The organism is Streptomyces sp. NBC_00354, from assembly GCF_036106915.1.
In the GTDB taxonomy this organism is placed as follows: Bacteria; Actinomycetota; Actinomycetes; order Streptomycetales; family Streptomycetaceae; genus Streptomyces.
In genome coordinates this window covers 4,652,501-4,708,611 of sequence record NZ_CP107983.1, presented here as the reverse complement: position 1 = coordinate 4,708,611, position 56,111 = coordinate 4,652,501, and the positions used below count along the sequence as shown (strand labels likewise).

56 protein-coding genes and 2 rRNA genes (2 of these 58 running past the window's edge) are annotated in these 56,111 nt (G+C 70.6%); 26 read left to right on the top strand and 32 right to left on the bottom strand.

From position 1 onward, the window contains the following. Together OHT74_RS21500 and OHT74_RS21495 are read right to left on the bottom strand one after the other, a co-directional pair. Positions 1-1,005: the 5' portion of a GNAT family N-acetyltransferase gene (locus tag OHT74_RS21500; protein ID WP_328621088.1), read on the bottom strand. The gene continues 240 nt to the left of window position 1, outside the view; the window shows 1,005 of its 1,245 coding nt (coding positions 1-1,005); its start codon is at positions 1,003-1,005; its stop codon lies off the left edge, out of view. Positions 1,006-1,067: 62 nt separating this feature from the next. After that, a complete protein-coding gene (locus OHT74_RS21495) occupies positions 1,068-1,703 on the bottom strand; it encodes an RsiG family protein (RefSeq protein WP_328621087.1) in 636 nt (211 codons plus the stop codon). 162 nt (positions 1,704-1,865) lie between these two features. On the opposite strand from OHT74_RS21495, the gene dtd reads away from it, so the two are divergent. After that, complete coding sequence (gene dtd, locus OHT74_RS21490; RefSeq protein ID WP_053787895.1) at positions 1,866-2,291, top strand: D-aminoacyl-tRNA deacylase; 426 nt, start codon at positions 1,866-1,868, stop codon at positions 2,289-2,291. Between the two features lie 6 nt (positions 2,292-2,297). Here dtd and ygfZ read toward each other — a convergent pair whose 3' ends face one another. The 13 genes from ygfZ to OHT74_RS21430 form a co-directional block, all read right to left on the bottom strand. After that, the gene (gene ygfZ / locus OHT74_RS21485; protein WP_266665982.1) at positions 2,298-3,266 is read right to left on the bottom strand and encodes a CAF17-like 4Fe-4S cluster assembly/insertion protein YgfZ; all 969 of its coding nucleotides are present in this window, start codon (positions 3,264-3,266) and stop codon (positions 2,298-2,300) included. A gap of 33 nt (positions 3,267-3,299) precedes the next feature. Next, complete coding sequence (locus tag OHT74_RS21480) at positions 3,300-3,755, bottom strand: Fur family transcriptional regulator (RefSeq protein ID WP_266665981.1); 456 nt, start codon at positions 3,753-3,755, stop codon at positions 3,300-3,302. Positions 3,756-3,833: 78 nt separating this feature from the next. Then, entirely contained in the window at positions 3,834-4,406 is a 573-nt protein-coding gene (locus tag OHT74_RS21475; protein WP_266665980.1) for an FABP family protein, read from the bottom strand. 274 nt (positions 4,407-4,680) lie between these two features. After that, complete coding sequence (locus tag OHT74_RS21470; RefSeq protein WP_328621086.1) at positions 4,681-5,604, bottom strand: hypothetical protein; 924 nt, start codon at positions 5,602-5,604, stop codon at positions 4,681-4,683. Beyond that, positions 5,601-6,515, bottom strand: a complete 915-nt coding sequence (locus OHT74_RS21465; RefSeq protein ID WP_328621085.1) for a hypothetical protein — start codon at positions 6,513-6,515, stop codon at positions 5,601-5,603. The genes OHT74_RS21470 and OHT74_RS21465 overlap by 4 nt, the downstream gene beginning before the upstream one ends. After that, positions 6,512-7,285 carry a hypothetical protein gene (locus OHT74_RS21460; protein WP_328621084.1) on the bottom strand — a complete coding sequence of 258 codons (774 nt, stop codon included), beginning with the start codon at positions 7,283-7,285 and terminating at the stop codon, positions 6,512-6,514. The genes OHT74_RS21465 and OHT74_RS21460 overlap by 4 nt, the downstream gene beginning before the upstream one ends. Before the next feature lie 113 nt (positions 7,286-7,398). Then, the gene (locus OHT74_RS21455; protein ID WP_030300849.1) at positions 7,399-7,662 is read right to left on the bottom strand and encodes a DUF3099 domain-containing protein; all 264 of its coding nucleotides are present in this window, start codon (positions 7,660-7,662) and stop codon (positions 7,399-7,401) included. 146 nt (positions 7,663-7,808) lie between these two features. Further along, positions 7,809-8,099 (bottom strand): DUF1416 domain-containing protein, encoded by a 291-nt coding sequence (locus OHT74_RS21450; protein WP_266628021.1) that lies wholly within the window; start codon positions 8,097-8,099, stop codon positions 7,809-7,811. Positions 8,100-8,157: 58 nt separating this feature from the next. Next, complete coding sequence (locus tag OHT74_RS21445; RefSeq protein WP_328621083.1) at positions 8,158-9,003, bottom strand: sulfurtransferase; 846 nt, start codon at positions 9,001-9,003, stop codon at positions 8,158-8,160. Between the two features lie 216 nt (positions 9,004-9,219). Next, positions 9,220-9,303 carry a putative leader peptide gene (locus OHT74_RS42160; RefSeq protein WP_350206375.1) on the bottom strand — a complete coding sequence of 28 codons (84 nt, stop codon included), beginning with the start codon at positions 9,301-9,303 and terminating at the stop codon, positions 9,220-9,222. 162 nt (positions 9,304-9,465) lie between these two features. After that, positions 9,466-10,176 carry an LmeA family phospholipid-binding protein gene (locus OHT74_RS21440; RefSeq protein WP_266995463.1) on the bottom strand — a complete coding sequence of 237 codons (711 nt, stop codon included), beginning with the start codon at positions 10,174-10,176 and terminating at the stop codon, positions 9,466-9,468. A gap of 118 nt (positions 10,177-10,294) precedes the next feature. Continuing rightward, positions 10,295-11,563: a hypothetical protein gene (locus OHT74_RS21435; RefSeq protein WP_443047719.1), complete on the bottom strand. Its 1,269-nt coding sequence runs from the start codon at positions 11,561-11,563 to the stop codon at positions 10,295-10,297. A gap of 532 nt (positions 11,564-12,095) precedes the next feature. Then, positions 12,096-12,350: a MoaD/ThiS family protein gene (locus OHT74_RS21430; protein WP_266665974.1), complete on the bottom strand. Its 255-nt coding sequence runs from the start codon at positions 12,348-12,350 to the stop codon at positions 12,096-12,098. 462 nt (positions 12,351-12,812) lie between these two features. Between OHT74_RS21430 and OHT74_RS21425 the strand changes: the two genes are divergently transcribed. The 5 genes from OHT74_RS21425 to OHT74_RS21405 all read left to right on the top strand — a co-directional run bounded on the left by OHT74_RS21425 (position 12,813) and on the right by OHT74_RS21405 (position 18,392). Then, complete coding sequence (locus OHT74_RS21425) at positions 12,813-13,616, top strand: response regulator transcription factor (protein ID WP_266665973.1); 804 nt, start codon at positions 12,813-12,815, stop codon at positions 13,614-13,616. Between the two features lie 24 nt (positions 13,617-13,640). Beyond that, positions 13,641-14,663 (top strand): LacI family DNA-binding transcriptional regulator, encoded by a 1,023-nt coding sequence (locus OHT74_RS21420; RefSeq protein WP_266665972.1) that lies wholly within the window; start codon positions 13,641-13,643, stop codon positions 14,661-14,663. Positions 14,664-14,997: 334 nt separating this feature from the next. Next, positions 14,998-16,155: a S1C family serine protease gene (locus OHT74_RS21415; RefSeq protein ID WP_328621082.1), complete on the top strand. Its 1,158-nt coding sequence runs from the start codon at positions 14,998-15,000 to the stop codon at positions 16,153-16,155. Between the two features lie 51 nt (positions 16,156-16,206). Then, positions 16,207-16,959 carry a response regulator transcription factor gene (locus tag OHT74_RS21410; protein WP_266665970.1) on the top strand — a complete coding sequence of 251 codons (753 nt, stop codon included), beginning with the start codon at positions 16,207-16,209 and terminating at the stop codon, positions 16,957-16,959. Further along, the gene (locus tag OHT74_RS21405) at positions 16,956-18,392 is read left to right on the top strand and encodes a sensor histidine kinase (protein ID WP_266665969.1); all 1,437 of its coding nucleotides are present in this window, start codon (positions 16,956-16,958) and stop codon (positions 18,390-18,392) included. The genes OHT74_RS21410 and OHT74_RS21405 overlap by 4 nt, the downstream gene beginning before the upstream one ends. On the opposite strand, the gene OHT74_RS21400 is transcribed toward OHT74_RS21405, so the two are convergent. Together OHT74_RS21400 and OHT74_RS21395 are read right to left on the bottom strand one after the other, a co-directional pair. After that, positions 18,372-19,262, bottom strand: a complete 891-nt coding sequence (locus tag OHT74_RS21400) for a phosphatidylinositol-specific phospholipase C (RefSeq protein WP_328621081.1) — start codon at positions 19,260-19,262, stop codon at positions 18,372-18,374. The genes OHT74_RS21405 and OHT74_RS21400 overlap by 21 nt on opposite strands. Positions 19,263-19,364: 102 nt before the next feature. After that, entirely contained in the window at positions 19,365-19,934 is a 570-nt protein-coding gene (locus tag OHT74_RS21395; RefSeq protein ID WP_266665967.1) for a TetR/AcrR family transcriptional regulator, read from the bottom strand. Positions 19,935-20,061: 127 nt separating this feature from the next. On the opposite strand from OHT74_RS21395, the gene OHT74_RS21390 reads away from it, so the two are divergent. Then, on the top strand, positions 20,062-20,847 hold the full coding sequence (locus OHT74_RS21390; protein WP_328621080.1) for an alpha/beta fold hydrolase: 786 nt from the start codon (positions 20,062-20,064) through the stop codon (positions 20,845-20,847). A 141-nt stretch (positions 20,848-20,988) separates the two neighbouring features. Here OHT74_RS21390 and OHT74_RS21385 read toward each other — a convergent pair whose 3' ends face one another. Beyond that, a complete protein-coding gene (locus OHT74_RS21385; RefSeq protein WP_328621079.1) occupies positions 20,989-22,803 on the bottom strand; it encodes a bifunctional metallophosphatase/5'-nucleotidase in 1,815 nt (604 codons plus the stop codon). A 175-nt stretch (positions 22,804-22,978) separates the two neighbouring features. On the opposite strand from OHT74_RS21385, the gene mshD reads away from it, so the two are divergent. From mshD to pstB, 7 genes are all read left to right on the top strand, one after another. After that, positions 22,979-23,911: a mycothiol synthase gene (gene mshD / locus OHT74_RS21380; RefSeq protein WP_266665964.1), complete on the top strand. Its 933-nt coding sequence runs from the start codon at positions 22,979-22,981 to the stop codon at positions 23,909-23,911. Between the two features lie 234 nt (positions 23,912-24,145). Continuing rightward, on the top strand, positions 24,146-26,419 hold the full coding sequence (locus tag OHT74_RS21375; protein WP_266665963.1) for an RNA degradosome polyphosphate kinase: 2,274 nt from the start codon (positions 24,146-24,148) through the stop codon (positions 26,417-26,419). Further along, positions 26,400-27,356, top strand: a complete 957-nt coding sequence (locus OHT74_RS21370) for a CHAD domain-containing protein (protein ID WP_328621078.1) — start codon at positions 26,400-26,402, stop codon at positions 27,354-27,356. Before OHT74_RS21375 ends, OHT74_RS21370 begins: the two co-directional genes overlap by 20 nt. 288 nt (positions 27,357-27,644) lie before the next feature. Next, the gene (pstS, locus tag OHT74_RS21365) at positions 27,645-28,784 is read left to right on the top strand and encodes a phosphate ABC transporter substrate-binding protein PstS (RefSeq protein ID WP_266665961.1); all 1,140 of its coding nucleotides are present in this window, start codon (positions 27,645-27,647) and stop codon (positions 28,782-28,784) included. 128 nt (positions 28,785-28,912) lie between these two features. Continuing rightward, entirely contained in the window at positions 28,913-29,902 is a 990-nt protein-coding gene (pstC, locus tag OHT74_RS21360; protein WP_266665960.1) for a phosphate ABC transporter permease subunit PstC, read from the top strand. Beyond that, on the top strand, positions 29,902-30,984 hold the full coding sequence (pstA, locus tag OHT74_RS21355) for a phosphate ABC transporter permease PstA (protein WP_266665959.1): 1,083 nt from the start codon (positions 29,902-29,904) through the stop codon (positions 30,982-30,984). The genes pstC and pstA overlap by 1 nt, the downstream gene beginning before the upstream one ends. A 30-nt stretch (positions 30,985-31,014) precedes the next feature. Continuing rightward, complete coding sequence (gene pstB, locus OHT74_RS21350; RefSeq protein ID WP_266665958.1) at positions 31,015-31,791, top strand: phosphate ABC transporter ATP-binding protein PstB; 777 nt, start codon at positions 31,015-31,017, stop codon at positions 31,789-31,791. A 130-nt stretch (positions 31,792-31,921) separates the two neighbouring features. On the opposite strand, the gene OHT74_RS21345 is transcribed toward pstB, so the two are convergent. After that, entirely contained in the window at positions 31,922-32,923 is a 1,002-nt protein-coding gene (locus OHT74_RS21345; protein ID WP_266665957.1) for an inorganic phosphate transporter, read from the bottom strand. Between the two features lie 5 nt (positions 32,924-32,928). Next, the gene (locus tag OHT74_RS21340; protein WP_030157116.1) at positions 32,929-33,549 is read right to left on the bottom strand and encodes a DUF47 domain-containing protein; all 621 of its coding nucleotides are present in this window, start codon (positions 33,547-33,549) and stop codon (positions 32,929-32,931) included. 207 nt (positions 33,550-33,756) lie between these two features. Here OHT74_RS21340 and OHT74_RS21335 point away from each other — a divergent pair, with 207 nt between their 5' ends. Then, complete coding sequence (locus tag OHT74_RS21335; protein ID WP_266665956.1) at positions 33,757-34,095, top strand: metal-sensitive transcriptional regulator; 339 nt, start codon at positions 33,757-33,759, stop codon at positions 34,093-34,095. 27 nt (positions 34,096-34,122) lie between these two features. Here OHT74_RS21335 and OHT74_RS21330 read toward each other — a convergent pair whose 3' ends face one another. Further along, positions 34,123-34,275, bottom strand: a complete 153-nt coding sequence (locus tag OHT74_RS21330) for a hypothetical protein (RefSeq protein WP_266673446.1) — start codon at positions 34,273-34,275, stop codon at positions 34,123-34,125. Positions 34,276-34,436: 161 nt separating this feature from the next. Continuing rightward, entirely contained in the window at positions 34,437-35,270 is an 834-nt protein-coding gene (locus OHT74_RS21325) for a hypothetical protein (protein WP_328621077.1), read from the bottom strand. 132 nt (positions 35,271-35,402) lie between these two features. Here OHT74_RS21325 and OHT74_RS21320 point away from each other — a divergent pair, with 132 nt between their 5' ends. After that, entirely contained in the window at positions 35,403-35,612 is a 210-nt protein-coding gene (locus OHT74_RS21320; RefSeq protein ID WP_266673444.1) for a hypothetical protein, read from the top strand. A 114-nt stretch (positions 35,613-35,726) separates the two neighbouring features. Further along, positions 35,727-35,960, top strand: a complete 234-nt coding sequence (locus OHT74_RS21315; RefSeq protein WP_266665954.1) for a hypothetical protein — start codon at positions 35,727-35,729, stop codon at positions 35,958-35,960. A 211-nt stretch (positions 35,961-36,171) separates the two neighbouring features. On the opposite strand, the gene OHT74_RS21310 is transcribed toward OHT74_RS21315, so the two are convergent. From OHT74_RS21310 to OHT74_RS21290, 5 genes are all read right to left on the bottom strand, one after another. After that, the gene (locus OHT74_RS21310; RefSeq protein WP_328621076.1) at positions 36,172-36,888 is read right to left on the bottom strand and encodes a phosphatase PAP2 family protein; all 717 of its coding nucleotides are present in this window, start codon (positions 36,886-36,888) and stop codon (positions 36,172-36,174) included. Positions 36,889-37,113: 225 nt separating this feature from the next. Next, on the bottom strand, positions 37,114-38,124 hold the full coding sequence (locus OHT74_RS21305; RefSeq protein ID WP_328623358.1) for a C40 family peptidase: 1,011 nt from the start codon (positions 38,122-38,124) through the stop codon (positions 37,114-37,116). A gap of 76 nt (positions 38,125-38,200) precedes the next feature. Beyond that, positions 38,201-39,874, bottom strand: a complete 1,674-nt coding sequence (locus OHT74_RS21300; protein ID WP_266665952.1) for a serine/threonine-protein kinase — start codon at positions 39,872-39,874, stop codon at positions 38,201-38,203. An 85-nt stretch (positions 39,875-39,959) separates the two neighbouring features. Beyond that, positions 39,960-40,754, bottom strand: coding sequence for a thioesterase family protein (locus tag OHT74_RS21295; protein WP_266995494.1), 795 nt, complete (start codon positions 40,752-40,754; stop codon positions 39,960-39,962). An 83-nt stretch (positions 40,755-40,837) separates the two neighbouring features. Beyond that, positions 40,838-41,446, bottom strand: coding sequence for a LysE family translocator (locus OHT74_RS21290; protein WP_266665950.1), 609 nt, complete (start codon positions 41,444-41,446; stop codon positions 40,838-40,840). A 63-nt stretch (positions 41,447-41,509) separates the two neighbouring features. On the opposite strand from OHT74_RS21290, the gene OHT74_RS21285 reads away from it, so the two are divergent. After that, positions 41,510-42,040 (top strand): GNAT family N-acetyltransferase, encoded by a 531-nt coding sequence (locus OHT74_RS21285; protein WP_328621075.1) that lies wholly within the window; start codon positions 41,510-41,512, stop codon positions 42,038-42,040. A gap of 10 nt (positions 42,041-42,050) precedes the next feature. Beyond that, entirely contained in the window at positions 42,051-42,887 is an 837-nt protein-coding gene (locus OHT74_RS21280; protein ID WP_328621074.1) for a pentapeptide repeat-containing protein, read from the top strand. 15 nt (positions 42,888-42,902) lie between these two features. Here the strand turns inward: OHT74_RS21280 and OHT74_RS21275 are convergent, their stop codons facing one another. Together OHT74_RS21275 and OHT74_RS21270 are read right to left on the bottom strand one after the other, a co-directional pair. Further along, positions 42,903-43,313 (bottom strand): YunG family protein, encoded by a 411-nt coding sequence (locus OHT74_RS21275; protein ID WP_328621073.1) that lies wholly within the window; start codon positions 43,311-43,313, stop codon positions 42,903-42,905. 53 nt (positions 43,314-43,366) lie between these two features. Next, positions 43,367-44,056 (bottom strand): hypothetical protein, encoded by a 690-nt coding sequence (locus OHT74_RS21270; RefSeq protein ID WP_328621072.1) that lies wholly within the window; start codon positions 44,054-44,056, stop codon positions 43,367-43,369. 404 nt (positions 44,057-44,460) lie between these two features. Between OHT74_RS21270 and OHT74_RS21265 the strand changes: the two genes are divergently transcribed. From OHT74_RS21265 to OHT74_RS21240, 6 genes are all read left to right on the top strand, one after another. Continuing rightward, the gene (locus OHT74_RS21265) at positions 44,461-44,769 is read left to right on the top strand and encodes a hypothetical protein (RefSeq protein WP_008742356.1); all 309 of its coding nucleotides are present in this window, start codon (positions 44,461-44,463) and stop codon (positions 44,767-44,769) included. A gap of 79 nt (positions 44,770-44,848) precedes the next feature. After that, entirely contained in the window at positions 44,849-45,691 is an 843-nt protein-coding gene (locus OHT74_RS21260; protein WP_328621071.1) for a hypothetical protein, read from the top strand. Beyond that, positions 45,681-47,015, top strand: a complete 1,335-nt coding sequence (locus OHT74_RS21255; RefSeq protein ID WP_328621070.1) for a hypothetical protein — start codon at positions 45,681-45,683, stop codon at positions 47,013-47,015. The genes OHT74_RS21260 and OHT74_RS21255 overlap by 11 nt, the downstream gene beginning before the upstream one ends. Beyond that, the gene (locus tag OHT74_RS21250; RefSeq protein ID WP_266665943.1) at positions 47,012-48,574 is read left to right on the top strand and encodes an SCO6880 family protein; all 1,563 of its coding nucleotides are present in this window, start codon (positions 47,012-47,014) and stop codon (positions 48,572-48,574) included. The genes OHT74_RS21255 and OHT74_RS21250 overlap by 4 nt, the downstream gene beginning before the upstream one ends. Positions 48,575-48,593: 19 nt before the next feature. Then, on the top strand, positions 48,594-50,012 hold the full coding sequence (locus tag OHT74_RS21245) for an ATP-binding protein (protein ID WP_266665942.1): 1,419 nt from the start codon (positions 48,594-48,596) through the stop codon (positions 50,010-50,012). Beyond that, entirely contained in the window at positions 50,012-51,616 is a 1,605-nt protein-coding gene (locus tag OHT74_RS21240; RefSeq protein ID WP_328621069.1) for a type VI secretion protein, read from the top strand. The genes OHT74_RS21245 and OHT74_RS21240 overlap by 1 nt, the downstream gene beginning before the upstream one ends. Here the strand turns inward: OHT74_RS21240 and OHT74_RS21235 are convergent, their stop codons facing one another. After that, positions 51,617-52,189 carry a GNAT family N-acetyltransferase gene (locus OHT74_RS21235; protein WP_328621068.1) on the bottom strand — a complete coding sequence of 191 codons (573 nt, stop codon included), beginning with the start codon at positions 52,187-52,189 and terminating at the stop codon, positions 51,617-51,619. Positions 52,190-52,229: 40 nt separating this feature from the next. Here OHT74_RS21235 and OHT74_RS21230 point away from each other — a divergent pair, with 40 nt between their 5' ends. After that, positions 52,230-53,051 (top strand): DUF3626 domain-containing protein, encoded by an 822-nt coding sequence (locus OHT74_RS21230; RefSeq protein WP_328621067.1) that lies wholly within the window; start codon positions 52,230-52,232, stop codon positions 53,049-53,051. Positions 53,052-53,102: 51 nt separating this feature from the next. Here OHT74_RS21230 and rrf read toward each other — a convergent pair. Continuing rightward, a 5S ribosomal RNA gene (gene rrf, locus OHT74_RS21225) occupies positions 53,103-53,219 on the bottom strand. A 78-nt stretch (positions 53,220-53,297) separates the two neighbouring features. Then, positions 53,298-56,111 (bottom strand): 23S ribosomal RNA (locus OHT74_RS21220) (it continues 310 nt past the right edge of the window).

Below are 56,111 nucleotides of genomic sequence, written 5' to 3'. Positions count from 1 at the left end.
CGCGTCCGTCACCTCGAGTACGAGGACCCCGGGCACGGCGTACGTCCGCGCGCTCAGGGCCCGTACGACGTCGATCACCCGCACCCACAGGAAGTCCGAGGCGGTCACGATCGTGGCCGAGCGCGGGTCGGGCAGCAGGTGCGGGACGAGGTCGTCGGGGGCGCGGTAGCCGGTGCGGACCTTCAGCACCCAGTCGATGGAGCACAGGAAGTGCCACAGGGCGCGCTCCGCGTCCGGGGTGACCGCGATCAGCTCCGTGACCTGCACGGTGTTGAGCGGGACCTTCCCGTCCGTCCAGTGGTCGTCGGACGTGTACACGACGAGGCCGGCCGGCTCGCCGTCCGCCGTCCGGTAGACGGCGTGGAACTTGTCCTTGTACGGGCGCACCGACATCTCCTCCAGCCCGCAGGCCAGGCGCCACCATCGCTCGTCCCGGCTGACCGTGCCGGGCGAGACCGCCCGCAGCCGCTCGTGCAGCCCGGGACCGATCGCATGCGCCTCGGCCACGTCCACCAGCTCGATGCGGCCGCCGTCCGCGGGCCCGGACCAGCGCGGGTCGAGCCCGGTGCGGCTCACGTCGATCTCCCACTCGGTGATCGAGGCCGCGGACCCGTAGCCGTACCGCCCGTAGATCGGGTACTCGGCGGAGATCAGCGTCGACACGACTTCGCCGCGGGCCTGCGCGGCCGCCAGCTCGGCGGCCATCATCCGGGTCAGCAGGCCGCGCCGGCGGTGCGTGGGCAGCACGGCGACATTGGTGACGGCGCTCGCGTGCACGGCCCTGCCACCGGGGACGGTCAGCTCCTGGGCGAAGGAGCGCAAGGTGGCCACGCAGCGGCCGGTGCCGGAGTCGAAGGCGCCCAGCGTGCGTTCCAGGTCCGTGTACTTGGCCCGCTGGGCGAGGTCGGACTCGGTGGCGCGGTCGGGGCGCAGGAAGCCGGTGCTCACGGCTCGGAGCCAGTCGGGGAGTTCGGAGGCGGCGATCGGCCGGACGTCTGCACTCATAGCCGCCCACGCTAATCGCAGCCCCCGGCCGAGTCGCCTGAATTTCCCCGCGCGCGGATTGCCTACACCAGCAGGTCGTCCACCTGCGCCTCGCCCTCCCGGTAGCGCCGGGTGATCTCCGCGCTGCAGTTGTCCGCCGTGCGCTGCAGCTGCCGGCGGCGCCGCGAGACCTGCTGCTCGTAGCCCACCAACCGGCCCATCGCGTCGTGCAGTTCGCCGTCGGTACGGGCGTCCAGGTCCGACAGCTCCACGTCGGACAGCATCTCCGCGGCCAGCAGCCGGAACTCCTCGCTGTGCGGGGTGCCGAGCGTGACGTGCCGGGCGGAGGCGCTGCGGCTGGAGGGCGCGTCGGCGAGGATCTCCGAGAGCCGGTCGACCACCGGCGGCTCCGGGGTCACCGGCGCCTCCGGGTCGCTGCGCCGGGCCAGTTCGGCGCGCAGGATGTCGATCCGGCCCTGGAGGAGTCTGCGTACGTAGCTCAGATCGGCCTCGTCGCGCTGCGCGTCGCGGCGCAGCGTGCGCAGTTCCGGCAGCCCGAGCGCGGTGGCGGGCGTGGCGGCGGGCGTGGTCGGCGCCTGCTCCTCGCCCGTGCGCTGCGCGGGCGGTCTGACCGCGCCTGCCGGAGTGGCCGCGGCTGATGCCGGTACGGGTGATGCAGGTACGGGTGATGCAGGTACGGAGGTACCAGAAGTATTCATGTGAACGTGTCCGTCCCCTCGACCGGTGCATGGGGTCTCGCCCGGCCCGTGGGACCGGAGGGAAGCACCGCCTGCGTGCATCGTGCCACTCTCCGTGGTGCCGGTGCAGTCCCACGCCACCCGATCGGCCCCTGATGGGTGCACGCCTGATACACAGGTGGTATGCGAGCAGTGGTGCAGAGGGTGGACGGCGCGAGCGTCGTCGTGGCCGGTGAGACCGTGGGCGAGATCGTCGGCGAGGGGCTGTGCGTGCTGGTGGGGGTGACCCACGACGACACCCCGGAGAAGGCGGCGCAGCTGGCGCGCAAGCTGTGGTCCGTACGGATCCTCGAGGCGGAGAAGTCCTGCAGCGACATCGGTGCGCCGCTGCTGGTGATCTCGCAGTTCACGCTCTACGGGGACGCCCGCAAGGGCCGCCGCCCCACGTGGAACGCGGCGGCGCCCGGCGAGGTCGCGGAGCCGCTGGTCGACGAGGTCGTCGCGCAGCTGCGCGCACTGGGGGCGACGGTGGAGACGGGCCGGTTCGGCGCGGACATGCGCGTCTCGCTCACCAACCACGGCCCGTTCACCATCGTCATCGACATCTAAGGGCTGTTACGGCGCTACGACGACCTCCTGCGCGGCGGCCGTCTTGCCGGCCAGCAGCGGGGCGTCGACCGGCACGTTCCGCTTGACCAGCGCGAGGGCGATCGGGCCCAGCTCGTGGTGGCGGACCGCGGTGGTCACGAAGCCCAGCTGGCGGCCCTCCTCCCCGTCGGCGGCGAGCCGGATCGGGGTGCCGTGCGCCGGGAGGAGCACCTCGGAGCCGTCCAGGTGAAGGAAGACCAGGCGGCGCGGGGGCTTGCCGAGGTTGTGGACGCGGGCCACCGTCTCCTGGCCGCGGTAGCAGCCCTTCTGGAGGTGCACGGCGGTGCCGATCCAGCCCAGCTCGTGCGGGATGGTGCGGTGGTCGGTCTCCAGGCCGAGCCGCGGCCGGTGCGCCTCCACGCGCAGGGCCTCGTACGCGAGGAGCCCGGCGGCGGGGCCGTGCGCGGCGGCGAAGGCCTCCAGCTCGGCGCGGGGCACGAAGACGTCGCGGCCGTGCGCGGTCTCCCGTACGGCGTACTCCTTGGCGACCTCGGCGATGGAGCCGGCCGGCAGGTGTACGACGGCGAAGTCGGCGGTGCGGTCGGCGACTTCGACGCGGTAGAAGAACTTCATCGACTCCAGGTAGGCGATCAGCGCCTCCTGCGTGCCGGGCTCCACGTGCGCCCACACGGTCTCGCCGTCGTCGACCAGGTAGAGCGCGTGCTCGATGTGGCCGTTGGCGGAGAGGATCAGCGCCTCGGTGGCCTGCCCGGGCGGGAGTTCGGTGAGGTGCTGGGTGAGCAGCAGGTGCAGCCAGCTCAGCCGCTCCGGTCCGGTGACGGTGACGACTCCGCGGTGCGAGAGGTCGACGAAACCGCGGCCGTCCGCGAGCGCGCGTTGTTCGCCGTAGAGCTCTCCGTAGTGGGCGGCGACGCCCTCGTCGCGGCCTTCGGCCGGTACGGCGCCGGGGAGATGGAGCAAGGGGCTGCTGGTCATGCCACCAAGCCTACGACCCGGCCCGGCCCGCTCCTATGCCGGAGCCTCGTGCTGCTTCGCGGCGCACTTCTTGCAGAGTCCGAAGATCGCGAAGTGCTTCATGTCGGTCTCGAAGCCGAAGGTGGCGCGCAGCTTCGCGGTGAACTCGGCGGCGATGTCCACGTCCGCCTCGATCACGTCGGTGCACTCGCGGCAGACCAGGTGGATGTGGTGGTGCCGGTCGGCGAGGTGGTACGTGGGGGCGCCGTGCCCCAGGTGGGCGTGCGAGACGAGCTTCAGCTCCTCCAGGAGCTCCAGCGTCCGGTAGACGGTGGAGATGTTGACTCCGGAGGCGGTCTTGCGCACGTGCGCGAGGATCTCGTCCGGGGTCGCGTGCTCCAGCGTGTCGACCGCTTCCAGGACGAGCTGGCGCTGCGGGGTCAGCCGGTATCCGCGCTGCCGCAGGTCGGTCTTCCAGTCAGCACTGTCGGTGTCTCCGATGGTCCCCACCCGGCCAGTGTAAGCGCGCGAAGGGGACCACGGGCCGGCCCGTGGTCCCCTTCTTGCACAGTCTGTGGACAACCGCCGTCAGCGGAAGAAGGCGATGCCGTCGTCCGGCATGTCCGGGAGGTTGCGCGCCATCTCGGCGACCTCCTCGGGCGTGACGACCTTCTTGAGCTGGGCCGACATGTACGGGCGCAGCTCGACGTCCGGCGTGGCCTTCTCGCCGACCCACATCAGGTCGCTCTTCACGTAGCCGTAGAGCCGCTTGCCGCCGCTGTACGGGCCGGAGGCCGCGGTGCGGGCGACGGCGTCCGTCACCAGGTCGATCTGGGGCTTCTGGTCGGCGAGCTCGCCGTACCAGACCTCGACGACGCCCTGGTCGCGGACCATGACGATCTCGACCTTGCGGTCCTTGTCGATGCGCCAGTAGCCGGACTCGGACTCCAGCGGCCGCACCTTGTTGCCCTCGGCGTCGAGGACCCAGCTGTGGGAGGTGTACTCCAGGAAGTCCCGGCCGTCGTGGCCGAAGACGACTTCCTGGCCGAAGTTGCACTTCTCTTCACCGGGGAAGTCGAAGACGCCCGCGCCCTCCCACGTGCCGAGGAGGAAGGCGAGGGGGACGAGGCCCGGGTTCAGGTCGGACGGGATCTGGATCATGTGTGGCTGCTCAGGCGATCTGTGGGGAGGGGTTCCGGGTCCGGGAGGGCGGCCGATCGGAGATCAGCGCTGGCCCTGGTACAGCTTCTTCACTGCGAGGCCGGTGAAGGCGAGCACGCCGACGCAGACCAGAACCAGCAGGGAGGTGAAGAATGCCTCAAGCACGGGGTGCTCCTCGGAGTGATGTGGGCGTGTACGGGGCCGGTCCCCAAGCCTACTGGCCCGGGGACCGGCGCACTCCGTGAGGTAGGCCGCAGCCGCCTCCTGCGGGCGGTCAGCCCAGCAGCTGGCTCTGCAGGACCACCGTCTGGTGGAAGGGAACGGTGGCCACCTCGCCCTTGCGGGTCTGGACGATCACGGCCTGGACGTCACCCGCCTGGAGGCATCCGAGCTTGGTCTGCTCGTCCCCGTTCGCGGGCTTGGGCTCCTGGTACAGGCTGGTGCCGCCGCTTTTGAGCGTGTGGCTGACGGGCTGCCCGTCCATGCTGGGCTGCGTGCTCTTGACCTTGCTCCAGGCCGTGTCCATCTCCAGGGCCGGGGCGCCGGCCAGCTGCGTATTGATGTCGCAGCCGCGGAAGGCGTTCACGAAGCCCGAGGAGTGGAAGCGCAGCAGGTAGACGTGCGTGCGCGTGCCGTCGGCGGTGGTCCAGCCGCGGGCGACGATCTGGCGCAGCCCCTCGAACTCCAGGCCCTCCTTCAGCTTCGCCCGGCCGTCGGGGGCGTACTCCTCCAGGAAGGCGTCGGTGGAGACCAGCTGGCCCTTGTCCGCCTTGAGCCCGGCATCCGGCTCGGCGCCCTCGGGCGCCGGCAGCAGCAGACCGGTGAGCGGCGCGTAGTGCGTCTCGTCCTTGTTGTCCTTGCCCGCGGGCAGCGGGGCGCCGGCGGGCAGCGCGGGCTTGGCCAGGACCGGGTAGGCCCAGCGGCCGTCGTCCTGGGTGGACAGGCCGGGGAGGTCGGTGCGCTCGGCCCGGCTGATCCCGTACGCAACACCTGTGCCGACGGCGGCGAAGACGACGGCGGCCGCCGTCCAGCGGAGTGCGGCGAACGGCTTGCGGCGGTCCTTGGGGGCGGCCGGTACCGCTGCTTCTGCCGGTGCCGCCGGCTCGGCGACCGGTACGAGCGTGTCGGCGCCGGCGGGCTGCTCCTCCGGGGCGGGCTCCGCCGCGGGGGCGGTGTCGGCGGTGTTCTGCTCGGTCACACGGACTCCCCGGGGGACTTCAGGTGGTTCAGCTGCTGCTTGAACAGGTCTGCGGCGTCGTTCGCGGAAAGGGGCTTCGGCCCGTACATCCGGAAGCTCACCAGCACATCGCCCTGGAGGGCCTCGCAGTCGATCGTGTCGATCTTGTTCTGGTCCTCCTGCTTCTCCTTGCCGAGGACCGACACCGAACACTTGGCGTCGGGGAAGCCCTCGATCTTCGGCGCGTCGCGGCCGCCGCCGGTCAGCTCGAGGATCTTCCTGCTGAACTCGGAGAGCTTCGCGAGGGCCTGCGGATCGGCCTGGGTGAGCTGGATCTCCATCACCAGCTGTTCGCTGGACCGGTGGTAGCTGCGTCCGGCCACGCCTTTGAGCTTCAGGCCGGCCAGCGCCGCGTCCCGTTCCGCCCGCTCGGCGCCGGAGAGCCCGGTGCGCGCGTCCTTGACGGCCTGGAGCGCCCGCTCGCCCGACACGTAGAAGTCGTTGCCCTCGGCGTCGAGGTCGGGGCCGAGCTCGAATTCGGCGGTGACCGGCAGCAGCTTGCCCGTCAGCTCGTTCGGCGGCACGGTCGCGACCGGTTCCGGCGTACCGGTGGGCCTGGGATCGGCGCCCGCCGCGACCCAGTACCGGGTCGGCGCGGTGCGGTCGGCGTCGGCGATCCGCCCGGCGGCCCAGAGGGCGCCGCCGGCGAGGACGGCGATGCCGAGCCCGCCCGCGATCAGCGCCACGGTCCGGCGGCTCCGCGCCCGCGGCGCGGCGGCCTGCGTCACCTCGGGGGCAGTTACCTCGGGGGCAGTCGCCTCGGGTGCAGTCACCTCGGGTGCAGTCACCTCGGTCGCTGCGGCCGGCCCGGTCGCCTCGGCCGGCCCGGTCGCTGCGGCCGTCACGTCCTTGCTGTCCTGCGGGTCGCTCACAGCCGCTCCCACTGTCGCTTGGCGATCTCGACGATGTCCTTCTCGTCGAGGACGCCGCGGTTGTTCATGTAGCTGATCTCCATGACGATGTCGCCGCGCCGGGCGAGGACCCGGGCCGACTTCGTCGGGAGGTAGCCCGGCTTCTCCCGCTGCCCCGAGTCCACCCACAGGTGGCCGAAGCCGGCGGGCACGCCGGGCAGGTCCTTGCCGGAGTTGCCCGCGTACCGCTCCTCCACCAGGTAGTCGTGGGCGTGCTGGTACCAGTCGGCACCGGAGCGGTCTCGGTACTGGAAGAGCCGGACGGTGACGAAGTTCCGGTCGTCCTGCGCCCACTCCAGCTCGGCGATCCGCCGTACGTCCTGCCGGAGCTGGCTGCGAAGGCCGCTGCCCGGCTCCTTGTAGTAGTCCGCCGAGAACGCGTCCGGGGACACCGTCCCCGAGGAGCGGACCTCCACCCCGGCCGGGGCCTCGATCAGCAGCTTCGTCAGATCGTCGTCCGTCTTGTGCCAGCGGTTGGCGTTGAGGGCGCGGGTGCTCGTCGACTCGTTCGGAGCCTGCGGCTTCGGCTCGTCGATCTTCTGCTGCGCCAGCGGCGGCAGCGGGGTGGGCTCGCGGTCGTACTGGATCGCGTAGCCGGTGACCGTGCCCGCGAGCACGCCGAGTACGGCGGCGCCGGCGATCAGGAGGACCGTACGGCTGCGGCCGCGGGGGCGGCGGGCGGCGGTCTCCTCCCCTTCCGGCTGCTCAGGAAGGGTCTGTTCGTGTTCCAAGGAAGTCCCCCCACAGGACGTGAGGCACTGGGTGGTTACCCGTGCGTACCCATGACCCGTCCCTGAGGGGAGCAGTTGTACGAATGCTTATTACGTTTTGATGTCTCGGGGTTTCAATCCTCGTGACGCCGCTTTCCGTCCAGTTCGTCCCACCACTCGTCGGACTTCGGGTCGCCCGAGGGGTCGTCCCACCAGCGGTCGTCCGGCCCGCGCCGGTTCGCGATCATCGCGGCGACCGGCGGGATGACCATGGCGACCACGCACAGGGCCACGGCCGCCTCGACCGAGAACAGCCGCACGAAGGACCAGGCGGAGACGAACAGGAAGATGCAGCCGCCCATGAGGAGGAAGTAGACGCGGCGCCGCCGGGCGTACATGCCTCCATGGTAGAGCCGCAGGCTGGGGTCCCCCCGGACGGAGTCCGGGGAAGGCGCGAAGGGCCGCACCCCGTTCCAGTGGCGTCCAACCCCTGGGGTGCGGCCCTCCGGCCGGTTCGGCTACCGCTGCGTGCGCAGCGCGGTCGTCAGACCGCGATCGCCACGTCCGTCACGCCGCCGGCCTCGGCCACGACCACGGCGCGGTCCGCCTGGGCGCCGGGGACCAGCGCCCGCAGGGTCCACTGGCCGGTCGCCGCGTAGAAGCGGAACTGGCCGGTCGCCGAGGTCGGGACCTCGGCCGTGAACTCGCCGGTCGAGTCGAGCAGGCGCACGTACCCGCTGATGGGCTCGCCGTCCTTGGTCACCTGACCCTGGATGGCGGTCTCACCGGGCTTGAGCGTCGCGAGGTCGGGCCCGCCGATCTGTGCTCCACACATGTTCTCTGTCCTGTCCTAGAGAGGTCGTACGGTCTACGGGGCGTCGCGTGCCCGGGAACTACTTGTTGGCGCCGAGCTCGATCGGCACGCCGACCAGGGAGCCGTACTCGGTCCAGGAGCCGTCGTAGTTCTTGACGTTCTCCTGGCCCAGGAGCTGGTGCAGGACGAACCAGGTCAGCGCGGAGCGCTCACCGATGCGGCAGTACGCGATGGTGTCCTTCGACAGGTCGACCTGCTCGGCCTCGTAGAGGGCGGTCAGCTCCTCGTCGGACTTGAAGGTGCCGTCGTCGTTGGCGTTCTTCGACCACGGGATGTTGCGGGCGCTCGGCACGTGGCCGGGGCGCTGCGACTGCTCCTGCGGGAGGTGCGCCGGGGCGAGCAGCTTGCCGGAGAACTCGTCGGGCGAGCGGACGTCGACCAGGTTCAGGGAGCCGATCGCGGCCACGACGTCGTCGCGGAACGCGCGGATCGAGGTGTCCTGCGGCTGGGCCTTGTACTCGGTTGCCGGGCGGTTCGGGACCTCGGTGCCGTCGACCAGGTCGCGGGAGTCGAGCTCCCACTTCTTGCGGCCGCCGTCGAGGAGGCGGACGTTCTGGTGGCCGTACAGCTTGAAGTACCAGTAGGCGTAGGACGCGAACCAGTTGTTGTTGCCGCCGTAGAGGACGACCGTGTCCTCGTTGGAGATGCCCTTGGCGGAGAGGAGCTTCTCGAAGCCCTCCTGGTCCACGAAGTCGCGGCGGACCGGGTCCTGGAGGTCCTGCTTCCAGTCGATCCGGACGGCGTTGGTGATGTGGTTCTTGTCGTACGCGGACGTGTCCTCGTCCACCTCGACGATCACGACGTCGGCGTCGTTCAGGTGGGCCTCGACCCAGTCGGCGTCTACGAGGACGTCGCTGCGGCTCATGGTGTTCTCCTCCGGGGCAGTGTGCGGCGGGGCGTGCTGTGCAGGTGCAGGTGCTGCGGAGCGGTCTGCGGGTGCTGGGTGCTGCTGGTGCGTGCCGCTGCGGGTGCGCCCTCGGATCACTGCGCGGGGAGGCGTCAGCGGATAGGAGGGGGCGGCTGCGGTGCGGTCACGCGGGAAGGACGGTCGTCCGGCTGATGGAGCGGAAGCGCTCACAGGTCACATGGATCGACAGAGCATGGCGGCGACGCGACACAGGTCTACTGCCCGTCGCTTCGTGAGGTCCGCCTGCTGATGCTTCATAGCCATGGATCGTAGGGACGAATCGGCCGCCCTGTCACCGGTGTGTCATATTCCGAGACAGGATCGTCCGGATACTGGGATGCACATGCCCCCGGGCAGCTGCCGCACCGCCTCCGGGGGCCTTCGTACGGCCCGTCCTTCTACGGATCGGACCGTACCGTCTCACGATCCGGCCAGCACCACGTCCGAGCCGGTCAGCGTGAGGTGGACTCCGGCCTCGTCCGAGGTCAGCGTGGCCAGCTTGAGCCCGGACGGCAGCCCGCCGTCGAGCCGGCGGTCGAAGTCGGTCTTCTTGCGGACCGCGCCCTCGATCCCGGGCAGGCCCTCACCGGGCACCTCGTCGGCCCGGACCCGGACCATCTTGCCGCCGCCCGGGGCGTCCACGAGCGTGACCGTCGACACCACGCTGGGGGAGAGCTTGCGGCCGAGGACCTCCACGGCCGCCGTGACCTTCACCTTGCCCGGCGCCCCGCCGTAGGTGACCGTCACACCGGTCTGCGAGGCCTCGGTCAGGTCCTGGTACGTGACGAGGGCCGTGCCCTCGGCCCGCTCGGCGGTACCTCCGCTGTAGTCCCCGTTCAGCTTCACGCTGCGGAAACTGGCGTCGAGCTGCGAGAGCCGCGTCTTGCGGCCGTCCGAGACGGCCTCGACGCCCTTCAGCTTCACGTCGACGCGGTCGAGGTCGTGGCTGAGCGCCTGGGTCAGGAACGGGAACCCGTGGATGTCCACCTCGGTGCTCCCCGCCAGCCCCTGGCGGGCCTGGATGCGCTCGGCCAGCCGGTTCTCGGCATAGTTGACCGCCCAGCGGTCGGCGCCCGCGAACAGCGCGCCCAGCACCACTCCGATGATCACAACGACACGCAGGAACCGCACGTGCCCCTCCCCCTGTAGATCGGTACGTGCGTTCTAGTGGACCATGATCGGCCGTACGGAGGCCGTCAGCGGCGGTGTGACTCCTGCCGCGGTCGGCCTCCGTACGGGAGATCCGGTCTCAGCCGACCACCCGTCCGATCAGGTAGACGGCGGGAGCGGCGGCCGCCAGCGGCAGCGCGACACCGGCCGTCATGTGCACGAACTTGGACGGGTAGTCGTACGCGGCCACGCGCAGCCCGATCAGCGCGCACACCCCGGCGGCCAGGCCGACCAGCGCCCCGCCCACCCCGACGGAGGTCATTTCGCCGACCGCGATGCCGGCGCCGGTGGCCGCGGCCAGCGAGACGCCGACGGAGGCCGGCGTCGGCAGCGGCAGCGCGCGGGTGAACACGGCGACCGCGACGGCCGCGGCGCCGACGCTGACGGCGGCGGAGTCGGCGGCCAGGTAGCCGGCGCACGCGATGGCCAGCGCGGCGGAGGCCACGGAGGCCATGAGCCCGTACATCCGCTCGTCGGGGTCGGCGTGGCTGCGCAGCTGGAGGACCAGCGTGAGCAGCACCCAGGCCCCGAGGGTGCCGATGATCGCGCCGGGCCCGTACGAGTCGTCCACGGCGAGCACGGCGCCGTCGGCGACGAGCGCCCCGAGGAAGGCGAGGGCGATGCCCTGCCGGGCGGGCCACATGCCGTTGAGCCGGAACCAGCCGGCCGCGGTGAGCGCCTGGAGGGCGACCAGCGGGGCGAGCAGCGCGAGGTCCCCGACGGCGGCGGCACCGGCCAGCAGCAGCCCGAGGGCGGCGGTCAGTATGGCCGGCTGCGGGCCGGGGTCGATGATCGGCGACCGGCCCTCGGCGCGCGCCTGGGCGGGGTCGACGGCGCGCACGGTGTTGCCGGCGAGGGTGGGCGGGGAGTACTCGGGCTCCTCGCCCGGGACCTCGGAGCCGAGGGTTGCGACGGCGCCGGCCGGGGCGGCGGGCTGTGCCGCCGGAGCGGGGGCGGCCGTGGCGGCCGGCTCCTCGGGACCGGGGTACGGCGGCAGGAAGGCGGTCTGCTCGGCCGCGTCACCCGCGGGGGCGACGGCGGCCTGGGGCGGGAGGTAGGCCGTCTGCTCGGCGGCGGAACCCTCGGCCCACGACGCCCCCGGGCCACCGCTCGGCGGCCACTCGGCAGCAGGGTCCTGGACGTGGGCAGCGGGCGCCTCGTCCTGGAGGCTGCCCGGCTGCCAGCCGGCTGCGGGAGCCTGGGCAGCGGGCGCCTCGTCGCGGAACCAGCCCTCGGGCGCCATGGGCTGCGCCTGCGGCTGCGGGTCGGCCGCGCCGGGGCCGGGATAGGGCGGCAGGTACGCGGTCTCGGCGGCCGCCGGTGCCTCGGGGCCGGGGTACGGCGGCAGGTAGGCCGTCTGCTCGGCGGCACCGGCCGCCTGGGGCGGGAGGTAGGCCGTCTGCTCGGCGGCGGAACCCTCGGCCCAGGCCGCGCCCGGGCCACCGCTCGGCGGCCACTCGGCCGCGGGGGCCGGGGCCTGGGCGGCGGGCGCCTCGTCCCGGAACCAGCCCTCGGGAGCGACCGGCTGCGGCTGCGGGTCGGCTGCCGCCGGGCCCGGGTAGGGCGGCAGGTACGCCGCCTGCTCGGCCACGGCTCCGGACCCGTCCGGCCACTGCGCACCGGCGCCGCCCTGGGCCCAGCCCTCGGGGGCCTGGGCCTGCGGGGCCGGCGCCTCGTCGCGGAACCAGCCCTCGGGCGTCACGGGCTGGCCGGGCAGCGCGCCCAGCGGCGGCTGGACCGGCTGGCCGGGCTGGACCTCGTGGACCGGCTGGTAGCCGGTGTCCCAGGTGTCCGACTGCCAGGTCTGGGTCCCGTACGGGTCCTGCCGGCGCTGCTGCTGCTGGTGCTGGTGTTCCTCGGGAGTGCTCATCGGTTTCCGCTCACCCGCCCGCGAACGGCGGAAGCACCTCGACGGTGCCCCCCTCGGTCAGCGGAACGGCATCGTGCGGGCGCTTGCCCACGGGCTCTTCGTTCACGAGGAAGGAGCAGCGCTGCAGGACCCGGGTCAGCTCACCGGGGTGGCGTTCCCGCACGGCGTCGAGCGCCTCGGCCAGTGTCTGCGCCGAGTACGGCTCCTCCGCCGTCTTGGCCGCGGCCTTGGCCGCCGCCCAGAAGCGGATGGTTCCGGTTGCCACTGCAGCTCCTATCGTCGGCTCTCTACCGTCGGCCTCCATGATGACCCCTCCCGCCCGGTGATCCGGCGTGCCCCCGCGCGCGCCATGTGCGCCCCGCGTGCGCCCGGACGGCCTGCCGTACGCCCATCGATCCGGTGAAACCCGGGCATAAGCTGGGCGTAAAGGTGGCATGAACCACAGAAGGGCGGTGGCCGAAGCCTCGGCCCCGCACCGGCGGGTGGGCTATTCTGCTGGCGAGAGGATCCGGGCAACGTTGCCCCCGGGTCCTTTTGTGCTTTCAGCACGTTGAACGGACCGAGAACAGTGGTGTCCTTCCGGGCCTCAGGGCGCGGGGACCGGCGAGGCACCACACGCACCACGTACGAAGCAGTACCGCGAAAGTCCTCGACGGGACCGAGGAGGAACCGACGTGATGGACCAGCGAACCGTGCAGAACCGCTCGACCTGGGCAGGTGGTCGGGCATGAGCTCTCTCCTGCTGCTGACCAATGCCCTGCAGCCGTCCACCGAGGTGCTGCCCGCCCTCGGCCTGCTGCTGCACAACGTCCGGGTGGCCCCCGCCGAGGGCCCCGCGCTCGTGGACACCCCCGGCGCGGACGTCATCCTCGTCGACGGCCGCCGCGATCTGCCGCAGGTGCGCTCGCTGTGCCAGCTGCTCCGCTCCACCGGCCCCGGCTGTCCGCTGATCCTCGTCGTCACGGAGGGCGGCCTCGCCGCCGTCACCGCCGACTGGGGCATCGACGACGTCCTTCTCGACACCGCGGGCCCGGCCGAGGTGGAGGCGCGGCTGCGCCTCGCCACCGGCCGCCAGCAGCTGGGCTCCGACGACTCCCCGATGGAGATCCGCAACGGCGACCTGTCGGTCGACGAGGCGACGTACTCGGCGAAGCTGAAGGGCCGGGTCCTCGACCTCACCTTCAAGGAGTTCGAGCTCCTCAAGTACCTCGCGCAGCACCCGGGCCGGGTCTTCACCCGGGCCCAGCTGCTCCAGGAGGTCTGGGGGTACGACTACTTCGGCGGCACCCGGACGGTGGACGTCCACGTACGGCGGCTGCGCGCGAAGCTCGGCCCCGAGCACGAGTCGCTGATCGGTACGGTCCGCAACGTCGGCTACCGCTTCGTCACGCCGGAGAAGGTGGAGCGGGCGGCAGCGGAGGCGGCGGCCCAGGCTGCCGCGAAGGCCGCGGCGCAGGCGTCGGCCGGCGTCCCCCGTATGGAGGAACCTCCTGTGATCGCCCAGTCGGCAGGACGGCCTGCCCAGAGGTAGGTCACCCCGCGTAGACTCCCGAGCGTGGCCAAGGTGACGCGGGATGACGTTGCACGACTTGCGGGTACGTCTACCGCCGTCGTGAGCTACGTCATCAACAACGGACCCCGGCCGGTCGCCCCGGCCACGCGCGAGCGTGTACTCGCCGCGATCAAGGAGCTGGGCTACCGCCCGGACCGGGTCGCCCAGGCGATGGCGTCACGGCGCACCGACCTCATAGGCATGATCGTCCCCGATGCGCGCCAGCCGTTCTTCGCAGAGATGGCGCACGCGGTCGAGCAGGCCGCCGCCGAGCGCGGAAAGATGGTCCTGGTCGGGAACTCCGACTACCGGGACGAGCGCGAGGTGCACTACCTGCGGGCCTTCCTCGGGATGCGGGTCTCCGGGCTGATCCTGGTCAGCCAGGGCATGAGCGAGCGGGCGGCCTCGGAGATCGAGGCGTGGGACGCGCGTGTGGTGCTGCTGCACGAGCGGCCGGAGGCGATCGACGACGTCGCCGTCGTCACGGACGACATCGGCGGCGCGCAGCTCGCCACCCGCCACCTGCTCGAGCACGGGCACGAGTACGTCGCCTGCATCGGCGGGGTGGAGAACACCCCGTCGGTCGGCGACCCGGTCGCCGACCACGTGGAGGGCTGGCGCCGGGCGATGCAGGAGTCGGGCCGCTCGACGGAAGGCCGGCTCTTCGAGGCGCCGTACAACCGGTACGACGCGTACCGGGTCGCGCTGGAGGTCCTCGCCGGCCCGGACCGGCCGCCGGCCATCTTCTGCGCGACGGACGACCAGGCGATCGGTGTGCTGCGGGCTGCGCGGGAGCTGCGCATCGACGTGCCGGGGGAGCTGGCGGTGGCCGGCTTCGACGACGTCAAGGAGGCGGCCCTGACGGACCCGCCGCTGACGACGATCGCCTCGGACCGCCCGGCCATGGCGCGGGCCGCGGTGGACCTCGTCCTGGACGACGCCCTCCGCGTGGCCGGCTCCCGCCGGGAACGCCTGAAGCAGTTCCCGTCGGCCCTGGTGGTCCGCCGCTCCTGCGGCTGCCACTGACTCCTTTTTGACGCGACCCTCACACCGCTCGGCGCCGGGGCGCCTCCCGGGCTTCGGCTCGCTGCGCTGGGGGCACCTCCCAGCGGTAGCTGGGGGAGACTCCGTCCGTCGGCCCCCTGGCCGGGATACTCCACCCCGCGGCGCCGGCTCCACCTGTGGGGCCGCTGCGCGGGGCCTCTCGCCCGGACCCCACAGATCCCCGGGCTCTGCCCGGGCCCGCGCATCAAACGCCGGCGAGGCCGAGAGGCCGGCTTGTGTCGGGCATACGCGGTTCTGTCGGGCTTCTCAGGGGGGACTCAGGAAGCTCTCATCATCCGGGGACAGAGTCGTAGTCATGACCGAGAGCTTCCGCCGCGACGGCGAGTACCCGCAGGAGAACGGCCCGACCCAGAGCGCGCCCCTCGGCGGGGCCTACCCGCCGCCGCCCGCCTACCCGCCCCCGGCGGCACCCGGCTGGCACGAGGCGCACCGGCCCCCGGCAGTCCCCGCGTCCCCTGAGGGCACCGCGCACCAGCCCCCGGCAGCCCCCGCAACCACCGCATCCCCGGAGGGCCCCGCGCACGCCGCGCGGGCCCGGCGGCCCGTCGCGCTGCTCGCCGCGGTGGCGCTGGCCGCCGCCGTCGTCGGGGGTGGCACCGCCGCCGCCGTACAGCAGCTGCTCGGCAGCCAGGGCCGCACCGGTGGCGGAGTCACCGGCACCAACGTCTCGCAGTCCAACAGCGGGACCGTCTCCGGAGTCGCCGAGAACGTCAGCCCCTCCGTCGTGCGGATCGACACCCGCACCGGTTCGGGCCAGGGCACCGGCTCCGGCATCGTGGTCACCGCAGACGGCGAGATCGTCACCAACAACCACGTGGTCGACGGCGCCACCGAGATCCAGGTCACGATGAGCGACGGCAAGAAGTACACGGCCAAGACCGTCGGCACCGACCCCGACAAGGACCTCGCCCTCATCAAGCTCCAGGGCGCCGGTGGCCTCAAGCCGGCCAGGCTCGGGGACTCCGACGGCCTCAAGGTCGGCGACCAGGTCGTCGCCATCGGCTCCCCCGACCGCCTCACCGGCACGGTCACCAGCGGCATCGTCTCGGCCCTGAACCGCGAGGTCAACGTGCCCAAGTCCGAGCAGCAGACACCCCAGCGGCAGCGGAGCGACGGCGGCGGCTGGCCGTTCTCGTACGACGGTCGGCAGTTCAACGGGAACACCGGATCGAACACCACCTCGTACAAGGCCATCCAGACGGACGCCTCCCTCAACCCGGGCAACTCCGGCGGCGCCCTCGTCAACATGAACGGCGAGATCGTGGGCATGCCCTCCGCGATCTACTCCCCCTCGAGCGACGGCTCCACCGCCGGCAGCGTCGGCCTCGGCTTCGCCATCCCGGTGAACACGATCAAGGCCGACCTGGCCTCCCTCCGCAAGGGCGGCACGGGCCATGCCGGCAACGACAACAGCGGCGGCGGCGCCGCCGACGGCTTCGGGACCTCGTACTAGGCGCCCCGTGCGAGCCTGGTACGACCGACCACGACCCCTGGGGGAGCGCAGATGAATCCGGCCGAAGGCGACCCGCACCGCATCCTCGTCGTCGACGACGAGCCCGCCGTGCGGGAGGCGCTGCGCCGCAGCCTCGCCTTCGAGGGGTACGCCGTACAGACCGCCGTCGACGGGCTCGACGCCCTCGACAAGGCGGCCTCGTACGACCCCGGCCTGATCGTCCTCGACATCCAGATGCCCCGGATGGACGGCCTCACGGCGGCCCGCCGGCTGCGCGCCTCCGGCAGCACCACCCCGATCCTGATGCTCACCGCCCGCGACACCGTCGGCGACCGCGTCACCGGCCTCGACGCGGGCGCCGACGACTACCTCGTCAAGCCCTTCGAGCTCGACGAGCTCTTCGCCCGCGTCCGCGCCCTGCTGCGCCGCAGCGCGTACGCCGCCCCGCGGCCCGGCGGTGCGGAGACCGAGGAGACGGACACCCTCGCCTTCGGCGACCTGCGCATGGACCTCGCCACCCGCGAGGTCACCCGATCCGGGCGCCGGGTGGAGCTGACCCGCACCGAGTTCACGCTGCTCGAGATGTTCCTGGCGCACCCGCGCCAGGTGCTGACCCGCGAGCAGATCCTCAAGACCGTCTGGGGCTTCGACTTCGAACCCAGCTCCAACTCCCTGGACGTGTACGTCATGTACCTGCGCCGCAAGACCGAGGCCGGCGGCGAGCCCCGCCTGGTCCACACCGTGCGCGGGGTGGGTTACGTCCTGCGCGCCGCCGGGGCCGGCGACTCCGGAGGGCCCGAGTGAGCCCGGTCGCCCGGTTCCGTGCGCTGCCGCTGCGCTCGCGGCTCGCGCTGCTGGTCACGGTCGCGGTGGCGGTTGCCGTCGCGGCGGTCGCCGTCGTCAGCTGGTTCATGGTCCGTACGCAGCTGAAGGGCCAGCTGGACAGCTCGCTGCGCTCCACCAACGCGAGCGCGCAGGCCAACCAGACGCTGCCGCAGCTCGGCTGCCGGGAGCAGGTGCCCGGCGCCATCGTGAACAACCTGAGCGCGCAGGTGCAGATCGTCCTGCCCACGGGCGGGCGCTGCTGGGTGGACGGCAAGAACACCCTCCCGGTGACGGGGTACGACCTCGAGGTCGCCCGGGGCGAGCGCGGCCCGGTGCTGTACGACGGCCACACCACGGACGGCACGCCCGTACGGGTCTACACGCAGCCGGTGAACGTCACCGGCCCGGTGGGCGGCAGTGTCGCCATCTCGGTCGCCAAGCCGCTCGCCGACATCGAGAAGCCGCTGTCCACCCTGGCCTGGGTGCTGCTCTTCGTCTGCGGGGTCGGCGTCGTCGGCGCGGGCGCGGCCGGCCTGTGGGTGGCCCGTACGGGGCTGCGGCCGGTCGACGAACTCACGGGCGCCGTCGAGCACATCGCCCGGACCGAGGACCTCACGGTGCAGATCCCGCACGACGGCGACGACGAGATCGCCCGCCTGTCACGGTCCTTCAACTCCATGACGGCCGCCCTCGCCTCCTCCCAGGAGCGGCAGGCCCAGCTGATCGCGGACGCCGGCCACGAGCTGCGCACCCCGCTGACCTCCCTGCGCACCAACATCGAGCTGCTCGCGCGCAGCGAGGAGACCGGCCGGGCCATTCCGCCCGAGGACCGCAAGGAACTGCTGGCCTCGGTCAAGGCGCAGATGACGGAGCTGGCCGCGCTGATCGGGGACCTCCAGGAGCTGTCCCGCCCGGACGCGGCCCCGCCCGCCAGGCTGGAGGTGGTGGCCCTGCACGAGATCGCGCGGAGCGCGCTGTCCCGTGCCCGGCTGCGCGGCCCCGAGCTGCACTTCACCGACGAGATCGCGCCCTGGTACGTACGGGGCGAGGCGGCGGCGCTGGAGCGGGCGGTGGTCAACGTCCTGGACAACGCGGTGAAGTTCAGCCCGCCGGGCGGCGCGGTGGAGGTCTCGCTGCGGGCGGGCGAGCTGACCGTACGCGACCACGGGCCCGGTATCCCGGCGGAGGACCTGCCGCACGTGTTCGAGCGGTTCTGGCGGTCCGAGTCCGCACGGGCCCTGCCGGGCAGCGGGCTGGGCCTGTCGATCGTGGACCGTACGGTGCGCCGCGCGGGCGGCAGCGTCGAGCTGCGGGCGGCCCCCGCCGGCGGCCCGGGCACGGAGGCGGTGCTCCGCATCCCGGGCGCCCCGGCGCCTCCGCCGGAGCAGCCGTCAGTTGTGCCGGATCAGTGAGGCGACCAGGCCGGAGCGGGTGCCCGGGAAGTCCATCGGGACGATGCCCAGCCCGGTCCGGCCGGCCAGCTCCCCGCCGTCGACGAACGAGTGCACCTGCGGGCCCAGACGGTCGGAGTTCCAGCGCGGCGGCATGTACGCCGAGGTGCTGGTGTAGTTCACGAAGAGCTTGCCGGGCTGCTGGACGGCCCGGCGGAACTGGTTCTCGATCTTGCCGCGCTTGGCGAAGGGCTCGGCGTTCCAGTCGTCCTGGATGTCGAAGACGTTGCCGTCGCCGTAGCGCAGGCCGGGCAGGCCGCCGTTGTCGGCGAGCAGGACCACCTTGCCGCGTGCCTGGCCGAGGGCGGGCAGGGTGTCGGCGATCCGGAACAGCGGGCGCCAGCCCCGGTGGTCGAGGTAGTTGTCGAAGACGGCGCGGAAGGTGGCGTCGCTGTCCTCGGAGTACTCCTGCTTGAGCCGCATCAGCACGGTCTCGGAGGGGTGCGCGGCGAGAAAGTTCGCGCAGGCGACGAGTACGTCCCCGAACATCAGGTCCTGGAAGAAGGCCGCGTGGTGGATGGCGAACGAGCCGCCGGTGACGCGGCAGCGGACGTCCAGGAACCGGATCCCGGAGTCGAGCTGCTGGGCGATCGAGATGTTCTGGCAGGCGACGTAGAGCCCGCCCTTGGTGGCGCCCGAGTCGTGGGTGCCGGGGATGGTCATCCGCTGGAGCGCGGTCGCGTCCCCGAGCCCGGCCATCCATTCCTGAGTGGACAGAGCCTGCGTGCCGAGCGTACGGGCCGAGGCCGCACCCGCCGCTCCGAGGCCCACGGCCGCACCCGCGCCCGCCGCCATCGCCCCGACCAGAAATGCCCGACGATCCAGTGCCATGTCCGCCCCTTTGCCGACCCGGTGGTGGATTCCCAGCCGCGGCTGGGAGGTGCCCCCGGATTCTGGCGTGCGGGACCGGCCTTTACTACCCTTCGGTAGCGCTCACCTTTCGAGCAACTCGGCCATGGCGCGCAGCCCTTGGGCGAGCTCCCGCCCGTTCGGCGCCTGCTCCGGGTCCGTCAGGGTCTGCACCATCACCCCGGTCAGCAGCGCGATGTGCACCGACCCGAGGGCCCGTACGTCCTCCTCGGCGACCGCGTCCTCGGGGACACCGCGCAGCTGCGCGGCCACCATGCGGCGGGAGCGGCGCTGGCCCTCGGCGAGGGCCGCGAGCAGCTCGGGCGAGGACTGCGCGTGGACGAAGGCCTCGACGTTGGCGATCCACAGCCAGCGCATGTCGCCGAAGTCCTGGATCTTGCGGTCCCAGGTGTCGGCGTACCGCTCCTCGGTGGTGTCGCCCTGGCCGGCCAGTCGGCCGGACCCGGCGGCCCACTCGTCCATGGCGGCGAACAGGGCGAGGTTGAGCAGGGCCTCGCGCGAGCCGAAGTGGTAGCCGATCGCGGCCATGCTCACCTTCGACGCCGAGGCGATGTCGCGCACGGTCGTGCGCAGGTACCCCTTCTCCTCCAGGCAGCGGCGCGCTCCGGCCAGCAGGTCCTCGCGATTTCCCATGCCGGGATCGTAGCCGCGCACGATATTGCGCAAGCGCCCAATACAAACGTATTGCGCGCTTGCCCAAATCCTGGCAGGCTCGGATCACGCCACCGTCACCGCAGGACACACAGGGGAGAGCGGAACCATGCGCCACACGCTGACGATCGACGGCCGCACGTTGTCGTACCGGGACTTCGGCGGCCCGGGCCGCCCGCTGCTCGCCCTGCACGGGGGCCTGTCCGAAGGCCTTGCCTTCGCCGGCCTCGCCGACGCCCTGCACGACGCGTGGCGGGTCATCGCCCCCGACCAGCGGGGCCACGGCGACTCCGACCGGGCCGCCGACTACGGCCGCGCCGGATACGTCTCCGACGCCGTCGCGCTGCTCGACCACCTCGGCCTCGACGCCCCCGTCGCCGTCCTCGGCTACTCCCTCGGCGGGCTCAACGCCGTCCACCTGGCCGCCGCCCACCCCCACCGGATCTCGGCGCTCATCGACGTGGACGCCACCGTCGAGGTCCACCCCGTCCCGGAGGGAGCGGTCTTCGACTTCCTCAAGGACATGCGGTACACCGCTCCCACCCGCGAGGAGCTCCTCGCCGCGGCCGGGCCGGTGGGCTCCCGGTTCGTCGACCGGGTGCTGCGCCCGCTCCCCGCCGGCGAGGGCTGGCGGCTCCCGTTCCACCCGCAGGACATGCTCGACTCCATCGAAGGCTGCCGCGGCGACCACTGGGACGCCTGGCTCGCGAGCACCTGCCCGGCCGTGCTGATCCACGGCACCGGCAGCCAGGCGCTCAGCCAGGACACCGCCGACGCGATGGTCGCCCGGCGGCCCGGGACCTCGTACACGCCCCTGGAGGGGGACCACTTCGTGCCGTTCACGGACCCGGCGGGCTTCCACCAGGCCGTGGGCAAGTTCCTCGCGACGCTCTGACGGCCGCGACGGCCCCGTCACGGGGGTACGGGGCGAACACCGAAGGGGCGGCGGGCCGCAGGGGCCCGCCGCCCCTTCGGGCGTGGCTGCTGTGGTGTACAGGCCGTCGCAGGCGCTGTACGCAGGTGCTGTACGCAGGTGTTACTTGACGACCGTGATGCGGTCCGCCGCCGGCGGGGCGATCGGAGCGGCCGAGGTCGACTTCGCCAGGTAGGTGTTGAACGCCTCCAGGTCGGGCACGCCGACCAGCTTGTTCTTGTGCTCCTTCAGGACGGTGAAGCCGTCACCGCCGCCCGCGAGGAACTCGTTCATCGCGACCCGGTAGGTCTTGGCGGGGTCGATCGCCGCGCCGTTCAGCTTCACCGAGTCCACGACGATGCGGTCCGCGCCCGTCTTCGTCATGTCCAGGGTGTAGGTGAAGCCCTTCGAGACCTGGAGGATCTTCGGGTTCGGGCCGTTGACCGTGCCGCTGACCTGCTGCTGGAGCGCGGTGATCAGCTGCGCGCCCGTCAGGTCGACGATGTTCATCAGGTTGTTGAACGGCTGGACCGTGTAGGACTCGCCGTACGTCACGACCCCGTCGCCCTCGGCGCCCGCGGCCTTGTAGGCCAGGTCGGCACGGATGCCGCCCGGGTTCATGATGGCCAGCTGCGCGCCGCCCTTGGCCGCCGGGGCCGTGGCCTCCAGCTGCGCGTCGGCGATCAGGTCGCCGAGCGGCTTCTCGGGCGCCTCGGAGCCGCGGCCCGCGATGTCCGCCGAGATGTAGCCCATCGGACGGCTGGCGACCGGGGCGGCCAGCGCGTTCCAGCGGGTGATCAGCTCGGTCATGTCCGGGGCCTTGGGCTGGTCCCGGGTGACGGCCTTGGTGACCGGCTTGGGCGCGGAGACCGCGGTGCGGACGATGTCCTTGGTCTGGCGGTCGTACGTCAGCGTGGTGTCCGTGAACGCGCGGCCGTAGGAGGCGGCCGAGGTCACCATGCGCGGGTTGCCCGCCGGGTCGGGGATGTTGCAGGCGTACGCCTGGTGCGTGTGGCCGGTGACCAGCGCGTCCACCTTCGGGTCGATGTTCTTCGCGATGTCCACGATGGCGCCCGAGACGCCGGCGCCGGCACCCGGGACGTTGCAGTCGTAGTTGTACGCGCCGCTCGCGGGCAGGCCGCCCTCGTGGATCAGCGCGACGATCGACTTCACGCCCTGCTTGTCCAGCTCGGCGGCGTACTTGTTGATCGTCTCGACCTCGTCGCCGAACTTGAGGCCCTTGACCCCGTCGGCGGTCACGACGTCCGGAGTGCCCTCCAGGGTGACGCCGATGAAGCCGATCTTCACGTCGCCCTTCTTCCAGATGAAGGTGGGCGACATCAGCGGGCGCTTGGTCTTCTCGTCGGTGACGTTCGCGGCGAGGTACTTGAACTCGGTGCCCGTGTACTCCTTGCCGTACTCGAAGCAGCCGTCGACCGGGTGGCAGCCGCCGTACGCCATGCGGCGCAGCTCGGTCTTGCCCTCGTCGAACTCGTGGTTGCCGACGCTGGTGACGTCCAGCTTCAGCTTGTTCAGCGCCTCGACGGTGGGCTCGTCGTGGAAGAGACCGGACAGCATCGGGCTGCCGCCGATCATGTCACCGGCCGCGGCCGTGACGGAGTACTCGTGGCCCTTGCGGGCCTCGCGCAGGCTGGTCGCCAGGTACTCGACACCACCGGCGGGTATCGCCTTGGTGGTGCCGTCCGCCTGACGCTCGCTCACGGTGCCGGAGGAGCCCTGCGGCGGCTCCAGCGTGCCGTGGAAGTCGTTGAACGACAGCATCTGCACATCGACGGTGCGGCTCTTGCCGGCACCGCCACCACTCGCGGCACCGGCCGGCAGTGCGGCCGCGACCATCGCTCCGGCCCCGGCCGTGACGGCGAGAGCGGCGAAGGTCAACCGGCGGGTTCGGCGGTGCCGTTGTGGCGTCGCTGACATTTAGTCCCCTTTTGGACAGCGGTAAAACTCGGGAGGTCGGCGGCAGCCTATGGTCAACGCGCGTAGCACGACAGGGGGTACGGGTGTCGGCCTGGTTACACGTAGAAGACGGCTCACCGTCGGCCCGCTGCACGCACACCACCGCAGGCGCCTTCCGCGGTCGTACGCTCGACGTATGACTGACGACGCAGCAGCGGCCCTGGAGCCGGGACGCCAGATTGAGACCCTCGACGAGCTGACGGAGGAACAGGCCGAAGCCGTGCTCGCCCTCATCGAGGACGCGGCGCGCACGGACGGCACCACCGCCGTGTCCGAGCAGGGCCGCCTCCAGCTGCGCGGCGGGCGCCGCGAGGGGATCCGGCACTTCCTGCTCACCGAGCGGGGCCGGCTCGCCGGGTACGGGCAACTGGAGGACACCGACCCGGTGGAGGCCCCCGCCGCCGAGCTCGTCGTCCACCCCGCACTGCGCGGGCGCGGGCACGGACGGGCGCTGGGCTCGGCCCTCCTGGCCGCCTCCGGCAAGCGGATCCGGGTGTGGGCGCACGGCGGCAAGTCCGCCGCCCGCCACCTCGCGCAGGTCCTCGGCCTGACCCTGTTCCGCGAGCTGCGCCAGCTGCGCCGCCCGCTCGGCCCGGAGGGACCCCCGCTGCCCGAGGTGGTGCTGCCGGCCGGAGTGACCGTACGGACCTTCGTGCCCGGCGAGGACGACGCGGCCTGGCTCGCGGTCAACGCGGCCGCCTTCGCCCACCACCCCGAACAGGGCGCGCTGACCCAGCGGGACCTGAACGACCGCATCGCGCAGCCGTGGTTCGACCCCAAGGGCTTCTTCCTCGCCGAGCGGGACGGGGAGCTCGTCGGCTTCCACTGGACGAAGGTCCACGCCGAGGAGCGGCTCGGGGAGGTCTACGTGCTCGGCGTCCGCCCCGGCGCCCAGGGCGGCGGCCTCGGCAAGGCCCTCACCGCGATCGGCCTGCACCACCTCGCCGGGGCGGGCCTGCCCACCGCGATGCTGTACGTGGACGCCGACAATCCGGCGGCCCTCGCCGTCTACGAGGGCCTCGGCTTCAGCACCCACGAGGTCGACCTGATGTACCGCACCGAGAGCTGATCCACAGCCCCGGGGGAAGCCCGTACGGGTGCGCCGGGGGCGCCCGGGGCCCGTACGGGTGTATTCCGGGCGCGGAAAAGACGTACTCGTGCACCACCCGGAGCCTGGAAGCCATACGCCATTCACCGGACCTTAAGACGCGCTTGCGACTCTCCCCGCATGCAGCCCCGACTCCGACTGACGGCGACCACTTCCGACGCGCCTGTCCTGCCGCTTGCGCGGAACAATGGAGTCATGAGCCACCAGCCCAGCGCAGGCCCCACCGAGGTCCCCGCCCAGCACCCGTCTCACACGTCCCCCGCCGCCTCCCCCGGCCCGGCGGCCAAGCCTGCGCGGATCGGCTCTATAGCCGCGCACCGCCCGCATTCCGGCCAGGGGCCCGGGCTCGCACCCGATCTCGACGCCGACCTGGACGCCTACGACGACAAAGAGAGCGGCGAGCTCCCCCCGGGGCGGTTCCTCGACCGCGAGCGCAGCTGGCTGGCCTTCAACGAGCGGGTCCTGGAGCTGGCCGAGGACCCGGCGACCCCGCTGCTGGAGCGCGCCAACTTCCTGGCGATCTTCGCGAGCAACCTCGACGAGTTCTTCATGGTCCGCGTCGCCGGCCTCAAGCGCCGCATCGCGACCGGCGTCGCCACCCGTTCGGCCTCCGGTCTGCAGCCCCGCGAGGTGCTCGACCTGATCTGGACGCGCTCGCGCGAGCTCATGGCCCGGCACGCCGCCTGCTTCCAGCAGGACATCTCCCCGCAGCTCGGCGAAGAGGGCATCCACCTCATCCGCTGGCCGGACCTCACCGAGAAGGAGCAGGCCCGCCTCTTCACGCTGTTCCGGAACCAGATCTTCCCGGTGCTCACCCCGCTGGCCGTGGACCCCGCGCACCCGTTCCCGTACATCTCCGGGCTCTCCCTGAACCTGGCCGTCGTCGTACGCAACCCGGTCAGCGGCCACCGCCACTTCGCCCGCGTCAAGGTCCCGCCGCTGCTCTCCCGCTTTCTGGAGGCCTCCCCGCAGCGCTACGTCCCCCTCGAGGACGTCATCGCCGCGCACCTGGAGGAGCTCTTCCCCGGCATGGAGGTGCTCGCGCACCACATGTTCCGGGTGACCCGCAACGAGGACCTCGAGGTCGAGGAGGACGACGCCGAGAACCTGCTCCAGGCCCTGGAGAAGGAGCTCATGCGGCGCCGCTTCGGCCCGCCGGTGCGCCTGGAGGTCGAGGAGTCCATCGACCCCGGCATCCTGGACCTCCTCGTGCAGGAGCTGAACGTCTCCGCCGCCGAGGTCTACCCGCTGCCCGGCCCGCTGGACCTGACCGGCCTCTTCGGCATCGCCTCGCTGGACCGTCCCGAGCTGAAGTACCCCAAGTTCGTCGCCGGCACCCACCGCGACCTCGCCGAGGTCGAGTCCGCGTCCGCGCCCGACATCTTCGCCGCGCTGCGCGAGCGGGACGTGCTGCTGCACCACCCGTACGACTCCTTCTCCACCTCGGTGCAGGCCTTCCTGGAGCAGGCCGCCGCCGACCCGGACGTCCTCGCGATCAAGCAGACGCTGTACCGGACCTCCGGCGACTCCCCGATCGTGGACGCCCTGATCGACGCCGCCGAATCCGGCAAGCAGGTCCTCGTACTCGTCGAGATCAAGGCCCGCTTCGACGAGCAGGCCAACATCAAGTGGGCCCGAAAGCTCGAGGAGTCCGGCTGCCACGTCGTCTACGGCCTGGTGGGCCTGAAGACCCACTGCAAGCTGTCGCTCGTCGTCCGCCAGGAGGGCGACACGCTGCGCCGCTACTCCCACGTCGGCACCGGCAACTACCACCCCAAGACCGCCCGCCTGTACGAGGACCTCGGCCTGCTCACCGCCGACCCCCAGGTCGGCGCGGACCTCTCCGACCTCTTCAACCGGCTGTCCGGGTACTCGCGCCGCGAGACCTACCGCCGGCTGATCGTCGCGCCGCGCTCGCTGCGCGACGGACTGATCGCACGGATCGACAAGGAGGCCGCCCATCACCGGGCCGGCCGCCCCGCGTACGTGCGCCTCAAGATGAACTCGATCGTCGACGAGGCCCTGATCGACTCGCTCTACCGGGCCTCCCAGGCGGGAGTGCCCGTCGACATCTGGGTCCGCGGCATCTGCGCCGTGCGTCCCGGGGTCCCCGGGCTCTCGGAGAACATCCGGGTCCGCTCGATCCTCGGCCGCTTCCTGGAACACTCCCGGGTCTTCGCCTTCGGCAACGGCGGCGAGCCCGAGGTGTGGATCGGCAGCGCCGACATGATGCACCGCAACCTCGACCGCCGCATCGAGGCACTGGTCAGGGTCGCCGACCCGGCCCACCGCGCGGCACTGGACCGGATGCTGGAAACCGGGATGTCCGACGTCACCTCCTCCTGGCACCTGGGCCCGGACGGCGAATGGACCCGGCACAGCACGGACCACGAAGGCCAGCCGCTGCGGCACGTTCAGGAGATGCTCATAGACGCCCGGAGGCGCCGGCGTGGCTCTGCCAAACCATGACCTGACAGCGTGTGGAGAGGGCTCCGCGGGTGACGTGCTCGGCACGTACCTGCGGACCCAGGCCACCGCCTTCCTGCGCGGGCTCCGCCTCCACGAGGAGAGCGGGGCCGACGCCGCGGAGGGCAGCGATGCGGCGCGCAGCCTGCGGGGGGCTGCGCGCCGGATCAGCGGGTCCCTGACCACCTTCCGGGTGGTGACCGAGTCCTCTTGGGCCGACGGGCTGCGCACCGAGCTGGTGTGGCTGTCCTCGACCCTGGCGGACGAACACGCGTACGCCGCCCGGCTGACCCGGCTGCTGGACGCCCTGCACCGGCTGTCGGGCTCGCCGGAGGTGCCCGCGCCCCGCGGTGCCTCGGGCGCGCTGACGGTGGGCTCGGCGCGGGCGGCCGCCCTGCTGGAGCGGCAGCTGACGCTGGCCCGGACCCGCGCCCACTCGGCGACCCTGCAGGCGCTGGGCTCGTCCCGGTTCCACGCGGTCGCGGACGCGGTGGCGGTCCTGGCCTCCGAGGTGGCGCTGGATCCGGTCGCGGCCCGGGGGCGGGTCGACGAGGTCCTGATCCCGCTGGCGGAGGTGGCCCGGACCCGGCTGGCGGCGGCCGTCTCGGCACTGCCGCATGCCGCCGAGGCCCACCCGTACAACCCCGACCACGACGGCTCCTGGCACGAGGTGCGCAGGCTGCTGCGGGTCCATCGCTACGCCCGGGAGGCCCTGGGCGAGGACGTGGCCCGGCTGGCTGCGGCCGGCGACGCCCTGGACCGCCACCGCGACGCCTCGGAGGCCGCGGCGGCCTCGGCGACGGCGGCCCGCACCCCGCGGATCGCCCCGGCGACGGCGTACGCGCTGGGGGTGCTGCACGCAGACCAGCGGCACGAGGTGGAGGCGGCCCGGTTCACGTTCCAGGACCTGTGGCAGCCCGCGGCGGCCCCCGCCGTCTGACCGAAAGGAATCAGCCACCCCCAGACCGGTCACATAACGGTAACGACGGGACAACGGCGGATGACACTCCGGAGCAAACCCGGCGATCCACACCAGGCCGTCCGCCATGGTTCACCGTCCGTTCACTTGCCCCGGTCGGCCACTTCACCTGATCTGCCTAATTTCAGTGATGCAAGGAGCGCGTCACCGACCAGATCGAGCGACTCGCCCTGCACCCGACGTAGTCCTCTTCGCACGCCGCCCCGACACAGAAAGCGGCCGGCGGCTTCTGGAAGGAACACCCGAAAAGTGAAGCTTCAGCGCAAGAACATGCTTCGTGCCTCCGCCCTCGGGGCGCTTGTCGTGTCCGGCGCCCTGGTCCTCACGGCGTGCGGTTCGGACGACAACACGAAGGACGGCGGCGCCGCCAGCGGCAAGCCGTCGGCCGCCGCTGCGGGCGACATCAAGTGCGACGACGCCAAGGGCAAGCTCCTGGCCTCCGGCTCCTCCGCCCAGAAGAACGCCGTCGACCTGTGGGTCAAGGCCTACATGGCCTCCTGCTCCGGCGTCGAGGTGAACTACAAGTCCTCCTCCTCCGGTGAGGGCATCGTCGCCTTCAACCAGGGCACCGTCGGCTTCGCCGGCTCGGACTCCGCGCTGAAGCCCGAGGCCGTCGAGGAGTCGAAGAAGATCTGCACCGGTGGCCAGGGCATCAACCTGCCCATGGTCGGCGGCCCCATCGCCATCGGCTTCAACGTCGCCGGCGTGGACAAGCTGACGCTGGACGCCCCCACCCTCGCCAACATCTTCAACGACAAGATCAAGAAGTGGGACGACGAGGCGATCAAGAAGCTGAACCCCGGCGTCACGCTTCCCTCCACCGCCATCCAGGCCTTCCACCGCTCCGAGGACTCGGGCACCACCGAGAACCTGGGCAAGTACCTCAAGGCCACCGCTCCCGAGGCCTGGACGTACGAGGCCGCCAAGAAGTGGCCGGCCCCCGGTGGCCAGGCCGCCTCCGGCTCCGCCGGTGTCGCCTCGCAGGTCAAGGCCGTTGACGGCGCGATCGGCTACTTCGAGCTGTCCTACGCCTCCGCGCAGAGCATCAAGACGGTCGACGTGAACACGGGCGCCGCGGCCCCGGTCAAGGCCTCCGCCGACAGCGCCTCCAAGGCCATCGCCGCCGCCAAGATCGCCGGCACCGGCTCCGACCTGGCGCTCAAGCTCGACTACACCACCAAGGCCGAGGGTGCCTACCCGATCGTCCTGGTGACGTACGAGGTCGTCTGCGACAAGGGCAACAAGCCCGAGACGCTCGCCACCGTCAAGTCCTTCCTGAACTACACCGCCTCGGACGCGGGCCAGAAGGTCCTCTCCGAGAACGGCTACGCGCCGATCCCGGCCGAGATCAACACCAAGGTCCGCGAAGTCATCAAGTCGCTGGCCTAATCGCTGAAACCCCAGGTGCCGGGCAGCTCCCGTCCGAACTGCCCGGCACCTGAGGACCCTCCCCTCCACCCAGGGGATCCGGTGCACCGCCGCCAGGGGGCCTTCCCCCCACCCAGACCGGAAAGATCATGGCTTCCACCACACCCACCCAGATAGACCAGGCTCCGCCTGTCTCCAAGAGCGGAAGGTCCACCGGCCGCGCCGGTGACAAGATCTTCGCGGGGCTCTCCAAGGGCTCCGGCATCCTGCTCCTGGTGATCATGGCGTCGATCGCCGGCTTCCTCACCTACCGTGCCTCGATCGCACTGTCGAAGAACGAGGGCAACTTCCTCACCACCTTCGACTGGAACGCGTCGGCCAACCCGCCCGTCTTCGGCATCGCCGTCCTGCTCTTCGGCACCGTCGTCAGCTCGATCATCGCGATGGCCATCGCGGTTCCGATCGCTGTCGGCATCGCCCTCTTCATCTCGCACTACGCGCCGCGCAAGCTGGCCGCCCCCCTCGCCTACGTGGTCGACCTGCTGGCCGCCGTGCCGTCGATCATCTACGGCATCTGGGGCGCGCTCTTCCTCGTCCCGCAGCTCGGGGGCCTGAACCTCTGGCTCGACGAGTACATGGGCTGGACCTACGTCTTCGACAAGACCCAGGTCGGCGTCGCGCGCTCGCTCTTCACCGTCGGCATCCTGCTCGCGATCATGATCCTCCCGATCGTGACCAGCGTCAGCCGCGAGGTCTTCCTGCAGGTCCCGCGCATGAACGAGGAGGCCGCACTGGCCCTCGGCGCGACCCGCTGGGAGGTCATCCGCATGTCGGTGCTGCCCTTCGGCCGCTCCGGCGTCATCTCCGCCTCGATGCTCGGCCTCGGCCGCGCCCTCGGCGAGACCATGGCCGTCGCCACGGTCCTCTCCCCGAGCTTCCTGATCAACGGGCACATCCTGGACCCGGGCGGCGGCACGTTCGCGCAGAACATCGCCGCGAAGTTCGACGAGGCCAACGAGTTCGGCCGCGACGCCCTGATCGCCTCCGGCCTCGTGCTCTTCCTGCTCACCCTGCTGGTCAACGGCGCAGCCCGGCTGATCATCGCCCGTCGCAAGGACTTCTCGGGGGCGAACGCCTGATGAGCCACGCACTCCAGGACCAGCGGCCCGCCCGGGCCCCGAAGTCCGCCGCTCCCGCCGGCCTCACCCGAGGCGGCCTCCCCCGCTGGGCCCCGGCCGGCATCGCGGTCCTCTCGATCGCCCTCGGCTGCGGCATCGGCGTCGTCGCCGACCTCCACAGCAAGATCCAATGGGGCCTGATCGCCGCCGTCCTGTTCCTCGCGATCACGTACACCGCCAGCGCGGTGGTCGAGAACCGCCGCCAGGCCAAGGACCGCATCGCGACCTCCATCGTGTGGGTCAGCTTCGTCCTCGCGGTCATCCCGCTGCTCTCGCTGATCTGGACCACCATCAGCCGCGGTATGGAGGCCCTCTCCGGGGACTTCCTCAGCCACTCGATGAACGGTGTCACCAGCTTCGAGGAGGGCGGCGGCGTCTACCACGCGCTGCTCGGCACCATCGAGCAGGTCGCCCTGGCCACCGCGATCGCCGCGCCGATCGGTCTGCTGACCGCCGTCTACCTGGTCGAGTACGGCCGGGGCCCGCTCGCCAAGGCCGTGACCTTCTTCGTCGACGTCATGACCGGCATCCCCTCCATCGTCGCGGGCCTCTTCATCCTGACGACCTGGAACCTGGCGCTCGGCTTCGGCCCGTCCGGCTTCGCCGGCTCGATGGCCCTGTCGATCCTGATGATGCCCGTCGTGGTCCGCTCCACCGAGGAGATGCTCAAGCTCGTCCCGAACGAGCTGCGCGAGGCCGCCCTCGCCCTCGGTGTGCCGAAGTGGCGCATGATCCTCAAGGTCGTGCTCCCCACCGCCATCGGCGGCATCGCGACCGGCGTCATGCTGGCCGTGGCCCGTATCGCCGGTGAGACCGCGCCGATCATGCTGCTGGTCTTCGGTACCCAGCTGATCAACCCGAACCCCTTCGAAGGTGCTCAGTCCTCGCTCCCGCTGTACATCTGGGAGCAGTACAAAGTCGGCAGTGACGCCTCCTACGACCGGGCATGGGCCGCAGCGCTCGTCCTGATCGCCTTCGTCATGATCCTCAATCTGGTGGCCCGCGGCATCGCCCGCTGGAAGGCCCCGAAGACCGGTCGCTGACGCGACTGTATGAAAGCGAAGTGACCCCTCATGGCGAAGCGAATCGACGTCAGCGGACTGTCCGCCTTCTACGGCGCCCACAAGGCCATCGATGACATCTCGATGACCGTGGAGCCCCGCTCCGTGACCGCCTTCATCGGCCCGTCCGGCTGCGGCAAGTCCACCTTCCTGCGCACCCTGAACCGCATGCACGAGGTCACCCCCGGCGGCCGCGTCGAGGGCAAGGTGCTCCTGGACGACGAGAACCTGTACGGCGCCGGCGTCGACCCGGTCGCGGTCCGCCGCACCGTCGGCATGGTCTTCCAGCGTCCGAACCCCTTCCCCACCATGTCGATCTTCGACAACGTGGCGGCGGGCCTGCGCCTGAACGGCAGCTTCAAGAAGTCCGAGCTCTCGGAGATCGTGGAGCGGTCCCTGAAGGGCGCCAACCTCTGGAACGAGGTCAAGGACCGCCTGAACAAGCCGGGCTCCGGCCTCTCCGGCGGCCAGCAGCAGCGTCTGTGCATCGCCCGCGCCATCGCGGTCGAGCCGCAGGTCCTGCTGATGGACGAGCCCTGCTCGGCCCTGGACCCGATCTCCACCCTCGCGATCGAGGACCTGATCGGCGAGCTGAAGGAGCGCTTCACGATCGTCATCGTGACGCACAACATGCAGCAGGCCGCCCGCGTCTCCGACCGCACCGCGTTCTTCAACCTCTCGGCGGTCGGCCAGCCCGGCAAGCTCATCGAGATCGACGACACGGACCGGATCTTCTCGAACCCGTCCGTGCAGGCGACCGAGGACTACATCTCGGGCCGCTTCGGCTAAACCGAAGCCCCTCGGATGTGAACACACGTCCTGCGGTGCTGCATGGCGGTGCCACCGCAAGGCGAAAGAAAAGGGCCGGCTCCCCCTGGGTGGGGGGAGCCGGCCCGCTTTCGTCTGCCGGTCGCGACCGCTAGCCGACGAAGGCCAGGTCGACGATCCAGAAGCTGAGCGCGGCGACCAGGGCCGCGGCCGGCATGGTGATGAACCAGCCCATGACGATGTTCTTGGCGACGCCCCAGCGGACCGCGTTGACCCGCTTGGTCGCGCCCACACCCATGATCGCCGAGGTGATCACGTGGGTGGTGGAGATCGGCGCGTGGAACAGGAACGCCGAGCCGAACATGATCGAGGCACCGGTGGTCTCGGCGGCGAAGCCCTGCGGCGGGTCCAGCTCGATGATCTTGCGGCCGAGGGTGCGCATGATGCGCCAGCCGCCCGCGTACGTACCGAGCGACAGCATCACGGCGCACACGATCTTGACCCAGATCGGGATCGGCGCGTCGGCGGTCTGCACATCGGCGATGACCAGGGCCATCACGACGATGCCCATCGTCTTCTGCGCGTCCTGGAGACCGTGGCCGAGCGCCATGCCGGCCGCGGACACGGTCTGCGCGATACGGAAGCCGTGCTTGGCCTTGTGCGGGTTCGACCGGCGGAACATCCACAAGATGGCCACCATCACCAGGTAACCGACGACCAGACCGACGACCGGCGAGACGAACATCGGGATGATGACCTTGTCGATCACCCCGCTCCAGATGACGCCCGTGCCGCCCGCCAGCGCCGCGCCCACCATGCCGCCGAACAGCGCGTGCGAGGAGGACGAGGGAAGACCGAAGTACCAGGTGATCAGGTTCCAGACGATCGCGCCGACCAGGGCCGCGAAGAGGATCCACATGCCCTGCTTGCCCGTGGGCGTTTCGATCAGCCCCTCGCTGACCGTCTTGGCGACCCCGCTGCCCAGGAAGGCACCGGCGAGGTTCATCACCGCGGCCATCGCGAGGGCGGCACGCGGGGTCAGCGCGCGGGTCGAGACCGAGGTCGCGATCGCGTTCGCCGAGTCGTGGAAACCGTTGGTGTACGTGAAACCGAGCGCGACACCGATGGTCACGATCAGAGCGAAGGTGTCCACGAGGTTCAGGACTCCTTGACCGCGATGGTCTCCACCGTGTTCGCAACGTGCTCGAACGCGTCGGCCGCCTCTTCGAGCACGTCGACGATCTGCTTGAGCTTCAGCACCTCGATGGCGTCGTACTTGCCGTTGAAGAGCTGTGCGAGCAGCTTGCGGTGGATCTGGTCGGCCTGGTTCTCGAGGCGGTTGACCTCGATCCAGTACTCGGTCAGGTTGTCCATCGTCCGCAGGTGCGGCATGGCCTCGGCGGTCAGCTCGGCCGCCCGCGCCAGCACCTCGATCTGCTGCTCGACACCCTTGGGGAGCTCTTCCACCTGGTACAGGACGACCAGGTCGACGGCCTCCTCCATGAAGTCCATGATGTCGTCGAGCGACGAGGCCAGGTTGTAGATGTCCTCGCGGTCGAACGGCGTGATGAAGGAGGAGTTCAGCTGGTGGAAGATCGCGTGAGTGGCGTCGTCCCCCGCGTGCTCGGCTGCCCGCATCCGCTCCGCGATCTCGGCCCGGGCGGAGGAGTCCGCTCCGAGCAGTTCCATAAGGAGCTTGGAGCCCGTGACGATGTTGTCCGCGGATGCGGCGAACATGTCGTAGAAGCTCGTCTCCCTGGGGGTCAGACGAAATCGCACGTGAGGTCCTCGGGGTGCATTGGATTCGGTCAGGCTGATGCTAGGCGCATCCCCCGGCCACGGCTAACCGGCGGTTCCGGGCGGTTCCCCAGTGTCCTCCATCAGGCAGAGTGAGGACCACGGGCCCCTGTCCCTTCGGCCAGGGCCCAGTACCCTATACCCATGAGGGGTATGCATACCCCTCATGTCCGGACCACGGGAGGACGCATGACTGCCATCGAGGCGGAAGGCTCCGGAGCCGACGTCGCCACCGCCGCCGGCGCGGTGCACGGCTACCACCACCAGAAGGACGAGCACCTCAAGCGGCTGCGCCGGATCGAGGGTCAGATCCGGGGTCTGCAGCGGCTCGTCGACGAGGACGTCTACTGCATCGACATACTCACCCAGGTGTCGGCGAGCACGAAGGCCCTCCAGTCCTTCGCGCTCCAGCTGCTCGAGGAGCACCTGCGGCACTGCGTCGCCGACGCGGCCGTCAAGGGCGGGAACGAGATCGACGCCAAGGTCGAGGAAGCGACGAAGGCCATCGCGCGCCTGCTGCGCACCTGAGCCCTTCGGCCGGTGCTGCGGATGCGGCTACAGCCCGAGACCCATCAGTACCTCGTCGATCCGGTCCTGGCTGAGCCGCTCCTCGACCGCCGCGGACGCCGCGATGATCAGCTCGCCGCACAGTTCGATCTCGGCGAGCGCCACGTGGTCCTGCACCGTCGTACCGCCAGCGGGAGTCACGCGTGTCACCTCAATCAGCCGTCATCGGTCATCGGGTCATCGGTCGTCGGCGCTCGATTTCTCAGCGTAGGGAGGACGGGCGCTGTGCGCATGACACGGATGGACCATTTCCGGATACCGGGCCATGGCCCGATCGCGCCGCCCCGGGACCGTCCGGCCGGCTATTCGGCGATCTTCCCGGCGTAAATGTCCCCGCTTGCGGGCAATACGACGGTCACCGGCGTCCCGAACCCGTAGAGCAGCGTGGTGGAGGAGACATCGATCACGCCATTGTTGACATAGGTGAAACGGTGCCGGACCTTCCGCAGCCGGCCCTCCTCGTCGATATAGACGTCGAAGGGAACCACGCTCTTGCTGAACCCTTTCGCCGCCGCCTCCAGTGCCCCGCGGACCGCCGGTGAGGCGCTCTTCGCGGCCTGCCCGATGTCGGTGGTCCCGCGGTAGTGCCGCACCTTGGTGCCCGCCACCTCGGTCTCGCCCACGTACGTCGCCTCCTGTACGCCGCGCAGCAGCTCGGCGGCGGCCAGCGGGTCGGTGGCCCCGCCCGTGACGAGGTTCCCGTCCGCGAGGGTCGTCGTGTCGACCCGGACCCACTTGTTGGCGGGTACGCCCGCGCCCCGGTTCTTCATGTAGAGGGCGCCGGGTACGAGCAGCTCGGTGATCGGCCGGTGCTCGTCCTTGCCGGCCGCGTCGGCCGGGAGCATCACCAGGAGCTGGCCCATCCGGTTCTTGAAGTCGACCCCGCCCTCGCCGCGGATCGTGACCCGGGTCCCGCCGGTGGCCATCTCCATCGCCGTACGGGCCTGCGCGCTGCCGGTCTTCGCCAGTAGGTCCGCGACCCCCCGGACGGTCGCGGCCGGGTCGGCGGCGGGCCGGTCGTCGTCCTTGTCCGCGCCTCCGCACCCGCTCATCGCGGCCAAGGTCACGGCCATGCCGAAGGCGAGCACCGCCTCACCCGCACGCCCGCGCCGTCGCCTGTGCTGGTGCACCACCATCGCCTGCCAACCCCCAACGCGTGACCGCTGTTTGCCCGAGGCCCCCACCCGCTCCGGTTAACGAGGTCCGGGGTTTCCCGTCACGGGCCGCCGCGGTCCCGGGCCCGTGCCGGACCCAGGTACCGTGGTGGTGTGGATCCGCACACCAAGGCGTCGCTCGTCCCTCCGCTTGAAGTCGTGCCGCTCCCCCGCCCCACCGAGCGGCCACCCGCCGGGCACTCCGCGAGCACCGCCGAGCGCGGCTCGTTCTGCCTGGCCCTCTGCACCTGCGGCTGGAGAGGTCCGGCCCGCCGATCCCGCGACCTGGCCCGCAAGGACGCGGACCGGCACAACTCGGGCTAGGCCGTCGCTGCGGGGGCAGGGTCCGGGGGCAGGGTCCGGGGGCAGGGGTCTTCTTGATCGCCCGTTCGGACGGCCCGGCTGGCCGACGCCCCCGGGAGCGGATGCCCTGGATGCATGCCAGGACCCGCACCCCGCGTCGCCGCCCTCCTCTGGGCCCTGTTCATCGCGCTCACGCCCGCCGCCGCGGCCTCGGCGCGCCCGACGGGCTCGGCGGACGGCCCGGCCGATGTGGCCCTGGCCATCGGGGCGACCACCACCGCGGCCGTGGCCACCGGTCTGTGGCTGCGCTCCCGTTACCGCCGCGAGGACGACTCGGAGCGCCACGGCGCGGAGAGCGGCGACCCGTGACCCTTCGGCCCCGCCCCCGCCCCCGCCCGAGGGCGGTCCGCCTGTGCTTCGGCGGAGCGGGCCTGTGCCTGCTGGCGGCCGTCCTGATCTCCGTATGGGACGCCTGCGCCCGGCCTTGAAAGCCAAGGGCTGTCCCGTAATCCCCGGCGGGCGCACGACGTCGGCTACGGCGCCTCGCCGCGTTGATCCACCAGGGACTACGGGACAGCCCTTAGGCGGCCAGGTCGCTCTCGTGCGTGAGGCAGGCCGGGGGCGGGGTCTGAGGCTGGGCGAGGTCCACCGGGTGCGGCAGCCCGCGGCGCTTGGCGCGGACCAGCCGCCCCGCGCGCGGGGCGCGGGCCACCGCCCGCACGAGCGGGTTCAGCAGCGCCATCGCGAGCGGCGCGAGCACCAACACGACGGCGGTGCCGAGCGCGAAGCCGCCGATGACATCGGTCGGGTAGTGGACCCCGAGGTACACGCGGCAGACGCCCTCGGCGAGGGCCAGGCCGATCCCGATGAGCCCGAGCTTCCGGTTCGCGATGAACAGGCCGACGCCCAAGGCCATGGCGAGCGTGGCGTGGTCACTGACGAAGGAGAAGTCGCCGGGGCCGGCGTCCGGTGCCGGCACGTCCAGGCCGCTGTGCTCGACGAACGGCCGCGGCCGCCCGACGAAGGCGCGCAGCGGGACGTTCACGAGGAGGGCGAGCGCGGCGGCGAACGGGGCCCACACCAGCGCGGCGAACGACTCGACGGCCGTGGACTCGTCCTGCCGGCGCGCACCGTGCCAGCACCACAGGACGAGGAGCACCAGGGCCAGCGGGATCCCGTACGCGCTGACGAGGCCGACGGCCCGGTCGACTCCGGCCGGGGCGTGCCGGGCCAGCCCGTTGATGTCGTACAGCAGGCTGACGTCCACGTTCGGCCCACTACTTGTGAGTCCAGCCATGGCGATGCGGCCCCTTGCCCTTGCTCGGTTCCCCTCGGGCGCACGCCTGCGTGCGCCCCTGAACCCCCCCGTTGATCAAGCCTGCGTCCATGGAACGCCCGTTCTGAACGCCACGTTCCACTCTCCACCGAATGATCACGGCAACGTTATCGAAGAGTGACTCATCGTCGCAGCTCAGGGCCTTGGGTTGACGCAGCGTGGCGAACGGCGCGGTGAGGGCATCCCCTAGGGGGACTTGGCGTCGGCAGCGTGGTCGGGAAGGGCCTCGGCCCCGTCCTTGGTGACACGCGTCGCGCCGAAGTAGTCCGGGGTGTCGATCTTGTCGAAGCGGATCACGGCGCCGGTGTACGGGGCGTTGATCATGTATCCGCCGCCCACGTAGAGACCGACGTGCCGGATCTCCCGAGAGTTCGTCAGATCATCGGAGAAGAACACCAGGTCACCGGGGAGCAGTTCGCCGCGCGAGGGATGCGACCCGGCGTTGTACTGGTCGTTGGCGACGCGCGGCAGCTCGATCCCCACCGACTCGTACGCGGCCTTGGTCAGCCCCGAGCAGTCGAACCGCCCGTCCTGGTCCGGCGTACCGTTGCCGCCCCACAGGTACGGGGTCCCCAACTGCTTCTGCGCGAAGTAGATGGCCCCGGCGGCCTGCTGCGAGGGCGCGACCCGCCCGACCGGCCGCTCGAAGCTCTTCGCGAGGGTCGTGATGGCCTTCACGTACCCCTGGGTCTCCTTGTACGGGGGCACCCCGCTGTACTTGATGACCGCGTACGCGCCCGCGTTGTAGGCCGCGAGCATGTTGCTCGTGGCGTCCCCGGGCACCCCCGCCACGTCCTTGGCCAGCTCGCAGTCGTACGAAGCGGCCGAGGGGATCGCATCATTGGGGTCCCAGATGTCGCGGTCGCCGTCACCGTCCCCGTCGATGCCGTGTCCGGCCCACGTGCCGGGGATGAACTGTGCGATACCGCGGGCGTCGGCCGGGCTGACGGCGCTCGGATTCCAGCCGCTCTCCGAGTACAGCTGGGCAGCCAGCAGCGCAGGTGTCATGGCCGGGCACAAGGTCCCCCACTTCTGCACCAGGTTCTGGTACTTCGCGGGGACGGCCCCCTTGGCCAGCCCGACCACGCGGCCCCCGGCCGCCCCGGCACCCACGAGGCCTGCCGCGGCCGAGTACGTCCCCACCACGATCAGCACGAGGAAGCTCAGACAGAGCCCGATCCCGATCCCACTCGCCATCCAGAATCTGCGCACCCGTCAACACTCCCCCATCCCCGTCGCTTTAACGTGTGAATCGCTCGTGTCGCCAGGTCCACTACGCCACTCGGAAGCCCGTGCAGCTGATACTCGCGTACTTCGTAGGGTCATCCTCGACGTGGTAGAAGACCACCGTCCAGTCCCCCGGGTCGTTGGCCAGGGGCACGCCGGGGTACGTCTTGCCGTTCACGTGCTCCGCGAAGTCGTCCGGGTACTTGAGCGTCAGGAAGTCGCCCGTCTTCCATTTGCTGTAGATGTCGACGGGCTTGCTGGTGAAACCCACGGCCCGGTTGTCCATGGGGAAGGGCTGTCCGGTGTCCGGGGAGAGGTCGTGCGGGGACCTGACCGCCACCGATACGTAGTACGGATCGGGTTTGGTCTCGCTGTTCTCCGCGTACTTGATGCGCATGCTGATGGTCACGGACTTCCCCGAGACCTCGGTGCCGGCCTGCATGTCGGCACCGGGCGGCTTCTGCTCCGGCCCCAGGTTGCACGCGCCGGTGCCGTGCGCGGCGCGCTCCGGGTCGGTGGAAGGCAACCAGAAGTAGTGCGAGATCTGGTTGCCCTCGATGTACTCGGCGGGCGGCTTGGCGGCGGCGCCCTTGGACGCCGAGGGCGCGGCGCTCCCCGCGCCCGGCGTCTGTCCGGGCGTGCCCGTGGCACCCGCCGCACCGTCCTCGCCCCGGCCCTGCGCGCCGCCCCCGTCGAACGGAAGCAGCAGCCAGGCGGCCAGGGCCAGCGTCGCGGCCACGGCCACGGACGCCGCGGCCCGCGGCGAACGCCACCCGGCCCCCTGCGCGGGTACCGCAACCGCCTGCTGCGTCGGCGTGTAGCCGTACGGCAAGCTCGGCCCCTGCGTCCGCATCTCGTGCACCGGCACGGCCTCGCCCAGCGCGCCCAGCCCCGCGTACACGGGGTCGTCGACCAGCGCGTCCCGTACGCCGCACCGTCCGATGACCTCGGGCAGGGCGGGCCGGGCCGCCGGGTCCTTCGCCACGCACGCCTCGATCAGGGCCGCCAGCCCCGGCTCCACCCCGGCCACGTCGACCGGCTCGTGCACCGCCCGGTAGCTCACGCTCGTCGCGGCGCCCGTACCGAACGGCGGCCGCCCGGTCGCCGCGTACGACAGCGTCGCGCCCAGCGCGAAGACGTCCGCGGCGGCCCCCGCCTCGGCCCCGAGCAGCACCTCCGGCGCGGTGTACCCCGGGGTTCCCGGGGCCTGGCCGTCCTGGGTGAGGGCCGTCTCGCCCACGCCGCGCGCGATGCCGAAGTCGATGAGCTGCGGGCCCTGCGCGCCCAGGATGACGTTCTGCGGCTTGAGGTCCCGGTGCGTCACCCCGTACGCGTGGACGCTCGCCAGCCCCTCCGCCAGCGCCGCGAACAGCCGGCGGCAGGTGTCCGCCGGCAAACCCCCGTGCTCCGCGACGGCGTGACCGAGCGTCGGGCCCGCCACGTACTCCGTGGCCAGCCAGAACGGCGGCGCCGCCAGCGAGGCGTCGATCAGGTTCGCCGTGTACGCCGACCGCACCGCGCGCACGGTCTCGGCCTCACGCCGGAAGCGGGCCAGGGCCTCGGGGTGGCCGGTGATCTCGTCCCGGATCACCTTCACGGCGACCAGGCGCCCGCCGGGCGAGCGCCCGAGGTACACCTGCCCCATCCCTCCGGCACCGAGCCGGGCCAACAGCGCGTGCACCCCGATCCGGGCGGGGTCGACGTCTCTCAGGGGCTCCATTGGAACGAGCCTGCCACACCGACTGCCGTGCCACGGAGCCGGGTTGACCAGGAAAGCGGCGGGTGACGCGGCCGGTGACGCGGCGCTAGGAGCGCGGTGCGACGAACAGGCTCTGCGCGCTCCGCCCGATCGGCCCCTTCTCGTCGTGCAGCCGGGCGTCCGCGAGCCCGATCCCGCCCGCGTCCACGCTCGTACGGGCCTCCACGCAGGCCCACTCGCCCACCGGGTGGCGGTGCAGGTGCACGGTCAGGTCGCCGTTGATGAACACGTACCGCCCGAAGTCCATGACCGAGCTGATCCCGTTGCCCGAGTCGGCGGCGATCAGGACCCGGTCCAGCGGCCGGGTCTCCTCCCCGGCTACGAGCGGCACCTTCATCCGCATCCAGCAGGTGCCGGGGCCCAGCTCCACGAACGCGCCCTCGGTGAACCGGGTCTCCATCGCCGAGTGGTAGCCGGTCTCCCACGGCACCGGGAAGAACGGCGTCACCTCCACCTCCCCGGGCGGCGGCAGCTGCGGCCCCGGGACCACACCGGGCACGGCCTCCTCGGCCACCCGGATCCGCAGCGCCCGCGCCAGCATCACCGGCGCGGCCCCGGCCGGGGCGAGGGCGGCCTCGACCACCTCCGTGCTGCGGCCGGCCCGGAGCACGGACGTGGTGATCTCCAGCGGGCCGATCGGCACCGGCCGCAGGATCTCGTACGTGATCCTCGCGATCCGCATGTCGGCGCGGGCGCCCTCCCGCTCCTCCACGGCCCGGCCGAGCAGCGCGGCCGGCGGCCCGGCATGCTGCGAGCCGGGGTCCCACGGCCCGCGCGTGTACTCGGTGGCCAGGAACCGCCCGGCATCGACCCGCTCGAAGAACGCCTCGGAGATCGCCATGCCCGGCACGCTACCGACAGGTAACCCGTCCCGCCAGGCCTACGCGGAACAGCGGCACTACGGGACAACGGAGCAACGGGACCTCAGCGGGCGAAGCCCAGCCCGACCCCGAGCCCCACCAGCACCGAGCCGATCGCCCGGTTCAGCGCCTTCTGCGCCTTCAGCATCCGGTCGCGCAGCCGGGAGTTCGAGAAGAACAGCGCGACCGCACCGAACCAGCCCAGGTGCGCCGCCGACATGAACAGCCCGTACCCGGCCTGCTGCCACACGGGGGTGTCCGGGTTGACGACCTGCGTGAACGTCGACACCACGAACAGCGTGGTCTTCGGATTGAGCACATTGGTCAGGAACCCGGACCGCAGCGCGCCCAGCCGGGTCAGCTCCGGCTTGGACTCCAAGTCCACGCTCAGCTCGGCCCGCGCCCGGAAGGTCCGGATCCCGATCCACACCAGGTACGCGGCGCCCGCCAGCTTGATCGCCGTGAACAGGGCCGTGGAGGAGGCGATCAGGAGACCGACCCCGAGCATCGTGTACGAGACGTGCACCAGCACGCCGGCCGCGACACCGGCCGCTGCGAACAGCCCGGTGGGCCGCCCGTACAGATAGCTGTTCCGGACGACCATGGCGAAATCGGCGCCGGGGCTGATCACGGCGAGGAGGGTGATGACGGCAACTGCGATCACTTCTGTCATGTACGGATGCTCACCGCACCGGCCCCCGCGATCAACCGGGTTCCGTACACGAATACTTGAGACATGAACACGACGCCTTCCTCACCCTCACCCTCACCCTCCGCGACGCCCGCGCCCCTCTCCCTGCGCCCGTTCCGCCCCGCGGACGACGCCCCGGCCCTGCACCGCTGGATCACCACCCGGGCCGAGCTCGTCACCTGGGCGGGACCCTCCTTCACCTGGCCGCTGGACGACGCCCAGCTCACCGCCTACGCCGCCGAGCCGGACCGCCACACCTGGACCGCGGTCTCCCCCGACGGACACCCCCTCGGCCACATCTCCGTACGCGGCACCCGCCTGGGCCGCGTACTGATCGCCCCCGAGGCGCGCGGCCGGGGCCTCGGCGAGACCCTCCTCACACTCGCCGTCGCCCGCGCCTTCGACGAGCTCGGCCTGCCCTCGCTCGACCTCGGCGTCTACACCCACAACACCGCGGCCGTACGCCTCTACGAGAAGCTCGGCTTCCGCACCGAGCAGGTACTGGAGGACGTGGAGGAGGTCGACGGCGTCCACTGGTCGGCCCTCCAGATGCGGCTCACCGCCCCCGACCGGTGACAATGGACGGGTGTCCGCCACTCCCGCCACGCCCGCTGTCCCCGCCCTCCCCGTCCTGCAAGCAGACTGCTCGAACTGCTTCGCGCTCTGCTGCGTCGCCCTGCCCTTCGCCAAGTCCAACGACTTCGCGGTGAACAAGGCCGCCGGAACGCCCTGCAAGAACCTCCAGCAGGACTTCCGCTGCGGCATCCACACCCGGCTGCGCGACAAGGGCTTCCAGGGCTGCACCGTCTTCGACTGCTTCGGCGCGGGCCAGCAGGTCTCCCAGGTGACCTTCGGCGGCCGGGACTGGCGTACGCACCCCGGCACGGCCGCCCGCATGTACGAGGTCTTCCCGGTACTGCGGCAGCTGCACGAGCTGCTCTTCTACGTCACCGGGGCGCTCGCCCTCCCGGCAGCCGCCCCGGTCCACGCGGACCTGCGCCGAACGCTGACCGAGACCACGCAGTGGACCGCCGCCGACGCGGACGCGCTGGCCGCCCTGGACGTGGGCGACCTCCGCGGGCGCATCAACACGCTCCTCCTGCGCGCCAGCGAACTGGCGCGCGCCAAGGCCCCGGCCCGCAAGAAGAACCACCGCGGCGCCGACCTGATGGGCGCCCGCCTCGCAGGCGCGGACCTGCGCGGCGCCAACCTCCGCGGCGCCTACCTCATCGCCGCGAACCTCAGCGGCGCAGACCTCCGCCTGGCGGACCTGATCGGCGCGGACTTCCGCGACGCCGACCTGCGCGGGGCGGACCTCCGCGACGCCCTCTTCCTGACCCAGCCCCAGCTCAACGCAGCCCGGGGCGACGCCAGGACCAAGATCCCCCCGACGCTGGCCCGCCCCGCGCACTGGTCCGCGTAAGCCCACCCCCGGGGCTCACCCGCCGATCGCCCCCAGCCTGGCCTCGACCCGCCCGCGCAGCAGCTGGTACTCCTCCCAGCGCCGCGGCAGCCGCCCCTGCGGCCGCGGCCCCATCAGCCGCCCCTCGGTCACCACCTGGCCCCGGCGGAACTGCTCCCGCGTCAGGTCCACCTGTATGCCCCCGGGGAGCACGTTCCACGTGTGGAACCCGTGCTGCTCCCCCTCGAGCCAGACCTCCCCGACCATCAGCCCGCCGCCCATCAGGTCCTGCACCACCAGCGACGTGATGTCGCAGTGACCCCAGGCAGGGTTGTCGGCCGTCCACGGCGCCCGCTCGACGTCATCGGGCGAGCAGGTCTCGGCCGACCAACCCGCCCGGATGGCCGCTTCGATGTCCGTCAGGGTCCACGGAGTTGCAGTAGTCATCCGTCCACTCTGACGCACACCACTGACAACGCCCCTCAGGGCACTCAGGGCACTCAGGGCCTGATGATGGCCGTCCACCCCGACGGACAGGTGAGCGCGCCCGTCCCCGTGTACGCGCAGTGGTTCTCGAACACGTCGCCCAGGGTCGTCAGCACCTTCACGTACACCGTGGGGCCCACGGTGTTGACCGACACCCCGCACGCGTTCCGCGGATGCCCCGGGTTCAGCGCCGTGGTGAGGTCCCGCCAGCTGTACGCGCCGACCGGCGCCGTGTCGCGCACGCCCAGGAACGTCCTGCCCCGGTGCAGCACGGCACTGAACTCCAGGTCGCTCTCCCCCCGGGTCGTGTCGATGTCCTGGCACGGCCCGGGCAGCCCACGCGGCCCGGGCGGACCCGCCGGCCCGCGGTCGCCCTTCGGCCCCCGGTCACCCTTGGGCCCGTGGGGCCCCTGGGGCCCCCGGTCGCCCTTGGGCCCGGCACACGGATTGGAAGGCGCCGCCTTGCCGGCCTTCTTCATCTTGGCGGCCTTGGCAGCCTTGGCAGCCTTTGGCGCCGGCGCCGGCAGCGTTCTCGCATCCGGCTCCGGACACCTGCCGCTGCCCCAGCCGGGCGCCACCGCAGCAGCCGTCCCCTCGGCGGCAGCCGCCGCCGGAACCGAGGCGCCCATGAGCACGATCGCCAGCGGAACTGCGAACCCACCGGCCAGCCACGCCCGCCGACCCGCCTTCACTGCGGAACCCATCCGTCGCTCCCTGCGTCGTCCTACCGAACGGCCTGGAGCATCTCCCCCAACCCGCCGAAAAGATGGAACGACTGACGGAATGTCGGACCGACGTCAGCGGCTCGGCCCAACGACACGCCCGCACACTGCGCCGAACGGCGGCCCCCCGAGCAGCCCCCCGCAAGCCGAGAGGGCAATCATTGCCCGGGGTCACCCACCGTGATACACAGAGTGACCATACGTTCTTTCACATACCCACCGCCCGTGCCCAGGTCAGAGCGCGCGAGCGGGCCAAGGGCCGGGAGATCGGGTAAAGAGAGCCGTCAAGTCGACGTACGACCGCGGTTTCATCAGCGAAGATAGTACGTGACCCCTGCCGTCGGGCACGGGCTACCGGAACTACCCATACAGGGGCGGTGAGTTACATGATCCTGGCAGCCGAAAAGGGCGACATCACCACCATCATCGGCGGAATCGCCCCGAACTGGGGGCCGTTCGGCAGTCTCGGCAACGAAGCGAAGGTCATGATCGAGGTGGTCATGGCCGTTGCGATCCTCCTCTGCCTCGGCATCGCCATCTGGGGCGCGGCCAAGCAGCGCATCGGCGCGACCGCCCTGCGCGACACGTTCAGCGCGGAACAGGGCAAGGGCCTGATCGTCGCCGGCCTCACCGGCGTCTTCATCATCGGCTCCCTCGGCACCCTCTTCACGATCGTCTACGGAATGGCCGTCTAGCCGGGCCGCCCACCGGCTGCCGGAGCTGATGAGGACTCACCACACCACCGTTGTACGACGCAGAGGGGGCGGACACGGAATGAGCAACGAAGACCAGTACGGCGGTGGCGTCGGCAGCGGCTACGGCGAAGTCGGCGGCACGGGCCAGACCCGCACCCGCCTCCCCGACGCCCCCTCGGACCCGTACGGCACCCCCCGCCGCACCCCCCGAGCCTCCCGGGGCCTGGTCACGGTGGTCGGCGTGGTGGTCCTCCTCGTCGCCGCCATCGCGTTCGCGAACCAGTCCTCGGACAGCCCCAGAACCCCCGCCGACCAGACCCCACCCGCCGCCACTTCCACATCAGCCACGGGCACCCGCCCGGTGGACGGCAAGAACGGCGCCATCCCGAAGGGCTTCGCGCACGACGAACAGGGAGCCCAGTCGGCGGCCGCCAACTATGCGGTCGCGCTCGGCTCCGACGGCATGTTCGACGGTGCCCGCAGACGAGCCATCGTCCAGGCCGTGTACGTGCCGGACGTGGCTGCCGCGCGCCAGAGCGACCTCGACCGCGTCTACACCGATGAGCAGTTCCTGGCTCGCATCGGCCTCGATGCCGGCGGCAAGGCCCCGAAGGGCCTCATGTTCATCTCGCGTACGAACCCGGTCGGGACGAAGGTGGAAAAGTTCGCCGGTGACACCGCGACCATCTCCGTCTGGCACTCGACCCTGTTCGGTCTCGCGGGTGAGGGATCGAAGAACCCGGTCGCGGAGAGCTGGTACACCAACTCGTTCGAGCTCCGCTGGACCGACGGCGACTGGCGCGTCGCCGACTTCACGCAGAAGGACGGCCCGGCCCCGGTCGGCCGTGACCAGAGGGCTTCCTCCGCCGAGGAGATGGCCGCCGCCGTGTCGCAGTTCGGGGGGCTCACCTATGCACGCTAGCCGTCGCGGCTTGTCCTTCACGGCCGTCGTCGCCACCTTGCAGACCACAGCGGTACTCATGGCCACCCGTGCAGTGGCTGCTCCCACGCCTACTCCGACTCCGTCCCCGACGCCCAGCCCGCAGGCGAGCAACAACCCCTGCGACCTGATCCGGGGCCCGGCCAAGGACTACTGCGAGCGGGGCAGCGGAGCCACCGGCGGAGCCCCCCGCACGGGCCTGGCACCCAGCGACCCGACCGATGCCCTCAACCCCCTCGCCTCCCTGGCCAAGGGCTGCGCCGACGCCGCCGCCTGGATCGTCACCGAGCTCAGCAAAGCGATCAACGGCTCGGCCAACGTCGACTTCACCAACGGCGCCTTCCTCAAGCAGTACGCCATCGTCTTCGCCGCTTCCACCATCCTCACGCTGGTGCTGTGGCTCTTCGCCGTCGCCAAGCGCGCCATCCGCGGCGTCCCCCTCACCACCGCCATCTCCGAAGCCGTCGGCTTCCTCTGGCTCACCGTCCTCGCCTCCGCCTTCACCCCGCTGATCCTCTACACCGTCGTCTCCGCCACCGACGGCGTCACAGAAGTCATCGCATCGGCGAGCGGCGGCCAGACGGACGTCTTCTTCGGCTCCTTCATCGAGGCCCTCAAGAAGGGCGACTCCATCGGCGGCGGCCCGATCATGCTGATCGTCGTCTCCCTCGTCACCGTCCTCGCCGCCGGCATCCTCTTCCTCGAGCTCTTCATCCGGGCCGCCCTGCTCTACGTCGGCGCCCTCCTCGGCGTCGTCGTCTACGCCGGGCTCGTCGACCGGAACCTCTGGGGCCACGTCCGCCGCTGGGCCGGCATCATGATCGCCGTCATCCTCGTGAAACCGGTCATCGTCATCGTCCTCGGCCTCGCCGGCGCCCTCGCCGGCGAGAAGGGCCCCAACGCCTTCTCCGCGGTCGTCTCCGGCCTCGCCATCATCCTCCTGGCGATCTTCGCCTCCGCGATGATCTACCGCTTCGTCCCCGGCTTCGGCGACGAGATCGCCTCCGCCCGCGCGGGCCGCAGCAAGGCCACCGACGGCGCCCAGGCCGCCGCCGTCATCAGCTCCCCGGCCTCCCTCGTCTCCCAGGGCATCAAGACGCACAGCAGCCGCGGCGCCCACCGCGGAGGCGGTGACGGCGGCGGCTCCAGCGCCCCCCGCCCCGCCAACCCCCTCTCCGGAGGCGTGGCCGCCCACAGCAGCCGCCCCACCTCCGGCGGCGGGGCCGGCGGCGGATCTGTCCCCTCCGCCGCACCCCCGCCCCGCACGAGCTCGAGTACGAGGAACACAGGAGGTGACGGGCGTTGACGACCCAGTCACACCAGCTGCACCCGGTCACGCCCCGCCGCACCTATCTCATCGGCCGGGCCCGGCCGAACGCGATCGTCGGCAAGAACCGCGAGAGCGGCGAGATCGCCCTGATCATCGCCGGCGCGTTCCTCGGCATGATGAGCGGCCTGCTCGTCCCGCAGCTCACCCTGCGCATCGTCAGCCTCGCCGGCTTCCCCATGGTCGCGCTCGCCGCCGTGTACGTCCCGTACAAGGGCCGCACCTTCTACAAATGGTTCGAGATCAACCGCAGCTACAAGCGCACCCTGCGCCGCGGTACGACCTACCGCTCCAGCGCCATGGAAGCCGGCGTCCGCGCCGCCGACGGCCGCGAGGTCGAGGTCGGCCCGCCCCCCGGCATCGGCCGGATCAACTGGCTCGCCGCCCCCTTCGGCCCCGACGAGATCGCCGTACTCCTCCACGCCGACCGCAGAACCGTCACCGCCGCCATCGAGATCGAGGGCCCCGGCGTCGGCCTGCGCGACAGCGAGGACCAGGAAGCCCTCGTCGACCGCTTCGGCACCCTCCTCAAGCACGTGGCCAACGGCGACGGCTTCGTCACCCGCCTCCAGATGCTCGCCCGTACGCTCCCCGCCGACCCGGACGCCCACGCCAAGGACGTCGCCCAGCGCGGCGACACCAACGCCCCCGTCTGGCTGCGCGACTCGTACGACCAGCTCCAGTCGATGGTCTCCACCTCCTCCGAGCAGCACCGCGCGTACCTCGTCGCCTGCATGCACTACACGCGCGAACTCGCCGCCGAGGCCCACACCATCGCCCGCGCCGGCACCCCCCACAAGGGCCGCAAGCTCGACCGCGACGCCGGGCTCGCCATCGTCATGGCCCGCGAGCTCACCGACATCTGCGCCCGCCTCGCCGAGGCCGACATCCGCGTCCGCCAGCCGCTGGGCCAGGGCCGCCTCGCCTCCCTCGTGCACTCCATGTACGACCCGGACCACCCCATCGACCACATCCAGGCCATGACCAAGCGCAACGCCTGGCCGGCCGAACTCGACGCGGTGGAACCCACGTACCTCCAGGCCAAGACCCGCGAGTCCTCCACCCGCGCCCCCTGGTGCCACGCCACGGCCTGGGTGAAGGAGTGGCCGATGACCCCGGTCGGCGTCAACTTCCTCGCGCCCCTCCTCGTCCACACCCCGGACGTGATCCGCACCGTCGCCGTCACCATGGATCTGGAGCCCACCGAGGTGGCCATCGAGCGCATGCTCACCGAGAAGACCAACGACGAGGCCGACGCCAGCCGCGCCGCCAAGATGAACCGCACCGTCGACCCCCGCGACATCGCCGCCCACGGCCGGCTCGACCAGAGGGGTGAAGATCTCGCCAGCGGTGCGGCAGGAGTCAACCTGGTCGGGTACATCACGGTGTCGTCGCGATCGCCGGAGGCCCTCGCCAGAGACAAGCGCACCATCCGCGCCTCGGCGGGCAAGTCGTACCTGAAACTCGAATGGTGTGACCGCGAGCACCACCGGTCCTTCGTCAACACCCTGCCGTTCGCCACCGGCATCCGACGCTAGCTGGAGGGAAGTGCCGCCCATGCGAGATCCCATGTCCGCTCTGACGGACGCCTTCACCAGCTTCCTGTTCGGCAAGGTCGAGACCACGCGCCTGCCCGTACGCACCTCCACCGGGCAGGCGCAGGCCGTCTACCTGCCCACCGCCGCCCCCGGCCTCGGCGACTCCGGCGTCATCATCGGCCGCGAGGTCTACAGCGGCAAGGGCTACATCTACGACCCCTTCCAGCTGTACGGCCAGCAGCTCCCGGCCCCGCACTGGCTGGTCCTCGGCGAATCCGGCAACGGCAAGTCCGCGCTGGAGAAGACGTACGTGCTGCGCCAGCTCCGCTTCCGGGACCGCCAGGTCGTCGTCCTCGACGCCCAGGGCGAGGACGGCGTCGGCGAGTGGAACCTCATCGCCCAGCAGCTGGGGATAACCCCCATCCGCCTGGACCCCATCGCCGCCAACGACGACGGGATCCGCCTCAACCCCCTCGACCCGGCGATCACGACGACCGGCCAGCTCGCGCTGCTCCGGACCATCATCGAAGTCGCCATGGGCCACGGCCTCGACGAGCGCTCCGGCTTCGCGCTCAAGGTCGCGCACGCGTACGTCGTCGACATGATCCGCGACCGCCAGCCGGTCCTCACGGACATCGTGGAACAACTCCGCCACCCGGAACCCGAATCCGCGGAGGCCATGAACGTCGACATAGACGATGTCCGCGCCTGGGGCCTCGACGTGGCACTCGTCCTCGACCGCCTGGTCGACGGCGACCTGCGCGGCATGTTCGACGGCCCCACCACGGTGGGCATCGACCTCGACGCCCCCCTCATCGTCTTCGACCTCTCCCACATCGACCGCAACTCGATCGCCATGCCGATCCTGATGGCGATCGTCGGCGTCTGGCTGGAACACACCTGGATCCGCCCGGACCGCAAGAAACGCATCTTCCTGGTGGAGGAGGCCTGGCACATCATCAACAGCCCCTTCGTGGCCCAGCTGTTCCAGCGCCTCCTGAAGTTCGGCCGCCGCCTGGGCCTGTCCTTCGTGGCCGTCGTCCACCACCTGTCCGACGTGGTCGACGGCGCCGCCGCCCGCGAGGCCGCGGCCATCCTCAAGATGGCCTCGACCCGCACGATCTACGCCCAGAAGGCGGACGAGGCCCGCGCCACCGGCCGCGTACTCGGCCTCCCCCGCTGGGCGGTGGAGATCATCCCGACCCTCACCCCGGGCATCGCGGTCTGGGACGTCAACGGCAACGTCCAGGTGGTCAAACACCTGATCACCGAGGCGGAACGCCCCCTGGTCTACACGGACCGCGCCATGACGGAATCCTCAGCCCAGCCCCAGCTCCCCGACGACCTACTGGCGGCCGAACTGGAGGCGGAGGAAAGAGCCCTCCTCATGGAACGCCACCGCAACGGCGGCCCCGGCTCGGCAACAACGGTGGCGTAATGCACGACGAACGGAACGGGAAACCGGGCGGCATCCCGGACGCCCTCCTCCTGACCCTCCTGGCGTTCCTCCTGGGCCTGGCGGTCCTGGTCTGGACGTCCACGGGCCTGGCCGCGCTCTTCTCGAAGGGCGCCTGGCCGTCCACGGTGACGTTCACCCGTACCCCGGGCGCGGTCCGCGCCCTGATAGCTCAACCCCACGACATCCCAGGAGCCTGGCCGGACACTGCCCCCTCGGCCCTCTCGGGCTGGGGGCTCTTCTGGGGCCTGTTCATCAGCCAGATCCTGATCCTGCTCGTCCTGACGATCTTCGTGATGGGCGTAATCGCCCGCACAAAATCCCGCCGCCACAAGCCGACCCACCCGGCGGAGCCGACCTACCCGGCGACGCCGCACCACCCGCCCGCGCCGCATCAATCAGCCGCGCCGTCCAACTCAGCCCCGGCGGCCAATTCAGCCCCGCCGGGGTTTGAGGCGCGGGGGCTCGGGGGCGGAGCCCCCGGCAGCTCCGCCCCCACGATCCCGACCCCGACCGGGCCGCACCACCCCACCACGCTGCCCATCCCAGCCCTGGCGGCCAATCCAGCCCCGCCGGGGTTTGAGGCGCGGGGGCTCGGGGGCGGAGCCCCCGGCAGCGCCCCCGGCAACGGCGGCGGCAACGGCGGCGGCAACGGCGGCAACGCCACCGGCATGGCCTACGGCCAACCGGCCCAGCGCCACCCCCTGGCCCTCCAAGCCCTGGCGGCAGCAGAAGGAGCAGCCCTGGTCATCACCTCCTCCCCCGCCCTCTGGGCGGAAACGAAGGACGCCCGCGCCAAACTCGGCCCCGTCCTCCTCTACGACCCCTCGCACCTCTGCGACACCCCGGCCCGCATGCACTGGAACCCCGCCGACGCCTGCGCCGACCGCGACACCGCCGCCGCCCGAGCCACCGCGCTCCTGGCCCCCGTACGCCCCCAGGCCCGCATGGACGCAGCCGTCGCCGACACCGCGGAAACGCTCCTGCGCAGCTGGCTCCAGGCCGCCGCCCTCGACGACCGCCCGTTCAAGCAGCTGCACCGCTGGGCCCAGGGCAACAGCGCCCAGGACCCGGTCCGCATCCTCCGTACGCACCCGCAGGCCGCCCCCGGCGCCGCCGGCGAACTCGAGAGCGCCCTCACCGCCCACCCCGAACGCCGCGAGCAGGCCCAGCACCTGACGGCCCGTGCCCTCTCCTGCCTCACGTCCATCCACATCCGCGAGGCCTGCAACCCGAACCGAACAGACGCACTCACCCTCGCATCGTTCGTGAGCGAAGGGGGCACCCTCTACATGGTGGGCGAACCGCTGGAAGACCCCCGCACCCACCCGGGTGCGATGCCCCTGCTCACCGCACTCGCCGCGAGCGTGGTCGAGCACGGCCGCCGCATGGCCGCACGGTCATCCCACGGCCGGCTCGACCCACCACTCACGCTGGTCCTCGAGGACGTCGCGGCCGTGGCCCCGATCCCCCAGCTCCCCGAGCTCCTCCAGGAGGCGCCGCTCCCCCTGCTCGCCCTGTGCCGCAGCCGCGAACAGGCCCGCGCTCGCTGGCCCGAGGCAGCCTTCGAGCCCACCCACAGCTGACTAGGGCCGCGAAATGACGTACTCCAACTCCTCGGCCCCGGCATCCCCCGCCACCGGCATCGCCGCAGGCACCGGCACGACCTGACCGCTCGCCCGGAACCCGAACCGCCGATAGAAGGCCCCGGCCCGCGGGTTGTCCTCGTGCACGAAGAGCCGTACGCGCTCCAGCGCCGGCCCCTCCAGCGACCAGGCCCAGTCCAGCGCAGCCGTGAACAAGGCGTCGGTCACCCCGGTCCCCCGCTGCTCCGCCCGTACGAACACACCCACCACATGGCCCTGGGTCTGCTCGACGGTCCGCTCGAAGAAGTCGGTGGTCCCGCCCTCCTCGACCAGGACGGTCACCGACCCGACCCACTGCCCGTCCGGCGCCTCGGCCACGAACTGCCGCGCGTGCCGCCCGTGCGAAGCCCCTTGCGCCCGGTCCTGCCAGAACTCATCGGACCTGGCCTCCGCCTGGGCCAGGGTCTCCAGGAAGGCCACCGGCGCCGCCGGATCCCGCAAAGCGGCGATCCTCAGCTCCTTGACCTTCTCCCATTCGTCACCCCGCACCGCGCGCATCACATACTGATCCATAATCGCGGATCCAATCACAGGACTGATGCACACTGCATCCATGAATCCACACGCCCGGGCTCTCCGCCACGTCACCGATCTCTCGTCGGGATCCCCCCTGGACCCGACCCTCACGGTGACGCTCAACTTCCACCCGGACCGCGTGTTCGGCGACCGCCCGATCCTCACCGCGCTGGCCGAGGACGGCGTGTACCGCTCGCAGTTCGTCACGGGCACCAGCAACGGCGGCCTGACCGCCCATGCAGGCGGAGCCCGTTGGCACTGGGAGAGCCGGATCTTCGGAGGCGCCTACGACGACGCACCGGCCGAAGCCCGCCCCGTCTACGGGGCCTTGAACTTCCGCCGCCGCCCGGTCGGCGCCGCACCCCGCTTCGGCTCCGCGCACTTCCGCCTCACCGCGGAGGCCTTGCCCCGAACCACGTTCTGCTACCCGGACAGCTATCTCGAGCCCGAGTCCTTCGGCGTCGCCGACCGGATGTCCCTGATCGCCCTCACGGAGGCCGACGACCAGGACGCCCTGGACGACTACATCGAGGCCCAGATCCATGCCCCGGTCCGGCTCGACCGTGACGTCGCCGCGCTCGTACTGGACCCCAGCCATCGGGACACCGAGGTCGAGGCTGCAGCGGAGAAGCTCCCCTGCGCGATCGAATGGCACGCCGGCTTCCACCTCACCGTCGAAGAACTCCGCCGCCACCCCGACTACCGGGGCCAGGCGTACGTCGACCTCGGCGAGGCCGTCGCCGTGGCGGGCCGGCTGACCCCCCGCATCCTCGGCGAGGCGGCCCGCACCGGCCGGTACGACGAGCAGGCCCTGAAGCGGGTCTGGCATTATCTGGCCCGATTCGGCCAATGCCCGTAACGCAGAAAAGCCCCGTACCGGATACCCGGTACGGGGCTTTCTACAATGATTGTTCGGCGGCGTCCTACTCTCCCACAGGGTCCCCCCTGCAGTACCATCAGCGCTGAAAGGCTTAGCTTCCGGGTTCGGAATGTAACCGGGCGTTTCCCTAACGCTATGACCACCGAAACACTATGAAATTTGAACATGCTGGTGTTGACACAGCTGTTCGTTATTTCAGAACTAACACAGTGGACGCGAGCAACTGAGGACAAGCCCTCGGCCTATTAGTACCAGTCAGCTCCACCCGTTACCGGGCTTCCACATCTGGCCTATCAACCCAGTCGTCTACTGGGAGCCTTACCCTCTCAAGGAGGTGGGAATACTCATCTTGAAGCAGGCTTCCCGCTTAGATGCTTTCAGCGGTTATCCCTCCCGAACGTAGCCAACCAGCCATGCCCTTGGCAGGACAACTGGCACACCAGAGGTTCGTCCGTCCCGGTCCTCTCGTACTAGGGACAGCCCTTCTCAATATTCCTACGCGCACAGCGGATAGGGACCGAACTGTCTCACGACGTTCTAAACCCAGCTCGCGTACCGCTTTAATGGGCGAACAGCCCAACCCTTGGGACCGACTCCAGCCCCAGGATGCGACGAGCCGACATCGAGGTGCCAAACCATCCCGTCGATATGGACTCTTGGGGAAGATCAGCCTGTTATCCCCGGGGTACCTTTTATCCGTTGAGCGACGGCGCTTCCACAAGCCACCGCCGGATCACTAGTCCCGACTTTCGTCCCTGCTCGACCCGTCGGTCTCACAGTCAAGCTCCCTTGTGCACTTACACTCAACACCTGATTGCCAACCAGGCTGAGGGAACCTTTGGGCGCCTCCGTTACTCTTTGGGAGGCAACCGCCCCAGTTAAACTACCCATCAGACACTGTCCCTGATCCGGATCACGGACCGAGGTTAGACATCCAGCACGACCAGAGTGGTATTTCAACGGCGACTCCACCCCAACTGGCGTTGGGGTTTCAAAGTCTCCCACCTATCCTACACAAGCCGAACCGAACACCAATATCAAACTATAGTAAAGGTCCCGGGGTCTTTCCGTCCTGCTGCGCGAAACGAGCATCTTTACTCGTAGTGCAATTTCACCGGGCCTATGGTTGAGACAGTCGAGAAGTCGTTACGCCATTCGTGCAGGTCGGAACTTACCCGACAAGGAATTTCGCTACCTTAGGATGGTTATAGTTACCACCGCCGTTTACTGGCGCTTAAGTTCTCAGCTTCGCACGCCCGAAAGCGCACTAACCGGTCCCCTTAACGTTCCAGCACCGGGCAGGCGTCAGTCCGTATACATCGCCTTACGGCTTCGCACGGACCTGTGTTTTTAGTAAACAGTCGCTTCTCGCTGGTCTCTGCGGCCACCCCCAGCTCACGGAGTAAATCCGATCACCAGTGATGGCCCCCCTTCTCCCGAAGTTACGGGGGCATTTTGCCGAGTTCCTTAACCATAGTTCACCCGAACGCCTCGGTATTCTCTACCTGACCACCTGAGTCGGTTTAGGGTACGGGCCGCCATGAAACTCGCTAGAGGCTTTTCTCGACAGCATAGGATCATCCACTTCACCACAATCGGCTCGGCATCAGGTCTCAGCCTTATATGAGGGACGGATTTGCCTACCCCTCGGCCTACACCCTTACCCCGGGACTACCACCGCCCGGGCTGGACTACCTTCCTGCGTCACCCCATCGCTTACCTACTACAAGTCTGGTTCGTCGGCTCCACCACTTTCCTTTCCCCGAAGGGTCCGGAACGGCTTCACGGACTTAGCATCGCCTGATTCGATATTGGGCGTTTCAAAGCGGGTACCGGAATATCAACCGGTTGTCCATCGACTACGCCTGTCGGCCTCGCCTTAGGTCCCGACTTACCCTGGGCAGATCAGCTTGACCCAGGAACCCTTAGTCAATCGGCGCACACGTTTCTCACGTGTGTATCGCTACTCATGCCTGCATTCTCACTCGTGAACCGTCCACAACTAGCTTCCGCTGCTGCTTCACCCGGCACACGACGCTCCCCTACCCATCACAGCGGGCGTTGGCCCTATTGCTGCAATGACACGACTTCGGCGGTACGCTTGAGCCCCGCTACATTGTCGGCGCGGAATCACTTGACCAGTGAGCTATTACGCACTCTTTCAAGGGTGGCTGCTTCTAAGCCAACCTCCTGGTTGTCTCTGCGACTCCACATCCTTTCCCACTTAGCGTACGCTTAGGGGCCTTAGTCGATGCTCTGGGCTGTTTCCCTCTCGACCATGGAGCTTATCCCCCACAGTCTCACTGCCGTGCTCTCACTTACCGGCATTCGGAGTTTGGCTAAGGTCAGTAACCCGGTAGGGCCCATCGCCTATCCAGTGCTCTACCTCCGGCAAGAAACACACGACGCTGCACCTAAATGCATTTCGGGGAGAACCAGCTATCACGGAGTTTGATTGGCCTTTCACCCCTAACCACAGGTCATCCCCCAGGTTTTCAACCCTGGTGGGTTCGGTCCTCCACGAAGTCTTACCTCCGCTTCAACCTGCCCATGGCTAGATCACTCCGCTTCGGGTCTAGAGCGTGCAACTCAATCGCCCTATTCGGACTCGCTTTCGCTACGGCTTCCCCACACGGGTTAACCTCGCTACACACCGCTAACTCGCAGGCTCATTCTTCAAAAGGCACGCAGTCACGACCGTCATTCCGAAGAATAACGGCGACGCTCCCACGGCTTGTAGGCACACGGTTTCAGGTACTATTTCACTCCGCTCCCGCGGTACTTTTCACCATTCCCTCACGGTACTATCCGCTATCGGTCACCAGGGAATATTTAGGCTTAGCGGGTGGTCCCGCCAGATTCACACGGGATTTCTCGGGCCCCGTGCTACTTGGGAGATGAGCAAGCAAGCCGCTGATGTTTCGTCTACGGGGGTCTTACCCTCTACGCCGGACCTTTCGCATGTCCTTCGACTACATCAACGGTTTCTGACTCGCCGACCGGCCGGCAGACCGATCAAGCTCATTCCCACAACCCCGC

Bases quoted from the DNA above. Each gene is read 5' to 3' on its own strand.
- OHT74_RS21300 (WP_266665952.1), bottom strand. From the start codon at position 39,874: ATGGAGCCCCTGAGAGACGTCGACCCCGCCCGGATCGGGGTGCACGCG.
- OHT74_RS21335 (WP_266665956.1), top strand. From the start codon at position 33,757: ATGACTGCCATCGAGGCGGAAGGCTCCGGAGCCGACGTCGCCACCGCC.
- OHT74_RS21265 (WP_008742356.1), top strand. From the start codon at position 44,461: ATGATCCTGGCAGCCGAAAAGGGCGACATCACCACCATCATCGGCGGA.
- OHT74_RS21415 (WP_328621082.1), top strand. From the start codon at position 14,998: ATGACCGAGAGCTTCCGCCGCGACGGCGAGTACCCGCAGGAGAACGGC.
- OHT74_RS21240 (WP_328621069.1), top strand. From the start codon at position 50,012: ATGCACGACGAACGGAACGGGAAACCGGGCGGCATCCCGGACGCCCTC.
- OHT74_RS21295 (WP_266995494.1), bottom strand. From the start codon at position 40,754: ATGGCGATCTCCGAGGCGTTCTTCGAGCGGGTCGATGCCGGGCGGTTC.
- OHT74_RS21390 (WP_328621080.1), top strand. From the start codon at position 20,062: ATGCGCCACACGCTGACGATCGACGGCCGCACGTTGTCGTACCGGGAC.
- pstB (WP_266665958.1), top strand. From the start codon at position 31,015: ATGGCGAAGCGAATCGACGTCAGCGGACTGTCCGCCTTCTACGGCGCC.
- OHT74_RS21315 (WP_266665954.1), top strand. From the start codon at position 35,727: ATGCCAGGACCCGCACCCCGCGTCGCCGCCCTCCTCTGGGCCCTGTTC.
- OHT74_RS21275 (WP_328621073.1), bottom strand. From the start codon at position 43,313: ATGACTACTGCAACTCCGTGGACCCTGACGGACATCGAAGCGGCCATC.
- OHT74_RS21410 (WP_266665970.1), top strand. From the start codon at position 16,207: ATGAATCCGGCCGAAGGCGACCCGCACCGCATCCTCGTCGTCGACGAC.
- OHT74_RS21455 (WP_030300849.1), bottom strand. From the start codon at position 7,662: ATGTACGCCCGGCGGCGCCGCGTCTACTTCCTCCTCATGGGCGGCTGC.
- OHT74_RS21235 (WP_328621068.1), bottom strand. From the start codon at position 52,189: ATGGATCAGTATGTGATGCGCGCGGTGCGGGGTGACGAATGGGAGAAG.
- OHT74_RS21400 (WP_328621081.1), bottom strand. From the start codon at position 19,262: ATGGCACTGGATCGTCGGGCATTTCTGGTCGGGGCGATGGCGGCGGGC.
- pstA (WP_266665959.1), top strand. From the start codon at position 29,902: ATGAGCCACGCACTCCAGGACCAGCGGCCCGCCCGGGCCCCGAAGTCC.
- OHT74_RS21270 (WP_328621072.1), bottom strand. From the start codon at position 44,056: ATGGGTTCCGCAGTGAAGGCGGGTCGGCGGGCGTGGCTGGCCGGTGGG.
- OHT74_RS21425 (WP_266665973.1), top strand. From the start codon at position 12,813: ATGAGCTCTCTCCTGCTGCTGACCAATGCCCTGCAGCCGTCCACCGAG.
- OHT74_RS21475 (WP_266665980.1), bottom strand. From the start codon at position 4,406: ATGATCCAGATCCCGTCCGACCTGAACCCGGGCCTCGTCCCCCTCGCC.
- OHT74_RS21385 (WP_328621079.1), bottom strand. From the start codon at position 22,803: ATGTCAGCGACGCCACAACGGCACCGCCGAACCCGCCGGTTGACCTTC.
- pstC (WP_266665960.1), top strand. From the start codon at position 28,913: ATGGCTTCCACCACACCCACCCAGATAGACCAGGCTCCGCCTGTCTCC.
- OHT74_RS21325 (WP_328621077.1), bottom strand. From the start codon at position 35,270: ATGGTGGTGCACCAGCACAGGCGACGGCGCGGGCGTGCGGGTGAGGCG.
- OHT74_RS21260 (WP_328621071.1), top strand. From the start codon at position 44,849: ATGAGCAACGAAGACCAGTACGGCGGTGGCGTCGGCAGCGGCTACGGC.
- dtd (WP_053787895.1), top strand. From the start codon at position 1,866: ATGCGAGCAGTGGTGCAGAGGGTGGACGGCGCGAGCGTCGTCGTGGCC.
- OHT74_RS21285 (WP_328621075.1), top strand. From the start codon at position 41,510: ATGAACACGACGCCTTCCTCACCCTCACCCTCACCCTCCGCGACGCCC.
- OHT74_RS21245 (WP_266665942.1), top strand. From the start codon at position 48,594: ATGCGAGATCCCATGTCCGCTCTGACGGACGCCTTCACCAGCTTCCTG.
- OHT74_RS21445 (WP_328621083.1), bottom strand. From the start codon at position 9,003: ATGAGCCGCAGCGACGTCCTCGTAGACGCCGACTGGGTCGAGGCCCAC.
- mshD (WP_266665964.1), top strand. From the start codon at position 22,979: ATGACTGACGACGCAGCAGCGGCCCTGGAGCCGGGACGCCAGATTGAG.
- OHT74_RS21395 (WP_266665967.1), bottom strand. From the start codon at position 19,934: ATGGGAAATCGCGAGGACCTGCTGGCCGGAGCGCGCCGCTGCCTGGAG.
- OHT74_RS21305 (WP_328623358.1), bottom strand. From the start codon at position 38,124: ATGGCGAGTGGGATCGGGATCGGGCTCTGTCTGAGCTTCCTCGTGCTG.
- OHT74_RS21495 (WP_328621087.1), bottom strand. From the start codon at position 1,703: ATGAATACTTCTGGTACCTCCGTACCTGCATCACCCGTACCTGCATCA.
- OHT74_RS21230 (WP_328621067.1), top strand. From the start codon at position 52,230: ATGAATCCACACGCCCGGGCTCTCCGCCACGTCACCGATCTCTCGTCG.
- OHT74_RS21450 (WP_266628021.1), bottom strand. From the start codon at position 8,099: ATGTGTGGAGCACAGATCGGCGGGCCCGACCTCGCGACGCTCAAGCCC.
- ygfZ (WP_266665982.1), bottom strand. From the start codon at position 3,266: ATGACCAGCAGCCCCTTGCTCCATCTCCCCGGCGCCGTACCGGCCGAA.
- OHT74_RS42160 (WP_350206375.1), bottom strand. From the start codon at position 9,303: ATGAAGCATCAGCAGGCGGACCTCACGAAGCGACGGGCAGTAGACCTG.
- OHT74_RS21375 (WP_266665963.1), top strand. From the start codon at position 24,146: ATGAGCCACCAGCCCAGCGCAGGCCCCACCGAGGTCCCCGCCCAGCAC.
- OHT74_RS21290 (WP_266665950.1), bottom strand. From the start codon at position 41,446: ATGACAGAAGTGATCGCAGTTGCCGTCATCACCCTCCTCGCCGTGATC.
- OHT74_RS21310 (WP_328621076.1), bottom strand. From the start codon at position 36,888: ATGGCTGGACTCACAAGTAGTGGGCCGAACGTGGACGTCAGCCTGCTG.
- OHT74_RS21255 (WP_328621070.1), top strand. From the start codon at position 45,681: ATGCACGCTAGCCGTCGCGGCTTGTCCTTCACGGCCGTCGTCGCCACC.